At 61.9% G+C, this 57,276-nt stretch carries 50 protein-coding genes and 1 tRNA gene (2 of these 51 running past the window's edge); 23 read left to right on the plus strand and 28 right to left on the minus strand.

What is annotated here, in order from left to right; all coding sequences use genetic code 11:
- The 3 genes from infC to E8F06_RS15315 form a co-directional block, all read right to left on the minus strand.
- Positions 1 to 521, minus strand: partial view of a translation initiation factor IF-3 gene (infC, locus tag E8F06_RS15305; RefSeq protein WP_271412243.1) — the 5' portion only. Its footprint begins 31 nt before the window's first position; only the first 521 of its 552 coding nucleotides appear in the window; its start codon is at positions 519 to 521; its stop codon lies off the left edge, out of view.
- On the minus strand, positions 521 to 2,443 hold the full coding sequence (gene thrS, locus E8F06_RS15310) for a threonine--tRNA ligase (protein WP_280368696.1): 1,923 nt from the start codon (positions 2,441 to 2,443) through the stop codon (positions 521 to 523). The genes infC and thrS overlap by 1 nt, the downstream gene beginning before the upstream one ends.
- A 227-nt stretch (positions 2,444 to 2,670) precedes the next feature.
- Positions 2,671 to 2,747, minus strand: a tRNA-Val gene (locus E8F06_RS15315).
- 184 nt (positions 2,748 to 2,931) lie between these two features.
- On the opposite strand from E8F06_RS15315, the gene E8F06_RS15320 reads away from it, so the two are divergent.
- Positions 2,932 to 4,215, plus strand: a complete 1,284-nt coding sequence (locus E8F06_RS15320) for an FAD-binding oxidoreductase (RefSeq protein ID WP_280368699.1) — start codon at positions 2,932 to 2,934, stop codon at positions 4,213 to 4,215.
- A 60-nt stretch (positions 4,216 to 4,275) separates the two neighbouring features.
- Here the strand turns inward: E8F06_RS15320 and E8F06_RS15325 are convergent, their stop codons facing one another.
- The gene (locus E8F06_RS15325; RefSeq protein WP_280368700.1) at positions 4,276 to 4,944 is read right to left on the minus strand and encodes a PA2778 family cysteine peptidase; all 669 of its coding nucleotides are present in this window, start codon (positions 4,942 to 4,944) and stop codon (positions 4,276 to 4,278) included.
- Positions 4,945 to 5,259: 315 nt separating this feature from the next.
- Here E8F06_RS15325 and E8F06_RS15330 point away from each other — a divergent pair, with 315 nt between their 5' ends.
- The 4 genes from E8F06_RS15330 (at position 5,260) to E8F06_RS15345 (ending at position 8,198) form a co-directional block, all read left to right on the plus strand.
- Positions 5,260 to 5,529: a hypothetical protein gene (locus tag E8F06_RS15330; RefSeq protein ID WP_151134851.1), complete on the plus strand. Its 270-nt coding sequence runs from the start codon at positions 5,260 to 5,262 to the stop codon at positions 5,527 to 5,529.
- 219 nt (positions 5,530 to 5,748) lie between these two features.
- Positions 5,749 to 6,756: a DJ-1/PfpI family protein gene (locus E8F06_RS15335; RefSeq protein WP_280368703.1), complete on the plus strand. Its 1,008-nt coding sequence runs from the start codon at positions 5,749 to 5,751 to the stop codon at positions 6,754 to 6,756.
- Between the two features lie 10 nt (positions 6,757 to 6,766).
- Positions 6,767 to 7,009 carry a DUF1272 domain-containing protein gene (locus tag E8F06_RS15340; RefSeq protein ID WP_280368706.1) on the plus strand — a complete coding sequence of 81 codons (243 nt, stop codon included), beginning with the start codon at positions 6,767 to 6,769 and terminating at the stop codon, positions 7,007 to 7,009.
- 22 nt (positions 7,010 to 7,031) lie between these two features.
- Entirely contained in the window at positions 7,032 to 8,198 is a 1,167-nt protein-coding gene (locus E8F06_RS15345; RefSeq protein ID WP_280368708.1) for an MFS transporter, read from the plus strand.
- Between the two features lie 255 nt (positions 8,199 to 8,453).
- Here E8F06_RS15345 and nfuA read toward each other — a convergent pair whose 3' ends face one another.
- Both nfuA and E8F06_RS15355 read right to left on the minus strand, forming a co-directional pair.
- Positions 8,454 to 9,038 (minus strand): Fe-S biogenesis protein NfuA, encoded by a 585-nt coding sequence (nfuA, locus tag E8F06_RS15350; RefSeq protein ID WP_280368711.1) that lies wholly within the window; start codon positions 9,036 to 9,038, stop codon positions 8,454 to 8,456.
- 85 nt (positions 9,039 to 9,123) lie between these two features.
- The gene (locus tag E8F06_RS15355; protein WP_280368839.1) at positions 9,124 to 11,370 is read right to left on the minus strand and encodes a fatty acid cis/trans isomerase; all 2,247 of its coding nucleotides are present in this window, start codon (positions 11,368 to 11,370) and stop codon (positions 9,124 to 9,126) included.
- 211 nt (positions 11,371 to 11,581) lie between these two features.
- Between E8F06_RS15355 and metH the strand changes: the two genes are divergently transcribed.
- Positions 11,582 to 15,274 carry a methionine synthase gene (gene metH / locus E8F06_RS15360; protein ID WP_280368714.1) on the plus strand — a complete coding sequence of 1,231 codons (3,693 nt, stop codon included), beginning with the start codon at positions 11,582 to 11,584 and terminating at the stop codon, positions 15,272 to 15,274.
- A gap of 74 nt (positions 15,275 to 15,348) precedes the next feature.
- Here metH and E8F06_RS15365 read toward each other — a convergent pair whose 3' ends face one another.
- Positions 15,349 to 15,642, minus strand: a complete 294-nt coding sequence (locus E8F06_RS15365) for a DUF1883 domain-containing protein (RefSeq protein ID WP_077526017.1) — start codon at positions 15,640 to 15,642, stop codon at positions 15,349 to 15,351.
- Positions 15,643 to 15,815: 173 nt separating this feature from the next.
- On the opposite strand from E8F06_RS15365, the gene E8F06_RS15370 reads away from it, so the two are divergent.
- The 3 genes from E8F06_RS15370 (at position 15,816) to E8F06_RS15380 (ending at position 17,803) form a co-directional block, all read left to right on the plus strand.
- Entirely contained in the window at positions 15,816 to 16,424 is a 609-nt protein-coding gene (locus tag E8F06_RS15370) for a hypothetical protein (RefSeq protein WP_280368717.1), read from the plus strand.
- 65 nt (positions 16,425 to 16,489) lie between these two features.
- Positions 16,490 to 17,530: an RNA methyltransferase gene (locus E8F06_RS15375; protein WP_280368720.1), complete on the plus strand. Its 1,041-nt coding sequence runs from the start codon at positions 16,490 to 16,492 to the stop codon at positions 17,528 to 17,530.
- Between the two features lie 54 nt (positions 17,531 to 17,584).
- Positions 17,585 to 17,803 (plus strand): DUF2970 domain-containing protein, encoded by a 219-nt coding sequence (locus E8F06_RS15380; protein ID WP_280368722.1) that lies wholly within the window; start codon positions 17,585 to 17,587, stop codon positions 17,801 to 17,803.
- A gap of 3 nt (positions 17,804 to 17,806) precedes the next feature.
- Here the strand turns inward: E8F06_RS15380 and E8F06_RS15385 are convergent, their stop codons facing one another.
- Complete coding sequence (locus tag E8F06_RS15385; RefSeq protein ID WP_280368724.1) at positions 17,807 to 18,892, minus strand: ABC transporter substrate-binding protein; 1,086 nt, start codon at positions 18,890 to 18,892, stop codon at positions 17,807 to 17,809.
- A 453-nt stretch (positions 18,893 to 19,345) separates the two neighbouring features.
- Here E8F06_RS15385 and E8F06_RS15390 point away from each other — a divergent pair, with 453 nt between their 5' ends.
- Positions 19,346 to 21,004 carry a nitrite/sulfite reductase gene (locus tag E8F06_RS15390; protein ID WP_280368726.1) on the plus strand — a complete coding sequence of 553 codons (1,659 nt, stop codon included), beginning with the start codon at positions 19,346 to 19,348 and terminating at the stop codon, positions 21,002 to 21,004.
- Complete coding sequence (locus E8F06_RS15395) at positions 20,988 to 21,488, plus strand: DUF934 domain-containing protein (protein ID WP_280368729.1); 501 nt, start codon at positions 20,988 to 20,990, stop codon at positions 21,486 to 21,488. The genes E8F06_RS15390 and E8F06_RS15395 overlap by 17 nt, the downstream gene beginning before the upstream one ends.
- Positions 21,489 to 21,657: 169 nt before the next feature.
- Here E8F06_RS15395 and E8F06_RS15400 read toward each other — a convergent pair whose 3' ends face one another.
- Complete coding sequence (locus E8F06_RS15400; RefSeq protein WP_280368730.1) at positions 21,658 to 22,239, minus strand: TetR/AcrR family transcriptional regulator; 582 nt, start codon at positions 22,237 to 22,239, stop codon at positions 21,658 to 21,660.
- Positions 22,240 to 22,349: 110 nt separating this feature from the next.
- Here E8F06_RS15400 and E8F06_RS15405 point away from each other — a divergent pair, with 110 nt between their 5' ends.
- The gene (locus E8F06_RS15405) at positions 22,350 to 23,204 is read left to right on the plus strand and encodes an alpha/beta fold hydrolase (protein ID WP_280368732.1); all 855 of its coding nucleotides are present in this window, start codon (positions 22,350 to 22,352) and stop codon (positions 23,202 to 23,204) included.
- Positions 23,205 to 23,223: 19 nt separating this feature from the next.
- Here E8F06_RS15405 and E8F06_RS15410 read toward each other — a convergent pair whose 3' ends face one another.
- The 6 genes from E8F06_RS15410 to sohB form a co-directional block, all read right to left on the minus strand.
- On the minus strand, positions 23,224 to 23,823 hold the full coding sequence (locus E8F06_RS15410) for a cytochrome c3 family protein (protein ID WP_280368735.1): 600 nt from the start codon (positions 23,821 to 23,823) through the stop codon (positions 23,224 to 23,226).
- 9 nt (positions 23,824 to 23,832) lie between these two features.
- Entirely contained in the window at positions 23,833 to 24,321 is a 489-nt protein-coding gene (locus tag E8F06_RS15415; protein WP_280368737.1) for a nitrate reductase cytochrome c-type subunit, read from the minus strand.
- A gap of 10 nt (positions 24,322 to 24,331) precedes the next feature.
- The gene (gene napA, locus E8F06_RS15420) at positions 24,332 to 26,836 is read right to left on the minus strand and encodes a nitrate reductase catalytic subunit NapA (RefSeq protein WP_280368739.1); all 2,505 of its coding nucleotides are present in this window, start codon (positions 26,834 to 26,836) and stop codon (positions 24,332 to 24,334) included.
- Complete coding sequence (locus tag E8F06_RS15425) at positions 26,836 to 27,129, minus strand: chaperone NapD (protein ID WP_280368741.1); 294 nt, start codon at positions 27,127 to 27,129, stop codon at positions 26,836 to 26,838. The genes napA and E8F06_RS15425 overlap by 1 nt, the downstream gene beginning before the upstream one ends.
- A gap of 54 nt (positions 27,130 to 27,183) precedes the next feature.
- On the minus strand, positions 27,184 to 27,351 hold the full coding sequence (napE, locus tag E8F06_RS15430) for a periplasmic nitrate reductase, NapE protein (protein ID WP_280368743.1): 168 nt from the start codon (positions 27,349 to 27,351) through the stop codon (positions 27,184 to 27,186).
- Positions 27,352 to 27,506: 155 nt separating this feature from the next.
- Positions 27,507 to 28,532 carry a protease SohB gene (gene sohB / locus E8F06_RS15435; RefSeq protein WP_280368744.1) on the minus strand — a complete coding sequence of 342 codons (1,026 nt, stop codon included), beginning with the start codon at positions 28,530 to 28,532 and terminating at the stop codon, positions 27,507 to 27,509.
- 209 nt (positions 28,533 to 28,741) lie between these two features.
- Here sohB and E8F06_RS15440 point away from each other — a divergent pair, with 209 nt between their 5' ends.
- From E8F06_RS15440 to E8F06_RS15455, 4 genes are all read left to right on the plus strand, one after another.
- A complete protein-coding gene (locus E8F06_RS15440) occupies positions 28,742 to 29,452 on the plus strand; it encodes a histidine phosphatase family protein (RefSeq protein ID WP_280368747.1) in 711 nt (236 codons plus the stop codon).
- A gap of 58 nt (positions 29,453 to 29,510) precedes the next feature.
- Positions 29,511 to 29,825 (plus strand): SCP2 sterol-binding domain-containing protein, encoded by a 315-nt coding sequence (locus E8F06_RS15445; RefSeq protein ID WP_280368748.1) that lies wholly within the window; start codon positions 29,511 to 29,513, stop codon positions 29,823 to 29,825.
- Positions 29,826 to 30,031: 206 nt separating this feature from the next.
- Entirely contained in the window at positions 30,032 to 31,102 is a 1,071-nt protein-coding gene (locus E8F06_RS15450; RefSeq protein ID WP_280368751.1) for a phosphotransferase family protein, read from the plus strand.
- Between the two features lie 25 nt (positions 31,103 to 31,127).
- Positions 31,128 to 31,895, plus strand: coding sequence for an SDR family oxidoreductase (locus E8F06_RS15455; protein ID WP_280368754.1), 768 nt, complete (start codon positions 31,128 to 31,130; stop codon positions 31,893 to 31,895).
- Between the two features lie 368 nt (positions 31,896 to 32,263).
- Here the strand turns inward: E8F06_RS15455 and E8F06_RS15460 are convergent, their stop codons facing one another.
- Positions 32,264 to 32,914, minus strand: coding sequence for a hypothetical protein (locus tag E8F06_RS15460; RefSeq protein ID WP_280368756.1), 651 nt, complete (start codon positions 32,912 to 32,914; stop codon positions 32,264 to 32,266).
- 106 nt (positions 32,915 to 33,020) lie between these two features.
- On the opposite strand from E8F06_RS15460, the gene E8F06_RS15465 reads away from it, so the two are divergent.
- On the plus strand, positions 33,021 to 33,794 hold the full coding sequence (locus E8F06_RS15465) for a TSUP family transporter (RefSeq protein ID WP_280368842.1): 774 nt from the start codon (positions 33,021 to 33,023) through the stop codon (positions 33,792 to 33,794).
- Here the strand turns inward: E8F06_RS15465 and nudC are convergent.
- The 3 genes from nudC to E8F06_RS15480 are packed head-to-tail and all read right to left on the minus strand — an operon-like array spanning position 33,768 to position 37,130.
- Complete coding sequence (gene nudC, locus E8F06_RS15470) at positions 33,768 to 34,601, minus strand: NAD(+) diphosphatase (RefSeq protein WP_280368758.1); 834 nt, start codon at positions 34,599 to 34,601, stop codon at positions 33,768 to 33,770. The two genes, E8F06_RS15465 and nudC, sit on opposite strands and share 27 nt — an antisense overlap.
- Position 34,602: 1 nt before the next feature.
- Positions 34,603 to 36,279: a ferrous iron transporter B gene (locus tag E8F06_RS15475; RefSeq protein WP_280368761.1), complete on the minus strand. Its 1,677-nt coding sequence runs from the start codon at positions 36,277 to 36,279 to the stop codon at positions 34,603 to 34,605.
- 38 nt (positions 36,280 to 36,317) lie between these two features.
- On the minus strand, positions 36,318 to 37,130 hold the full coding sequence (locus tag E8F06_RS15480) for a crotonase/enoyl-CoA hydratase family protein (protein WP_280368764.1): 813 nt from the start codon (positions 37,128 to 37,130) through the stop codon (positions 36,318 to 36,320).
- A gap of 219 nt (positions 37,131 to 37,349) precedes the next feature.
- Between E8F06_RS15480 and nhaB the strand changes: the two genes are divergently transcribed.
- Positions 37,350 to 38,852, plus strand: a complete 1,503-nt coding sequence (gene nhaB / locus E8F06_RS15485; RefSeq protein ID WP_280368766.1) for a sodium/proton antiporter NhaB — start codon at positions 37,350 to 37,352, stop codon at positions 38,850 to 38,852.
- Here the strand turns inward: nhaB and E8F06_RS15490 are convergent.
- The 6 genes from E8F06_RS15490 to E8F06_RS15515 all read right to left on the minus strand — a co-directional run bounded on the left by E8F06_RS15490 (position 38,836) and on the right by E8F06_RS15515 (position 46,850).
- Entirely contained in the window at positions 38,836 to 40,200 is a 1,365-nt protein-coding gene (locus E8F06_RS15490) for an amino acid permease (RefSeq protein ID WP_280368768.1), read from the minus strand. The two genes, nhaB and E8F06_RS15490, sit on opposite strands and share 17 nt — an antisense overlap.
- A 21-nt stretch (positions 40,201 to 40,221) precedes the next feature.
- Positions 40,222 to 42,477, minus strand: a complete 2,256-nt coding sequence (locus E8F06_RS15495; RefSeq protein ID WP_280368771.1) for an arginine/lysine/ornithine decarboxylase — start codon at positions 42,475 to 42,477, stop codon at positions 40,222 to 40,224.
- Positions 42,478 to 42,582: 105 nt separating this feature from the next.
- The gene (gene dnaQ, locus E8F06_RS15500) at positions 42,583 to 43,344 is read right to left on the minus strand and encodes a DNA polymerase III subunit epsilon (RefSeq protein ID WP_280368773.1); all 762 of its coding nucleotides are present in this window, start codon (positions 43,342 to 43,344) and stop codon (positions 42,583 to 42,585) included.
- Between the two features lie 251 nt (positions 43,345 to 43,595).
- Complete coding sequence (locus tag E8F06_RS15505) at positions 43,596 to 45,146, minus strand: amino acid ABC transporter permease/ATP-binding protein (protein ID WP_280368776.1); 1,551 nt, start codon at positions 45,144 to 45,146, stop codon at positions 43,596 to 43,598.
- A gap of 50 nt (positions 45,147 to 45,196) precedes the next feature.
- The gene (locus E8F06_RS15510) at positions 45,197 to 45,988 is read right to left on the minus strand and encodes an ABC transporter substrate-binding protein (protein ID WP_280368778.1); all 792 of its coding nucleotides are present in this window, start codon (positions 45,986 to 45,988) and stop codon (positions 45,197 to 45,199) included.
- A 106-nt stretch (positions 45,989 to 46,094) separates the two neighbouring features.
- Positions 46,095 to 46,850: a class II aldolase/adducin family protein gene (locus E8F06_RS15515; protein WP_280368781.1), complete on the minus strand. Its 756-nt coding sequence runs from the start codon at positions 46,848 to 46,850 to the stop codon at positions 46,095 to 46,097.
- Positions 46,851 to 47,022: 172 nt separating this feature from the next.
- Between E8F06_RS15515 and E8F06_RS15520 the strand changes: the two genes are divergently transcribed.
- Positions 47,023 to 47,928: a LysR family transcriptional regulator gene (locus tag E8F06_RS15520; protein ID WP_280368784.1), complete on the plus strand. Its 906-nt coding sequence runs from the start codon at positions 47,023 to 47,025 to the stop codon at positions 47,926 to 47,928.
- 304 nt (positions 47,929 to 48,232) lie between these two features.
- Here E8F06_RS15520 and rnhA read toward each other — a convergent pair whose 3' ends face one another.
- Positions 48,233 to 48,676 (minus strand): ribonuclease HI, encoded by a 444-nt coding sequence (rnhA, locus tag E8F06_RS15525; RefSeq protein ID WP_151134914.1) that lies wholly within the window; start codon positions 48,674 to 48,676, stop codon positions 48,233 to 48,235.
- Positions 48,677 to 49,441 carry a methyltransferase domain-containing protein gene (locus E8F06_RS15530; protein WP_280368787.1) on the minus strand — a complete coding sequence of 255 codons (765 nt, stop codon included), beginning with the start codon at positions 49,439 to 49,441 and terminating at the stop codon, positions 48,677 to 48,679.
- Between the two features lie 61 nt (positions 49,442 to 49,502).
- Between E8F06_RS15530 and gloB the strand changes: the two genes are divergently transcribed.
- Both gloB and E8F06_RS15540 read left to right on the plus strand, forming a co-directional pair.
- Complete coding sequence (gloB, locus tag E8F06_RS15535; protein WP_280368790.1) at positions 49,503 to 50,282, plus strand: hydroxyacylglutathione hydrolase; 780 nt, start codon at positions 49,503 to 49,505, stop codon at positions 50,280 to 50,282.
- Between the two features lie 98 nt (positions 50,283 to 50,380).
- Positions 50,381 to 51,976 carry a LysM peptidoglycan-binding domain-containing protein gene (locus E8F06_RS15540; RefSeq protein WP_280368793.1) on the plus strand — a complete coding sequence of 532 codons (1,596 nt, stop codon included), beginning with the start codon at positions 50,381 to 50,383 and terminating at the stop codon, positions 51,974 to 51,976.
- A 45-nt stretch (positions 51,977 to 52,021) separates the two neighbouring features.
- On the opposite strand, the gene E8F06_RS15545 is transcribed toward E8F06_RS15540, so the two are convergent.
- Positions 52,022 to 53,467 (minus strand): HDOD domain-containing protein, encoded by a 1,446-nt coding sequence (locus E8F06_RS15545; protein WP_280368796.1) that lies wholly within the window; start codon positions 53,465 to 53,467, stop codon positions 52,022 to 52,024.
- Between the two features lie 236 nt (positions 53,468 to 53,703).
- Here E8F06_RS15545 and E8F06_RS15550 point away from each other — a divergent pair, with 236 nt between their 5' ends.
- Positions 53,704 to 55,530, plus strand: coding sequence for an extracellular solute-binding protein (locus E8F06_RS15550; protein ID WP_280368799.1), 1,827 nt, complete (start codon positions 53,704 to 53,706; stop codon positions 55,528 to 55,530).
- Positions 55,527 to 57,276, plus strand: the 5' portion of a protein-coding gene (locus E8F06_RS15555; RefSeq protein ID WP_280368802.1) for an extracellular solute-binding protein. 98 nt of this gene lie beyond the right edge of the window; the window shows 1,750 of its 1,848 coding nt (coding positions 1-1,750); the start codon lies at positions 55,527 to 55,529; its stop codon lies beyond the right edge, outside the window. The genes E8F06_RS15550 and E8F06_RS15555 overlap by 4 nt, the downstream gene beginning before the upstream one ends.

The following is a 57,276-nucleotide window of genomic DNA, read 5'->3' on the forward strand; positions in this document are numbered from 1 at the left end:
ATCAGCTGGCGTCCTTCCAGCTTAGGATGCTGTTCTACGGTGCCGATTTCGGCGAGGTCGGCTTCGACCCGCTTCAACAGCTCCATACCCAGCTCCTGGTGGGCCATCTCACGGCCGCGGAATCGCAGGGATACCTTGGCCTTGTCCCCTTCATTAAGGAAACGTACCAGGTTGCGTAGTTTTACCTGGTAATCCCCTTCTTCCGTCCCTGGACGAAACTTGATTTCTTTAATCTGCTGCTGGTGCTGGTTCTTCTTCGCCGCAGCGGCCTGCTTCTTCTTCTCGAAGAGGTGCTTGCCGTAATCCATGATCCGGCAAACAGGCGGCACGGCATCGGCAGAGATCTCTACCAGATCCAGCTTCGCTTCTTCAGCAGCGCGAAGCGCTTCATCAATCGAGACGACGCCAATCTGCTGGCCGTCAGCACCAATCAACCGCACCTCGCGAGCCGTAATGTTCTCGTTGATCGGGGCTTTCGGTTGAGTCCGCTTGTCCTGTCTCATTTCACGCTTAATAGTGATTACTCCAATTCTTGGCGACCACGCCGGGAAACCGTTTGTGCGAGCAATTCAGAGAAGCTTTCGATGGGCATGGAACCCAGGTCGACACCCTCACGGGTACGCACAGCAACGGATCGAGTCTCAACCTCCCGGTCTCCAATAACCAAGAGATAGGGAACCTTGAGCAAAGTATGCTCGCGGATTTTAAAGCCGATTTTTTCGTTTCTCAAGTCGGACTTGGCACGGAAACCGCTTTCGTTGAGAGCCTTTTCCACTTCAACGGCAAAATCGGCCTGCTTGTCGGTGATATTCATGATCACCGCCTGGGTCGGCGCGAGCCAGGCCGGGAACGAACCAGCGTAGTGCTCGATCAGCATGCCGATGAAGCGCTCGAAGGAACCGAGGATCGCGCGATGCAGCATCACCGGGCGCTTACGGTTGTTATCTTCGGCGATATAGCTGGCATCCAGACGCTCCGGCAGGTTCGGATCGTACTGCAGGGTGCCGCACTGCCAGTTACGGCCGAGGCAGTCTTTCAGGGTGAACTCGATCTTCGGACCGTAGAAAGCACCCTCGCCCGGCTGGTATTCCCAGGTCAAACCGGACTCGTTCAGCGCATCAGCCAGAGCACCTTCAGCGCGATCCCACAGCTCGTCGGAACCTACACGCTTGGCCGGACGAGTGGACAGCTTCATGGAAATGTCAGCGAAGCCGAAGTCCTTGTAGACCTGCAGGGTCAGCTTGATGAAGTCAGCCGCTTCCTTCTTCACCTGATCTTCGGTGCAGAAGATGTGGGCGTCGTCCTGGGTGAAGCCGCGCACACGCATGATGCCGTGCAGCGCGCCGGACGGCTCGTTACGGTGGCAGGCACCGAACTCGGCCAGGCGCAGCGGCAGGTCGCGGTAGGACTTCAGACCCTGGTTGAAGATCTGCACGTGGCACGGGCAGTTCATCGGCTTGACCGCGTAATCGCGACTTTCCGACGAAGTGGTGAACATGTTTTCGGCGTAGTTGGACCAGTGGCCCGAACGCTCCCAGAGGATGCGGTCAACCACCTGCGGGGTTCGCACTTCCACATAGCCGTGGTCGCGCTGCACCTTGCGCATGTACTGCTCCAGCACCTGATAGACAGTCCAGCCGGCCGGATGCCAGAACACCATGCCCGGCGCCTCTTCCTGCAGGTGGAACAGGTCCAGCTGCTTGCCGATGCGGCGGTGGTCGCGCTTTTCAGCTTCTTCGATGCGCTGGATGTAGGCAGCCAGCTGCTTCTTGTCAGCCCAGGCAGTGCCGTAGATACGCTGCAACTGCTCGTTCTTCGAGTCGCCACGCCAGTAAGCACCGGAAATCTTGGTCAGCTTGAAGGCTTTCAGGAAGCGGGTGTTCGGCACGTGCGGGCCGCGGCACATGTCCACGTACTCCTCATGGAAGTACAGGCCCATGGCGGTTTCGTCCGGCATGTCTTCGATCAGGCGCAGCTTGTATTCCTCGCCGCGAGCCTTGAACAGATCGATGACCTCAGCCCGCGGAGTCATCTTCTTGATGACGTCGTAGTCCTTTTCGATCAGCTCGGCCATGCGCTTTTCGATCGCTGCCATATCTTCAGGAGTGAAGGGGCGCTCGAAAGCGATGTCGTAATAGAAGCCTTCGTCGATCACCGGACCGATCACCATCCGAGCAGTCGGATAGAGCTGCTTGACGGCGTGGCCAACCAGGTGTGCGCAGGAGTGGCGGATGATTTCCAGGCCCTCCTCGTCCTTCGGCGTGATGATTTGCAGGGTCGCGTCGGTTTCGATCAGGTCGCAGGCATCCACCTGCTTGCCGTTGACCTTGCCGGCCAGGGTTGCCTTGGCCAGGCCCGCACCAATGGACTGAGCCACTTCGAGCACGGAAACGGGGTTATCGAAAGTACGCTGACTGCCGTCAGGAAGAGTGATGATGGGCATGGCGCCTCCTCTCCTAGTGGTGACCTCTACCAAAGGCCACATGGGTTGGGATGAGCCAGTACGCGATTCGGTGGTGTGCCTGCCGTACGGTGGCAGGAGCCTTGCAGCCAACCATGGCCGAACCAGAGTCACTGGAGGTAATGAAGAGCGGGATGCTTGCAGAAACCTGGAGCCCCGACAAGCGCCCAATAAAAAAGGGTCACCTGAGTGACCCTTTTTATCGAATTTGGTAGGCACAATTGGACTCGAACCAACGACCCCCACCATGTCAAGGTGGTGCTCTAACCAACTGAGCTATGTGCCTTCGATGGGTGCGCATTCTACGGACTGAGTTTTTCCTGTCAACACCTTTTTTCGCTAACTCTCTGAAAAAGTGGATTTTTTACTGTTCAGTGCCTCGTTGAATATTTTGCACAGAGGCTAGCCGGCCCGTTTCAACTCAGGTAGGATCACCACATCTGTAAAAAATAAAAAACAGAGATTCCGTTATGACGCACACTCCCTACCCTCAGTCCTATTACGCGTTCTCGGCCAACCCGGTGCCGGCACGCCCCGAACTGCAAGGTGAGACCGAAACCGACGTCTGCATCATCGGTGCAGGCTATACCGGCCTCTCCACTGCCCTCTTCCTTTTGGAGAACGGTTTCAAGGTCACCGTGCTTGAGGCCGCCAAGGTGGGCTTCGGCGCGTCCGGCCGTAACGGCGGCCAGATCGTCAACAGCTATAGCCGCGACATCGACTCTATCGAGCGCACCGCAAACCCGAAGAACGCCAAGCTGATGGCTGACATGGCGTTCGAAGGCGGCCGCATCATTCGCGACCGCATCAGCAAGTACAACATCCAGTGCGACCTGAAGGATGGCGGCGTGTTCGCAGCCTTCACCAAGAAGCAGATGGCGCACCTGGAAGCCCAGAAGAAACTGTGGGAGCGCTTCGGCCACAACCAGCTGGAATTGCTGGACGCCAAGGGCATCCGCAAAGTGGCGGCGACCGACAACTATATTGGCGGCATGCTGGACATGAGCGGCGGTCACATCCATCCGCTCAACCTGGCCCTGGGTGAAGCCGCAGCCATCGAGTCCCTGGGCGGCGTGATCCACGAGCAGAGCCCCGCGACCCGTATCGAGCGCGGCGCAAACCCGGTGGTGCACACCCCGAAAGGCCGCGTTAAGGCCAAGTTCGTGGTTGTGGCCGGCAACGCCTACCTGGGCAACCTGGTTCCCGAGCTGGCCAGCAAATCCATGCCTTGCGGCACCCAGGTGGTGACCACCGAGCCGCTGTCGGATGAAGTGGCCAAGTCCCTCCTGCCGCAGGACTACTGTGTAGAGGACTGCAACTACCTGCTGGACTACTACCGTCTTTCCGGCGACAAGCGCCTGATCTACGGCGGCGGCGTGGTTTACGGTGCCCGCGACCCGGCGAACATCGAAGCCATCATCCGTCCGAAGATGCTGAAGACCTTCCCGCAGCTGAAGAACGTGAAGATCGACTTCGCCTGGACCGGCAACTTCCTGCTGACCCTGTCGCGCCTGCCCCAGGTCGGCCGGATCGGCGACAACATCTACTACTCCCAGGGCTGCAGCGGCCATGGCGTGACCTACACCCACATCGCGGGCAAGGTGATTGCCGAAACCCTGCGCGGCCAGGCCGAGCGCTTCGACGCCTTCGCCAGCCTGCCGCACTACCCCTTCCCGGGTGGTCGCATGTTCCGTGTGCCCTTCACTGCGATGGGTGCCTGGTACTACACCATGCGCGACAAGCTGGGCGTCTAATCCGCCAGCAACGAAAAACGGCGCCCCAGGGCGCCGTTTTTCATTTCTCGATCAGCCTGCTCAAGGCATCTGCAGACGCGCCATCTTGGCGGCGTTGACCTGGCCCGCCGCTGCGAGCTCATCTGCGGCCTTCAGCCAGCGCGCCCGCTCCACCGACGCCGGCAACTGATTCGGCGCCTGCACCAGCACCGCCCAATTTCCCGTCTCCGTCCAGTCCGCCTTGAACTCGCTGAAGCTCATCACAGCCCGGCGTTTATGGCCAAGGCGCAGCAACACCTGCTCGTTGGTGCGGTCGTAACCGACCAGCAATGCGTAACGCCACGAGGGCATCCAGCCAAAACCTTCACGCAGGTGCACCAGCACCGGATTGCCCGCGGCGACCTGCTCCAGCAGGTCATCCAGCCGATTGCCCAGCGGATAGACGATCAGACCGTGCTGACGCGCTGTCGCCGCCAGCCCTTCGCGCAGGGACGCCTCTTTCTGCGGCAGCTGCAATTCCTTCTCGACCATGCCCGGCGTGACGTCATCCCCCTGCTGGGTCAGCAGGGCGGCCATCGAGGCGGGTGCACTCTGGTAGGCGTTTTGGGCAAAGAAGGGGACGCCACTCAGCTCGACCCGCTCAGGCCCGGCCTGCAGCTTCGACGACAGCGGCTGGGCAGCACAACCGGCCAGCACGGCAACGCAAGCGGCAATAAGGACAGGGCGGAACAGGCGATTCAGGACGGGCACGGCAACACTCGCTGTAGGCAACCTCGAATGGCTGCCGATGATACTGGCAGGAGCCCGGCCGGTACATCGCACGCCTTGCAGGATGCGATCCGGAACAATGCCGGATGCGGTCTGTATACCCATCGCATCGTGCAAAACACACAACAGCGGGTACAAAAGCCGCTTACCCATTCATTTGCGCGACAAAAAGTTAGTATTTCACGACGCGCTGTGACTTCTCGGTCAGGTCTCGCCATCCACATTCACGACGGTGTAACAAAGGGCTGAAGCCGCGCCGTCACCTTCATTGGGCACAATATGGAGAGACCCGCTCCCATGAACACTCCGCTGCGTTTCAACGAAGCACTGATCATCACTGGCCGTGCATTCAAACCCTTCCAGTGCGTTGCCTGGGCCCTGCAAGACGGCACCGGCGAACTCAGCATCAGCGTGATCGACCGTACCAATACCCGTCTGCTCGGTCGTTCGAAGATTCCTTGCAGCACCTATTCCGACCCGGAGCAACTGGCAAGCATCCTCAAGCAATCCCGTGAGGAGCTGAGCCGCAAGGGCTACGACCTCGAGCCCTGGACGATGCCGGAGTAAGACTCCAGCGCCAGTGCCCAATGCGCGGCGGGCAGGCCTCCCTGCTCGCCCCGGCTGCGTTTTCCCTCCCGATCTCCCCCCTTCCCGATCCCGCACTGAATCCGACCTCCCCAACAGGTGATGGACTTCGCCAGCCTTGGCGAGATCTGTGGGCCTATTGTCATTGTTGCCATCCGCCATTCGCTGCAGACTGACGTCATCGCTTCTCCCGAGATCGTCATGGACCCAATTCGCCATATCGCCTGCCTCGCTTTCGCCGAGGTCATGAGCCTGGATGTCACCGGCCCGCTGCAGGTGTTCGCCTCGGCCAATGTCGAACGCCAGCGCCAGGGGCTGCCGCCTTGCTACGTGCTGCATCTGCTCGGCCCTGAGGCGGGGCCGGTGAAGACATCCGCCGGCTTTGCGCTGGTGGCTGAGCAGGCCTGGCGCGAGATCGACCCGACAAGCCTGGACACCTTGCTGATTCCCGGTGGGATGGAGATGACCCAGCTTTGCGAAGACGCGGCCTTGCTGGATTGGCTACGCCGGGCAGAACCCCAAGTACGACGCCTGGGTTCCATCTGTTCGGGCGCCTTGGTCCTCGCAGCAGCCGGGTTGCTGGATGGCCGTAAGGCCACAACGCACTGGTCGGACGTGGAGGCCCTAAGCTGCCATGCCGCGGTGGAAGTACAAGGAGACCGCCTGCACACTTATGACCCGCAAGGCCAGGATGGCGACGCCCACGTATTCACGTCCGCAGGCGTCACTGCTGGTATCGACCTGGCGCTTGCCCTGGTGGAAGCGGACCTTGGCCGCTCCGTGGCGCTGGCCGTGGCTCGCCGGCTGGTGCTGTTCCTGCGCCGTCCCGGCGGCCAGACGCAGTTCAGTGCCCTGCTTACGCCGGAACCCAGCCGCACACCCAGGCTGGCTGCGCTGCTGGAGTGGATCCCGGCCAACCTTGGCGGCGATCTGTCTCTCGAAGCGCTCGCGGCCCAAGCGAAGATGGCGCCGCGCAGCCTTTCTCGCACCTTTTCCCAGGAGCTGGGCGTAGGCCCCGGCAAGTATGTCGAACGCATCCGCCTGGAGGCCGCCCGCACCTTGCTACAGGACGCCCAGGCCTCCATCGCCACGGTGGCGCGCCTGACCGGTTTCGGTCACCCGGAAAACTTGCGCCGCACCTTTCACAAGCACCTGTCCGTGAGCCCGCAGGAGTACGCGGAGCGCTTCGGACGCCCGACCTTCGACTGAGGACTTCGCCATGCTCGAACTACGCCCCAATTGCGAATGTTGCGACAAGAGTCTGCCCCCGGAGTCCACCGAGGCGCTGATCTGCTCATTCGAATGCACCTTCTGCCGTGACTGTGCCGATCAACGCCTGCATGGAACCTGCCCCAACTGCGGCGGCGAACTGGTTCGGCGCCCCATCCGCCCCGCGACTAAGCTGGCCAGGTATCCCGCGTCCACGCAGCGCATCCTGAAACCCGCCGGCTGCCCGACCTGAACCACCCATTCAAGGAAGAACCATGCTGCTGAACAATCCCAGCATTCGGCTGCTGTTCGCCGGCCAGGCGCTCTACTGGAGCTGCTCGATGATCGGCATCACGCTCACCTCGCTGGTGGGCCTGCAACTGGCGCCGATCAATAGCCTGGCGACTCTGCCGCTGGCGCTGCTGGTCCTGGGCAACCTGTTGGCCGTGCAACCCTTGTCGCTGTTCATGCAGCGCCACGGTCGCCGCCCCGGCCTGATGCTCGGCGCCGCGTGCGGTGTACTGGGCGGGCTCCTGAGTGCGCTGGGCGTATGGCTGGGGGATTTCGTCCTGTTCTGCCTGGGCGCCCTGCCCATTGGCGGTTATCAGGCCTCGGCCATGTACTACCGCTTCGCCGCCCTGGAGGCAGTGGAAGACACACAGAAAGGCCGAGCGACTGCCTATGTGATCGGCGGCGGCGTTTGCGCAGCCCTGATCACCCCGAGCCTGTCCCTGTGGTCGCGCGCTGCGCTGGATGTTCCCTTTGTCGGCGCCTACCTGCTGATCGCGGTGCTGGCGCTGATCGCCCTGCTGCTGATGTCACGCCTGCGCGAAGGCGAAGCACCACGCCCGCCCAAGGCGGGCTGGGCAGAAGCCCGCGCCCTGCTCTCCCGCCCACTGGTGCGCGCAGCGCTGGCCACCACCGCCATCGGCCATGGCCTGATGGTGCTGGTGATGAACGCCACACCGCTGGCGATGAACTTCTGCGGCCATTCCCTGGAATCCAGCACCGAGGTGATCCGCTGGCACATCCTCGGCATGTTTCTCCCCGCCTTCGTCGCCGGCCCACTGGTGGATCGCCTGGGTAGCCGACGCGTCGCGCTAGTCGGCGGCCTCGTCCTGTTGGTCAGCGCCGTGACGGCACTTTCCGGATTGGGCCAGGCAAACTTCCTGCTCAGTTCCTTCCTCCTCGGCGTCGGCTGGAACCTGATGCTGGTGGCAGGCACCACCCTGCTGGGCGAGGGCCACAGTGCCGAGGAGCGCGGCCAGGCGCAGGGGTTGATGGAGCTGGGTAATGGCCTGGTGGCAGCGTGTGCGTCCTTCACGTCGGGAGCGCTGATCAGCGGGATCGGTTGGGATGCGGTGAACCTGGGCATGCTGCCCCTGCTGGCGGTCGCCCTGCTGATGTTCTTGCCGGTGCGGCGCCGGCTGGCGGCAGGCTGAATGACCTCCGTAGGATGGGTGGAGCGGAGCGATACCCATGCGGACAGAGCTGATGGGTATCGCAAGCCGCCCGACCCATCCTACAAAAGCCCCGACTTCAGCCTGCCACTCGGAGCATTTCGATCGTCACAGGCAGAGCCGATGACTCATGACCACGCCCTAAGGACGTGGTTTCCCGAGTTCAAATGAATTCGCCCCCACAAACAGGCATGAAAAAGGCGACCCGGAGGTCGCCTTTCTTGTTTCGATCGCGCCTTAGTAGTAGGCGTTTTCGCGATTGCTGTGGTCGGTGACGTCACGCACGCCCTTGAGCTCCGGAATACGCTCCATCAGGGTTTTCTCAACGCCATCCTTCAGGGTCATGTCGACCATGCCGCAGCCCTGGCAGCCACCGCCGAAACGCAGCACGGCAATGCCTTCCTCGACCACGTCCACCAGGCTCACTTGACCGCCGTGGCTGGCGAGACCGGGGTTGATCTCGGTCTGCAGGTAGTAGTTGATGCGCTCATTGAGCGGGCTTTCTTCGTTGACCATCGGGACCTTGGCGTTAGGCGCCTTGATGGTCAGCTGGCCACCCATGCGATCGGTGGCGTAGTCCACGATTGCGTCTTCCAGGAAAGGCTCGCTGATACCGTCGATCCAGGCGGTGAAAGCGGCCAGCGCCAGGGCGCTGTCTTCCGGCTTCTGCTCGCCCGGCTTGCAATAGGCGATGCAGGTTTCGGCGTACTGGGTACCCGGCTGGGTGATGAAGACTCGAATGCCGATGCCCGGGGTGTTCTGCTTCTCGAGCAGGTCAGCCAGATAGTCCTGGGCAGCTTGGGTAATGGTGATGGCGCTCATGGCAACTCCTCGCAAACATGGGCGCAGTGTACGCCAAAGGGGAACAGGGGTTAAAGCCCTACCAATTTGGTAGGAATTATTCTCGTCAAAGGTTCTGATACCGATTCATATCCAGCTCTCCCGCCTCCACCGGCTCGGTTTCACGGATGAAAGCGGCCAGGTCGTGGAAGTAGGACCAGAATTCCGGGTGGGTGCGACGGATGCCCCAGCGCTCTACCACCTTGTCGAAAGCTGCACCGTCCTTCGCCTTCTCCAGGGCAGACACGAAGGCCTCCACCTCCCCCGCCTTGAGATTGAAGATGAAGTTCGGATAGCTGGAGAGCACGCCGGGGTACAGCGTCAGGGTGTCCAGCCCCGGCTGGTAACGCAGTTCCTCGCCGAGCATGAAGGCCACGTTGCTGTGGGCGCGGTTGCGCAGCAGGCTGTAAATCTCGCGGCGCCCATCGGACGTTTCGACCCGCAGCAGGGTCGCCTCCGGCAGTTGCTCGATTACCTTGAGCCCTGCAGCCGGCCGGCTCACCAAGCGACTGAGCACCTGCTCCACGTCCTGCAGCTCGCGTGCGACGTCCGACCGGAAGCAACGGCCATCACTGCAACGGTTGATGGGATCAGGCCTTGCATTGATACCGGCATAGCGCGACAGCAGCTCTTGGGCGAAAGCGCGCTTGGGGTCCTTTTCGGGCAAGGCGAGAGCGCTTGGGGTGTCCTTGTCGATGCTCTGGTAGTCCAGCCACATCTTCACCTTGCCGCTCTTCTGGTACCAGTCGCCAAGCAGCGCCGCCCGGGACTCGGCAGGCATCAGGCGGAGGAAGTTCACTTCGGCACCATTGCGGATCAGGTCGAAGTACAGCCGCGTCTGCGCCTGGTGGGAGACATTGCCGAACACGTCGAAGTTGACCACCAGTTGATAGTAGGTGCGCTCGAGCAGCGGATAGTCCATCCACCAGATGGTCTGCGGGATCTCGCCGATCAGGCCTTTGCGTACCGAGGCGCTGTCGTACTGGCGGAAGATCGACAGCAGCGCGTTGTCGTTGCCGGTCCAGATGTGCGACCAGCTCGGCACCGGAGCATCCGCATAGGCCGCCATGCGCAGCGCTTCGTACGCGTTGCGCTTGTCGCGGTAGCTGCGCCACAGCCCCAGCAAGTCGCCGATCTCGTCGAATTGCCCCGGCATCGCCAGCAGCGGTGTCGCCTGCTCTCGGTACTCGGCATTGGTGATGTACAGATCGTGGGCCGGGGCCTGGAACAGTGCCCAGAAGTTGTCGCGGATCACGTCGGTGGCGATCTGGCCACGGCAGACGGGGCCGCGGATGAAGGTCCGCACGAAGTACTCGGCGTTATCCAGCATGAACTGGTAGCGCGCCTGCGCCGGGATAGCCTGGAAGGTCTCGAAGGGGTTGGCGCGGCGCTGGGCACCGTAGCCGGGCACCTGATCGGCGACCCAATCGCCGCTGAAGAACAGTTCCTTGACCCGCGCCAGCTTCGCCGTGCTCAGCGGATAGGTGATGTGGGTCTTGTGCACGATCACGCCCTGGATGGGCCAGAGACGGTAGTAGAAATTGTTGCCCGGATCCTCGTTCGGGCGGCGCGTGGCGATAGGGTCAATCGGCTGGCCGCTGGGCGTGCGCGATCGCACCAATTGGAAGAAGTGTCCCGGCTCGCCGCCCTCGAAATATAGGTGCGCGAGGAACAGATGCTCGAACAGCCAGCGCCCCACCAGCACCTCGCGGGCGCCTGGCGCGTTGAGCAGGCTTTCCCAATCGGCCACCTGGCGCGCCTCGGCAGCGCTGGGCTGCACGGCCTGCTCCTCGACTGGGGCGCCCTGGGCCAGCCAGCGTTGCAGGGTCTGGTATTCCCCGTCGCTGAGGCCAGTAACGGCGAACGGCATGCCGGCGCGGGCGTGCTTGCGGGCGTAGTCGTCGAACTCCCCGGGCAGGGGGCACTGGTTCTGGCGATTGATGCTGATATCGAGGTCGGCGGGCAGCTTGGCGTTGGGTTTTGGCGGATTTGACCGACCCAGCTCCAGCATCCGCGCCATCAATGCGGCCTGGGCGCCATTGGCATCGAGCACGGAATGGAAGCCCTTGCGTTGCCAGGCCTCGGCGCCACGCGCGTCGAAGTACAAGCGAGTGGTTTCCTGAGCCTTGGTGCGGCCTCCGTCGTACACCGGCAGTTTGTTGGCACCCCGCGCGGCCCCCTCGGCACTGCCCAGGTTGAGCTGGCAAGGCGAGTCGTAACAGGCATGGCAGGCCACGCACTTCTGCGTGAAGATCGGCTGGACGTCGCGGCTGTAGGAAAGCTCCTCAGCCACTGTCGGGCGCATCCACAGCATGAACAGGACAAACAACGAAGCAAGGGTACGCAGCGACATGACTCGATCCGTGAGGAGTGAATGGGCGGATTCTAGTGGCTTGCGGCATGGGACGGCGAATCCGCCCCCGCACCAACATGAACGAAATTCATGGAAATGGCGGACAAGCTAAAAATTACTAAGGTTTTGCTATCATCCTCGCCTTTGTTCACGCCACCTTCAGGTAGTTCCCATGTCCGACCGCATCGCCCGCCAGCAAGCCCTGCAACAGGCGCTCAAAGAGCGCATCCTGATCCTCGACGGCGGCATGGGCACCATGATCCAGAGCTACAAGCTGCAGGAAGAGGACTACCGTGGCACTCGCTTCGCTGACTGGCCGAGCGACGTGAAAGGCAACAACGACCTGCTGCTGCTGACCCGCCCGGACGTGATCCAGGCCATCGAGAAGGCTTACCTGGACGCTGGCGCGGACATCCTCGAGACCAACACCTTCAACGCCACCCGCGTGTCCCAGGCCGACTACGGCATGGAAGAGCTGGTGTATGAGCTGAACGTCGAAGGCGCGCGCCTGGCCCGTGAAGTCGCCGACGCCAAGACCGCCGAGAACCCGGCCAAGCCGCGCTTCGTTGCCGGCGTGCTCGGCCCGACCAGCCGCACCTGCTCCATTTCCCCGGACGTGAACAACCCCGGCTACCGTAACGTCACCTTCGACGAGCTGGTGGAGAATTACAGCGAAGCCACCAAGGGCCTGATCGAAGGCGGCTCCGACCTGATCCTGATCGAAACCATCTTCGATACCCTCAACGCCAAGGCGGCGATCTTCGCCGTGCAGGGCGTGTTCGAGGAACTGGGCTTCGAACTGCCGATCATGATCTCCGGCACCATCACCGATGCCTCCGGCCGCACCCTGTCCGGCCAGACCACCGAGGCCTTCCTGAACTCGGTGCGCCACGCCAAGCCGATCTCCATCGGCCTGAACTGCGCCCTCGGCGCCAAGGAGCTGCGCCCCTACCTGGCGGAGCTGGCGGCCAAGGCTGAAACCCATGTCTCGGCGCACCCCAACGCCGGCCTGCCCAACGCCTTCGGCGAATACGACGAAACCCCGGCGCAGATGGCCGAAGTGGTGGAAGAGTTCGCCGCCAGTGGCCTGCTCAACATCGTCGGCGGTTGCTGCGGCACCACCCCGCCGCACATCCAGGCCATCGCCGAGGCCGTGGCCAAGTATCCGCCGCGCGTGATCCCGGACATCCCCAAGGCCTGCCGACTGTCGGGCCTGGAACCCTTCACCATCGACCGCAGTTCGCTGTTCGTGAACGTCGGCGAGCGCACCAACATCACCGGTAGCGCCAAGTTCGCCCGCCTGATCCGCGAAGAAAACTACACCGAGGCCCTGGAAGTGGCCCTGCAACAGGTGGAAGCGGGCGCCCAGGTGATCGACATCAACATGGACGAAGGGATGCTCGACTCCCAGGCGGCCATGGTCACCTTCCTCAACCTGATCGCTGGCGAGCCGGACATCTCCCGCGTGCCGATCATGATCGACTCCTCCAAGTGGGAAGTGATCGAAGCGGGCCTGAAATGTATCCAGGGCAAGGGCATCGTCAACTCCATCTCCATGAAGGAAGGCGTCGAGGCGTTCAAGCACCATGCCCGCCTGTGCAAGCGTTACGGCGCGGCCGTGGTGGTGATGGCCTTCGACGAAGTCGGCCAAGCCGATACCGCCGCACGCAAGAAGGAAATCTGCAAGCGCAGCTACGACATTCTGGTCAACGAAGTGGGCTTCCCGCCCGAAGACATCATCTTCGACCCGAACATCTTCGCCGTGGCCACCGGCATCGAGGAGCACAACAACTACGCAGTGGACTTCATCGAGGCCTGCGCCTACATCCGCGACGAGCTGCCCTATGCGCTGACGTCCGGCGGCGTGTCCAACGTTTCCTTCTCCTTCCGCGGCAACAACCCGGTGCGTGAAGCGATCCACTCGGTGTTCCTCTACCACGCCATCAAGAACGGCCTGACCATGGGCATCGTCAACGCCGGCCAGCTGGAGATCTACGACGAGATCCCCGCCGAACTGCGCGACAAGGTCGAAGACGTGGTGCTCAACCGCCACGAGGGCAGCACCGAGGCCCTGCTGGCCATCGCCGACAACTACCGTGGCGGCGGCGCGGTGAAGGAAGCCGAAAGCGAGGAATGGCGCAGCTTCAGCGTTGAGAAGCGCCTGGAGCATGCGCTGGTCAAGGGCATCACCACCTTCATCGTCGAAGACACCGAGGAGTGCCGCCAGAAGTGCGCGCGCCCCATCGAGGTGATCGAAGGCCCGCTGATGTCCGGCATGAACGTGGTGGGCGATCTGTTCGGCGCCGGCAAGATGTTCCTGCCCCAGGTGGTGAAGTCCGCCCGCGTGATGAAGCAGGCCGTGGCTCACCTCATCCCCTTCATCGAAGCGGAGAAAGGCGACAAGCCGCAAGCCAAGGGCAAGATCCTCATGGCTACCGTGAAAGGCGACGTGCACGACATCGGCAAGAACATCGTGGGCGTCGTACTGGGTTGTAACGGCTACGACATCGTCGACCTCGGCGTGATGGTGCCGGCGGAGAAGATCCTGCAGACCGCCCGCGAGCAGAAGTGCGACATCATCGGCCTGTCCGGCCTGATCACCCCGTCCCTGGACGAGATGGTCCACGTCGCCAAGGAAATGCAGCGCCAGGGCTTCAACCTGCCGCTGATGATCGGCGGCGCCACCACTTCCAAGGCACACACGGCGGTGAAGATCGACCCGCAGTACAGCAATGACGCCGTGGTCTACGTCACCGACGCATCGCGCGCGGTCGGAGTGGCTACAACCCTGCTGTCGAAGGAGATGAAGCCGGAGTACGCCCGCAAGCTGCGCGAGGAGTATGCCGAGGTCCGCGAGCGTACCGCCAACCGCGCTGCCCGCACCGAGCGCCTGGCCTACGCCGACGCCCTGGCCAACAAGCCGCAGTTCGACTGGGCTTCCCACCAGGTCGCCAAGCCGAGCTTCACCGGCGTCCAGGTGCTGGAGGACATCGACCTGGCGGTGCTGGCCCAGTACATCGACTGGACCCCCTTCTTCATCTCCTGGGACCTGGCCGGCAAGTACCCGCGCATCCTCACTGATGAAGTGGTGGGCGAAGCGGCTACCGCGCTGTTCAACGACGCCCAGGCCATGCTCAAGCAGTTGATCGACGGCAAGCTGATCAAGGCCCGTGCGGTGTTCGGCTTCTGGCCGGCCAACCAGGTGGACCACGACGACATCGAAGTCTACGACGGCCATGGCAAGGCCCTGGCGCGCCTCCACCACCTGCGCCAGCAGACCATCAAGCCCGACAGCAAACCGAACCTCTGCCTGGCGGACTATGTGGCGCCCAAGGAAAGCGGCATCACCGACTACGTGGGTGGTTTCATCACCACTGCCGGCATCGGCGCCGAGGAGCTGGCCAAGCAGTACGAAGCCAAGGGCGACGACTACAGCGCCATCATGGTCAAGGCCCTGGCCGACCGCCTGGCCGAAGCCTGCGCCGAGTGGTTGCACGAGCGCGTGCGCAAGGAGCACTGGGGCTACGCGACCGACGAGCATCTGGACAACGAGGCGCTGATCAAGGAGCAGTACAAGGGCATCCGCCCCGCTCCCGGCTACCCGGCCTGCCCGGACCACACCGAGAAAGGCACCCTCTTCCACCTGCTCGACCCGCAAGGCACCTCCGGCGTGACCCTCACCGAGCACTACGCCATGTTCCCGGCGGCGGCGGTCAGCGGCTGGTACTTCGCCCACCCCGAGGCCCAGTACTTCGCCGTTGGTAAAGTCGAACGCGACCAGGTCGAGAGCTACAGCAAACGCAAGGGCCAGGACCAGGCCGTAAGCGAGCGCTGGCTGGCACCGAATCTGGGATACGACAACTGATCCCAGTTGTGACTTGTAAGCACCCGCACAATGAAAAAGCCCCGCACTAGCGGGGCTTTTTCATGGAACGGGATTCATCCCTTGGTACGCCTCACAAATTTGATCGACCACTCGAAGTTGGGCTTGCGCGTCACGCTGATGGCGCGGCGGCTGACGGTGTCGAGGGTGACGTTCCAGAAGCCGGTGCTGGGGACCACGATCTTCGCCGGGAAGCGGTCGAACGCGCCGCCGATGTAGTTGTGGCGGGCACCATTCTTGAAGCTGCGGAAGTTCGCATCGTTCATCAGCCGGATGTTGCAGGTCTGCGAGCACTGGATGACGACCAGGTCACCCTCGTTGAGGTGCTCGCGTTGATGGATGAACTTCATGGACAGCTCCCGAATCGCTGAATCAAACAGCGCGCGAGGATACCACGGAGGCAAATGCCGCAGCCTCGCCTACGCTGAAGAAGCCGACCAGGCAGGATGCCCGGGTGGAACGGGATGAACTCCCACCGCGCATCCAACATTCATGGAACCCGATCGACCAAGGTGGACTTTTTATGCTCGACGCCAGCCGTATTCCCGCTCTCCTGATTACCCTCGGCCTGCTCGCGGCCTGCGCCAGCCATGCGGAAAATGAGGGATTGACCGCCACCACCAGCTCGGGCGAAGCCTACGCCCAAGGGGTGCCCGGTAGCGTCGTATCCGAGACCGAGCAGATCTCGGCGGTGGTCCAGGCCGTCGACCAGAAGAAGCGCACCTTCACGCTGGAGGACGAACAGGGCAATCGCCAGACCTTCAACGCTGTCCCGGAAATGCGCAATTTCTCGCAGCTGAAGGTGGGCGACCGGGTCAACGCTGTGGTGACCCATGAGCGCGTGATCGAGCTGCGCGCACCGGGCAAAGCCGCGGAAGATGGCGCCGCTGGCGTAGTGGCGACTGCACCTGAGGGTGACAAGCCGGGCATGCTGGTCGCCAATACCGTAGAGATCACAGCTGTGGTCAAAGCTATCGACACCACCCAGCACACCGCCACGCTGCAGTTCGCCGACGGTACCCGCAAGGTCGTGCGGGTGCGGCCGGACATCGAACTCAAGCCTTCCTATCTCAATCAGGAAGTGGTCATCCGGATGACCTCCGCGCTGGCCATCAGCGTCGAGGCGCCCTGAGTCATATCCAGCGCCGATCGGCGGGTCTGCCACCGTTTCGGGGACAGTGGTAGGATGCGCGCCCCATGCGAATCCCCGATATCCACCAGCGACTCGCCGACCTCGGCGCCCTCCCCGTCCATAGCGGGCGGGTGGTGCGTGCCTGGCTGCAGGGCAAGACCCTGGACGCAGGCACCCGCCGTCAGCACACCGAGCACTTCCTGCCCCTGAGCGTCCGTGACGGCCTGCCAGCACTGGCCGAGGAACTGGGCTCCCTGGTGAGCCTGCGATCCGAGCACCCCGGCGTCGACGGTTCCGCCCGGCTGCTGGTGGCGCTGCGCGATGGCCAAATGGTGGAAAGCGTGCTGCTGCCCCGTGACGGCCTCTGCGTCTCCACTCAGGTGGGCTGTGCCGTGGGCTGCGTGTTCTGCATGACCGGCAAGAGCGGCTTGCTGCGCCAGGTGGGCAGTGCCGAGATCGTCGCACAGGTTGCCCTCGCCCGCCGCTTCCGGCCGGTGAAGAAGGTCGTGTTCATGGGCATGGGTGAGCCGGCGCACAACCTGGAGAACGTGCTCGAAGCCATCGATCTGCTGGGCACCGATGGCGGCATTGGCCACAAGAACCTGGTGTTCTCCACCGTGGGCGACATGCGCGTCTTCGAGCGCCTGCCCCTGGAGCGGGTCAAGCCAGCGCTGGCGCTTTCCCTGCACACCACCCGGGCAGACCTGCGCGAGCAACTGCTGCCCAAGGCGCCGCGCATTGCCCCGGACGAGCTGGTGGAGCTGGGCGAACGGTACGCCCGCAACATCGGCTATCCGATCCAGTACCAGTGGACGCTGCTCAAGGGCATCAACGACAGCCAGGAAGAAATGGACGGCATCCTGCGCCTGCTCAAGGGCAAGTACGCGGTGATGAACCTCATCCCCTACAACAGCCTGGATGCGGACGAGTACCAGCGCCCGGAGGGCGATCGCATCGTGCAGATGGTCCGCTACCTGCACAGCCGCGGCATCCTCACCAAGGTGCGCAACTCCGCCGGCCAGGACGTCGAAGGCGGCTGCGGCCAGCTGCGTGCCCGCGCGGTGGAAGTGGTCAATACCCGCCGCCTGCACCGCTCGGCCTCCTGAGCGACCAGACAGCATTTCCCGGCCGACGAGCTAAGCTCAGGCCAGGAGGTGCCCATGGACGACAAGAATCACGATCAACCCCTGAGCTTCCGCGAGATGCTGCAGAGCGTGCTGGCGGCGGCATTCGGCGTGCAGAGCGGGAAGAATCGAGCCCGCGACTTCAGCCGTGGCAAACCCAGCCACTTCATCATTCTCGGGGTGCTGTTCACCGCCATCTTCGTGCTGGTGCTGTTCGGACTGGTGAAAGTGATACTCCACCTCGCCGGGGTGTGAGCCTCAGTCGATCAGCGGTTCCAGGGAGAAGCGGTAGTCAGCCGTAGCCTTTTTGCCCACCAGGCTGAAGGCGCGGAAATCCAGGTCGTAGCCCTGCCGCTCGATGTGCCGCAGGAGACGCTTCGCTCTGTCCCGGTCCAGGGCCATGAACAGTCGCACTTCGCGATCCTTGCCCCCGTGCTGGGCAAAGTCCACGCCTGCGTCGTAGTCATGCAGCAGCACCATCGCCCAGCCGCCAAGGGTGAAGTGGCCGCTGACCAGGGCACTGATCTGCCCATCGAGGTAGGCGCGCAGGACTTCCGGGGAATTGTTCAGGGCGGAGAAGTACATGTCCCGCCCCGGCTTGTGTCCCAGCTCGCTGGCCGCCTTCATCGCACCGAAGGCCATTTCATCGTTGGCCGACCACACGACACTGACGCTCGGATAACGCTGGAACAGCTGCAGGGCCTGGTTGTAGGCGCGATCGCGATTCCACTCGCTGTAGACCAGCTGTCGCAGGCGGGCCTGGGGGAACTCGGCGAGAGCGGCCATCAGCCCCTGCTCGCGGCGCTGGGCGGCGGGTGTCTGCTTGACCCCGGAGAACGCCAGCACCTCGAAGGGCTGGCCTGGTGTACGGCGCGCCTGTTGCTCCAGCAATGTATACGCCATCAGATAGCCGGCTTCCTCATCATTGGGAACCATGCTGCCGATCCAGTCCGGGTAACGCTCCCGGGTGCCTCCGGTCACGGCCTGCTGGTCAGGCGTCAGCGTGCTGTTCACCGTGAACAGCTTGACCCCACTGCCGCGGGCCAGCCGCAGGATTTCCGGCGCAGCGTACTGCTCGTTGACGAAAACCAGGTAATCAGGCCGATTCTCGCCCTGCAGCACTTCGCGAGCCTGGTCGAGCATCCGCTCCAGGCTGCGTTCGGCATAGCGGATTTCCAGCTTCATGCCCAGGTCGCTGGCGGCTGCCTGCATGAACTGCGCATAGCTGGCCCAGAAGGGTTCGTGGGTCCGGCCCGGGTTGAGAAACACCACCGAAGCGGCACTCAGCGACTGGCTGAGCCCCAGGCAGAGAAAAAACAGAAGGGAGGCACAACGTCCTTTCATTCCATAACCCTGAATAAGCAGCGGCGCAGTATAACCGCTTATCGCAGGGCGACCGGATAAGGTGGGGCGGACGAGCGGAAGCCAGTCCGCCCCACGTGTCCCTTATTGATGGCTGACCCAGAACACAGCAGTGGAAACGGCAATCAGGATCAGGAAGAAGATGGCCCAGGCATCGACCTTGCTGTCGTGGTTGGTGTCTTCGGAATGTTCGGTCATGGCGTCCCCCGGTTGTTGTGGTTATAGGCGGCTTGCACTTCGAGTAAAGACCAGCCCCCGCAGCGCCTCAAGCCGAAGGGTTATGCACCCGTACAAAGCCATAACTTTTGGTTCTTTACATATACTCAAACATCACTTTTGCGCATAACCACGAACTGGTATCTTCCTCCGGCTCCGCGGGGAGTGCGCGGCCGTGCGCGCAGAAAAGCTGTAAACAGCCTGATAACAGGACATTTCATGTACGTATACGACGAGTACGATCAACGGATCGTCGAGGACCGCGTCAAGCAGTTCCGCGATCAGACCCGCCGCTATCTGGAAGGCACGCTTTCGGGAGAGGAATTCCGCCCGCTGCGCCTGCAGAACGGCCTGTATATCCAGCGCTTCGCGCCCATGCTGCGCGTCGCCGTGCCCTATGGCCTGCTTTCTTCCGTGCAGGTGCGCAAGCTGGCTCAGATCGCTCGCGACTACGACAAGGGCTACGCCCACATCAGCACCCGCCAGAACGTCCAGTACAACTGGCCGGAACTGGAAGACGTGCCGGAAATTCTCGCCGAGCTGGCCACCGTGCAGATGCACGCCATCCAGACCAGCGGCAACTGCATCCGCAACACCACCACCGACCAGTTCGCCGGCGTCGCCCGTGACGAACTCGTCGACCCGCGCCCCTGGTGCGAGATCATCCGTCAGTGGTCCACCTTCCACCCGGAATTCTCCCACCTGCCGCGCAAGTTCAAGATCGCCGTCAATGGCGCCGTGAGCGACCGCGCTGCTATCGAAGTCCACGACATCGGCCTGGAAGCAGTACAGAACGCTGCCGGCGAGCTGGGCTTCCGCGTATCCGTGGGCGGCGGCCTGGGCCGTACCCCGATCGTCGGCAGCTTCATCAATGAATTCCTGCCCTGGCAGCACCTGATCAGCTATCTCGACGCCATCCTGCGCGTGTACAACCGCTATGGCCGTCGCGATAACAAGTACAAGGCGCGGATCAAGATCCTCGTCAAGGCGCTGACCCCCGAAGTCTTCGCTGAGCGCGTGAACGCCGAGTGGGCCCACCTGAAGGATGGCCCCACCACCCTGACCGAAGAAGAAGTGGCACGCGTTGCCAAGCACTTCGTCGATCCGTCGTACAAGGCCCTGGAAGACCAGGACGCCGCTCTCGCCGCACTGGAAGCCGAGCACCCCGGCTTCGCCCGCTGGCGCGTGCGCAACGTCATCGCCCACAAGAAGCCCGGCTACGCCGCAGTAACCCTGTCGCTCAAGCCCACTGGCGTGGCACCTGGCGACGTCACCGACAAGCAGCTGGACGCCATCGCCGATCTGGCCGATCGCTACAGCTTCGGTGAAGTGCGCAACAGCCATAACCAGAACATCATCCTGGCCGACGTCGAGCAGTCCCAGCTGTTCACCCTGTGGGGCGAACTGCGCGAACTCGGTTTCGCCACCCCGAACGTGGGCCTGCTGACCGACATTATCTGCTGCCCGGGCGGCGACTTCTGCTCCCTGGCCAACGCCAAGTCGATCCCGGTGGCCGAAGCCATCCAGCGCCGCTTCGACGACCTGGACTACCTGTTCGACATCGGCAACCTCGACCTGAACATTTCCGGCTGCATGAACGCCTGCGGCCACCACCACGTGGGCCACATCGGCATCCTCGGCGTGGACAAGAAAGGCCAGGAGTTCTACCAGGTATCCCTCGGCGGCAGTGCCGGCCGTGACGCCAGCCTGGCGCAGATCCTCGGCCCGTCCTTCGCCCAGGACGAAATGGCCGATGTGATCGAGAAGATCATCAAGGTCTACGTGGAACAGCGCACCGAAGACGAGCAATTCCTCGACACCTTCCGCCGTATCGGTATCGACCCGTTCAAGGAGCGCGTATATGCAGCGAATCATTAAGAACGGCCAGGTGATCGACGAAACCTGGCACCTGCTGACCAAGGACGCGACCCTGGACGGCGTTCCCAACTGCGACGACATCATCGTCCCGCTGGCCCTCTGGCGCGACCACGCTCACGCACTGAAAGCCCGCGACGGCGGCCTGGGTGTGTGGCTGGACAGCGACGAGGAAATCGAGGAAATCGCCGACCAACTGGAGTTCTTCCAGGTCATCGCGCTGAACTTCCCGGCCTTCACCGATGGCCGTCACTCCTCCACCGCCTACCTGCTGCGCCAGCGCTACGGCTACAAGGGTGAAGTACGCGCCATCGGCGATGTACTGCGTGATCAGCTCTGGGCCCTCAAGCGTTGCGGTTTCGACGCCTTTGCCCTGCGCGCGGACAAGGATCCGCAGGACGCCCTCAAGGCCTTCGAAGAGTTTGCCGAGGTCTACCAGGCATCCAGCGACCAGACCCTGCCGCTGTTCCGCCGTCGCACGGCCTAACCGCTGCACCAATAAAAAGCCCCGCAATCGCGGGGCTTTTTGTTTGGCGATGTCCCAATTGGCCTATATCTCTGTGGGGGCGAATTCATTCGCCAAGGGCGGCGCAGCTGCCCCGACTTATTGAGGGCCGAACCTTCGGTCCGGTTGGCGAATAAATTCGCCCCTACAGTTACCCAGCACGAACCGCATCCCACGCCACTTGCATGAACAGCTCGCGGCAGTCCGCCAGGCTGGTACGGGTTCGCCCGGCCAACCAGTTGCGGGTGAAATCCTGCACCGGTCCGATGACCACGGAGACGAAGCAATCCCGCGGCATCTCGCGGTAGGCACCCGACTCACGGTAAGGCCGCAGGACTTCATCGATGCGTCCGTGGTGCAGGCGGTTGGCTTCACGCAATTGTCCACCCAGCTCGCTCGCTTCCACCCTCCCCCGGCTGTGCAGGATGAAGCGCGCCCAGTCAGGGTTCGCCAGTACCCAGTCGACATAGCAACCTACCAGCAGCTTGATGCACGCCTCGGCGCCTTCCACCCTGGCGAAGCCCGCCTCAAGCAGACGCGCGTAGCCGCCCACGCCCTCCAGGTAGAGCGCCGCGATGATCCGCTCCTTGTTGCCGAAGTGGTGGTAGAGGCTACCAATGCTGGCGCCGGAACGGTCGCGGATCATCTCGATGGTGGTGGCATCCACGCCCTGCTCGCTGAAGCAGGCCAGGGCGGCCTGGAGAATGTCGTCTTTGCGGGAGGGACGGCCCATGAATGTCCTCTGATGAGACTAGAATATTTTTCTAGAATAACTTTCTAGCTTTCGTATACTGCCGGGATTCGCGTATTTCCAGAAGCCCTTTCCACGCCAGGACGGATGCAATGACCAGTTCGACAGAAACCCGGATCGACAATGGCAACGGCCACTTCATCAGCGCCACCTGGTTCCGCCCGAAAGGCGAGGTGCAGGCCGCGGTGCTCATAGTACCCGCCATGGGCGTGCCACAGCGCTATTACGCGCCCTTCGCCACCTGGCTTGCCGAACGCGGCTATCTGGTTGCCACGTTCGACTACGTCGGAATGGGACAGTCGCGCAATGGCCACCTGCGCAATCTGGATGTGGACATCCTCGACTGGGCCCGCCACGACTGCAGCACCATGCTCTCGCTAGTGGCAAACGCCGCCGGCGACAAGCCGCTGTACTGGATCGGCCACAGCCTGGGCGGGCAGATCCTGCCCTTCGTCGAAGGCACCGAGCGCATCAGCAAGGCACTGACCATCGCCACCGGCAGCGGCTACTGGCGTGAGAACACCGCCGAACTCCGTAGCCGTGCCTGGCTACTGTGGTTCCTGATAGCACCGCTGGTGACGCCCCTGGCCGGCTACTTCCCCGGCAAGCGACTGGGCATGGTGGGCGACCTGCCCAAGGGCGTGATCAATCAGTGGCGCCGCTGGTGCCTGGATCCGGAGTACGCCGTGGGCGCTGAAGGCGAGAACGTGCGCGCGGCCTACTCTGCGGTGTGCACGCCCATCACCTCCATTTCCTTTACCGATGACGAGATGATGTCCGGGCGCAATACCGAGTCACTGCACAGTTTCTATCGCCAGGCCGAGAAGCGCTTCAAGCGTATTGCCCCGGCGGATGTGGGCGTAAAGAACATTGGCCACTTCGGCTTCTTCAAACCGCAGTTTGAACAGTCCCTGTGGAATGATGTGCTGCTCCCTGAGCTGGCCTGATGCCCACCGACCAGGGCCGCTATTGCCACCCTTTCACGCCCGTCATGTCGGGTAGGTGGTGCGCGATCCCCTTGTGGCAGTCGATGCAGGTCGCTTCGCCAGAAGCCAGCGCGGTGGAGTGCATCTGCCGCGCACGCTGCCCTTGGCGGGTGAAGTCCATGTAGTCGAAGTTGTGGCAATTGCGACATTCCAGCGAGTCGTTGGCCTTGAGCCTCGCCCATTCGTGCTCGGCGAGTTCCCGCCTCAAGGCCAGGAACTTGTCGCGGGTATCGATGGTGCCGAAGACCTTGCCCCAGACTTCCTTCGAGGCCTGCATCTTGCGCGCGATCTTGTCAGTCCACTTGTGCGGCACATGACAGTCCGGGCAGGTCGCGCGCGCACCGGAGCGATTGGTGTAGTGGATCGTGTCCTTGAGTTCCGCATAGACATTGTCCCGCATCTCGTGGCAAGAGATGCAGAATGTCTCGGTATTGGTCGCCTCCAGCGCCGTGTTGAAGCCGCCCCAGAAGATGATCCCGGCGATGAATCCGGACAGGGTCAGGAAGCCCAGGCTGTAGTGCACGCTGGGTCGGCGCAGGATGCTCCAGTACCCGAGGAACCAGGCGAAAAGTGCTTTCATGGTGGCTCCTCAGGGCTTCTTCCCGGTGCTCTCTGCCTGTCGCTGGAGCAACTGGTCGATATTCTCGTAGGTGTTGCCGACCAGGGGCTGCACGTCCTTCTGCACCACGTGGCACTGGGTGCAGAAGTAGCGTCTGGGTGCCACCGCGGCCAGTGCCTGGCCGTCCCGGTCCATGTAATGGGTGATGCTGATCATCGGCGCCTGCGTCTTGGCGCTTGCAGCCCGGCTGTGGCAGGTCAGGCACTTGTTGCTGTTGATGTCGATCAGGTAGCCCCGGATGCTGTGGGGGATGGTGGGCGGCTGTTCGGGATAGTTGCGTTCGCGTCGCAAGTCCTTGTTCTCGTCATTGGCCAGCGGTGGCGCCGGCTGCGACTCGGCCAGGCTGCCACCGGGGCGGCGGCCGTCGGGTGCGGGAGCGTCCAGAGGATAACCAGGGTCGGCGGCCAATGCCGTCACGCTGCACAGCAGGGCGAGGAGCGCGAGGGTGATCCGTTTCATGTCTGCGTCCTCACGCCAGGCTGACCAGTTCTATGCGGACCGCGCACTTCTTGAAGTCGGTCTGCTTGGAGATGGGGTCAGTGGCATCCAGGGTGACCTTGTTGATCAGCTTGTTGGCATCGAAGAAGGGTACGAACACCAACCCTTGCGGTGGCTTGTTGCGCCCACGCGTTTCCACCCGCGCACGGATCTCGCCGCGTCGGCTGACGACCTTCACCTCACTGCCACGGCGCAGCTTCAGCTCCCGTGCGTCATCGGGATGCATGTAGACCAGCGCATCGGGAACCGCCTTGTAGAGTTCGGGAACGCGCGCCGTCATGGTGCCGGTGTGCCAGTGTTCCAGCACCCGCCCGGTGCTCAGCCAGAAGGGAAATTCCTGGTCCGGCATCTCGGCTGGCGGCTCGTAGGGCAGCGCGAAGATGATCGCCTTCTTGTCCGGATAGCCGTAGAACTGCACGCCGCTGCCCTTGGTGACATAGGGATCGTGCCCCTCCCGGTAACGCCAGCGGGTTTCCTTGCCATCCACCACCGGCCAGCGCAGCCCACGCGCCTCGTGATACGCGTCGAAGGGAGCCAGGTCGTGCCCGTGGCCGCGACCGAAACTGGCGTACTCCTCGAACAGGCCCTTCTGGAGGTAGAAACCGAACGCCTTGGCTTCGTCATTGGCGTAGCCCTGGGCGACCTCCTCTGAGCCATAGGCATCGACTTGGCCATTCTTGAAGAGCACCTCGAAAAGCGTCTTGCCCTTGAGTCCGGGCGCCGTGGCCAGCAACTCTTCTGGCCAGACCTCGTCGGTGGTGAAGCGCTTGGAGAATTCCACCAGTTGCCAGAGATCGGACCTGGCCTGACCCGGCGCACTGACCAGTTGATGCCAGAACTGCGTACGGCGTTCAGCATTGCCATAGGCTCCCTCTTTCTCCACCCACATGGCGCTGGGCAGGATCAGATCCGCGGCCTGGGCCGACGTGGTCGGATAGACATCGGAAACGATCACGAAGTTATCCGGGTTGCGCCATCCAGGCAGGGTTTCCTGCATCAGGTTCGGGCCCGCCTGGATGTTGTTGCTGACCTGCTGCCAGTAGACGTTGAGCACACCATCCTTGAGCATCCGACTCTGCTCGACAGCGTGGAAACCTGGCTTTTCCTGGATCGTGCCGGGTGGAACCTTCCAGATTTTCTCGGCGGTTTCCCGATGCTTCGGATTGGCCACCAACAGGTCGGCGGGAAGGCGATGAGAGAAGGTACCGACTTCCCGGGCAGTGCCGCAGGCGGAGGGCTGGCCGGTGAGAGAGAACGGGCTGTTGCCCTCTTCACTGATCTTCCCGGTGAGAAGGTGAATGTTGTAGATCAGGTTGTTTGCCCAGACCCCACGCGTGTGCTGGTTGAAACCCATGGTCCAGAACGACACCACCTTGCGCTTCGGATCGGCATACATCTCGGCCAGGGCTTTCAGGTGCGTAGCGGAAACCCCGGACTCCTTGGCCGCACGTTCGAGGGTGTAGGGTTTGACGTAGGCGGCGAACTCATCGAAACCGATGTCCGACCAGGTGTTGGCCTTGGCGGCATTCTTCGCCTTTTGTTCCAGCGGGTCAGTGGGCCGTAGTCCGTAGCCGATGTCCTCGGCGCCGTGGGCGAACCTGACGTGTTTGTCGATGAAGTCCTGATTGACCGCGCCGCTCTGGATGATGTGGTTGGCGATGTAGTTAAGGATGAACAGGTCGCTCTGCGGCTTGAACACCATGGGGATGTCCGCGAGATCGAAGCTGCGGTGCTGGAAGGTGGACAGCACCGCGACCTTGACCTGGGGCGCACTGAGCCGGCGATCGGTGACCCGCGACCAGAGCACCGGATGCATCTCGGCCATGTTCGAACCCCAGAGCACGAAGGTGTCCGTGGCCTCGATATCGTCATAGCAACCCATTGGCTCATCCATGCCGAACGTGCGCATGAAACCCATCACGGCGGAAGCCATGCAATGGCGGGCGTTGGGGTCGATGTTGTTGGAGCGGAATCCGGCCTTGAACAACTTGTTCGCGGCATACCCTTCCCAGATCGTCCACTGACCGGAGCCGAACATGCCGATGGAGCCTGGCCCCTTGGCCTTTAGGGAGGCCTTGAACTTCTCCGCCATGATGTCGAACGCCTGGTCCCAGCTAATGGGCTGGAACTCTCCCTGCTTGTCGAACTTGCCGTCCTTCATGCGCAGCAGCGGTTCGGTCAGGCGATCACTGCCGTACATGATCTTCGACAGGAAATAGCCCTTCACGCAGTTGATGCCACGGTTCACCTCGGCCTTGATATCGCCGTGGGTCGCGACGACCTTGCCATCGCGGGTGGCAACCATTACCCCGCACCCGGTGCCGCAGAACCGGCAGGGTGCCTTGTTCCATTCCAGGCGGGTCATGTCCGATTCGGTGATGAGGTTGCTGGCGGTGCTGAAGATCGGCAGGCCGACGGCCGCAGCCGCGATGGCAGCGGCATTGGCCTTGGCGAATTCACGGCGAGTGAGTTTCATCAGGCATCTCCGGTGTGATTCCCGTCCACGGTCAGTTCGGTGAGCTCCGGATCGTCGAGGATTTCGTGATAGACCAGCGCGGCGTTGAGCACGCCCGGCAGGTTCTGGATGCTGTCGAGGGTCGCAAGAATCCTGCTTTCATCCCGTGCTTCGAGCACAACCACCAGCTTGCCTTCGGGGCTCTCCTGGTGGAGCTCGAGGTCCGGTATCCGGCGCAGGTTGTCTTTCACCGCGGCAAGCAGGCGGGGATGGAGATGTACGATCAGACTGGCGATGTGCAGAGATTCCGGCATCGTCCTTGGCCTCATGGGTTCGATCTGACTATGGGCGAGGAGCGCGCGGGCGCGTTACACAGGCGGGCCCGGCGGCCCGGCGATCATCTGGTACATCCAGACGATGAAGCCGTAGCCACCGACGATCATCACGGAAAGGATGGGAAACAGGCAGGCCACTAGGAACAGGAATAGCCGGGTTTCCTTGCGCTTGCTCGTGTCACCCCTGCTATCGGCAGTCATGGCAGCAGATCTCCGTCAGCAACAGGAGTTAGCCTAGATCATGCAGACGGAAGTGCAGCGAAGAGTAAGCGGAACCGAGTGCGACGAAAGCACGCGGCGAATCGACATGAAGGAATCGAGACGCCGCGATCAGAACGCTTTGGCAGCGATCAGCGTCACTGCCAGAAGCGCTGCTGGCTCAACCGTTCCCACCAACTCAGCAGCACGCGATCGACCGCCATGCTGGCGGCAAGCCCGACGCGCTCCTGCAAGCTCTTGCGAGCGGCGAAATGCAGATGGAACAGCTCCGCTTCCTTGGCACGCGCGGCGAGGTACTCGTCGCTGGTACTCAGCTCATCCACCAGTTGCTTGTCCCGCGCTGCCATGCCCAGCCAGACCTCACCCGTGGCGATTTCGGCCATATCCAGCTGAGGGCGATAGCGCCCGACGAAGCCCTTGAACAGCTCGTGGGTGGCTTCCAGGTCTTCCTGGAACTTCTGCCGGCCCTTGTCGGTGTTCTCGCCGAACACGGTGAGGGTGCGCTTGTACTCGCCGGCGGTGAGCACCTCGAAATCGATGTCGTGCTTCTTCAGCAGGCGATGCACGTTGGGCAACTGCGCGACGACGCCGATGGAGCCGATGATGGAGAACGGCGCAGCGAGGATCTTGTCGCCGATGCACGCCATCATGTAGCCGCCGCTGGCCGCCACTTTGTCCACGCAGACGGTCAGCGGCACGCCTGCATCACGAATGCGCGCCAGCTGCGAAGACGCCAGGCCGTAGCTGTGCACCATGCCGCCACCACTTTCCAGGCGCACCACCACTTCGTCCTTGTCCGTGGCCATGGACAGCAGCGCGGTCACTTCATGGCGCAGGTGATCGGTGGCCGACGCCTTGATGTCGCCATCGAAATCCAGCACGAACACCCGAGGCTTGTGCTTGCCAGCTTTCTTCGACTGCTTCGCTGCCTTGGCCTCGGCCTTTTGCGCAGCCTTCAGCTGCGCCTTATCCAGCACCGAATGTTCCAGGCGCTCGCGCAGGCCCTTGTAGAAATCGTTGAGCTTGCGTACATCCAGATGACCGCTGGCAACGCGGCGATTGCGGCCACGCAGTGCAGCAATGGCTGCCAGCACCACCAGGATGGCCACCAGCACGGTAACGGTCCTGGCCAGAAAGCCTGCGTAATCGGCAAAGAACTCCACTTGTATCCCCCTTGTAATCCCTCCTGGCGCCAGCCTTTCGGCGGCGCGACGACCAGCAAGCATAACGGCGCCACCCCCGGCTCGCCAGCGACTGGAAACGTCTTCATAAACAGTGGGAATGCATTCAAACAAGCGTATGTTTTTTCGTTGACAGGCCCCGGGCTTCCCCATATCTTCGCGGAACTTTCAACCTCACGGGACGCCAGTACGTGGGCAGTATCTACCTGATTCGACATGGCCAGGCTTCCTTCGGTGCCGATGACTACGATGTGCTCTCGCCCATCGGTATCCGCCAGGCCGAAGTGCTGGGCGCCCACCTTGCCCAACTAGGCCTGCGCCTTGATCGTTGCTACAGCGGCGATCTGCGACGCCAGCAACACACCGCCCAGGCCGCACTGGCGCAGTTCGACGCTGTCGGCCTCGGCGCTCCTGCGATCCAGATCGATCCGGCCTTCAACGAATTCGACGCAGACGCAATGATCCGCGCCCTGCTCCCCGACCTGCTCACCGAAGAACCCGAAGCCCTGCACGTGCTACGCAATGGCGCGCAGAATCGCGCCGAGTTCCAGCGCCTGTTTTCCAAGCTGGTGCTGCGCTGGGTCTCTGGTGAACACGACGTGCCCGACCTGCAAAGCTGGAAGGACTTCGTCGAGCAGGTTCGCGGCGGCCTGGAGCGCATCCTGGCCGAAGCGGACAACAAGCAGAACATCGCCGTGTTCACCTCCGGCGGCACCATCACCGCCCTACTCCACCTGGTGACCGGCATCCCGGCCGAGAACGCCTTCGGCCTCAACTGGCAGATCGTCAACACCTCGCTCAATCGCCTGAAGTTCCGCGGCAGCGAGGTGACCCTGGCTTCCTTCAACAGTCATGTGCATCTGGAACTGTTGAAGGCGCCGGAGCTCATCACCTATCGCTGAGCCCGGCCTACTGCGGCCGGATAGGCCGCTGAAAAAACCCTAGAAAAAGGAAAACACCATGACCAACGTTGCTGACATCGTCAAAACCATGCAGTCCAAGTTCAACGCCGGTGCCGCCGCTGGCCTGGACCTGGTGTTCCAGTTCAACATCGAAGACGGCGACAACCACTACCTGGCAGTCAAAGACGGTACCTGCGACGTGCAGCAGGGCGACGCCGCCAACCCGAACGTCACCCTGATCATGGACAGCGCCACCCTGGTTGGCATCATGACCGGCGAAACCGACGGCATGCAGGCTTTCATGGCCGGCAAGCTGCGCGCCGAAGGCGACATGATGCTGGCTATGAAGCTTGGCGAACTGTTCCCGGTCTAAGCTTTACGCTGAGATCCAGAACGAAGAACCGGAGTCCCAGGGCTCCGGTTTTTTTTCGCCCAATGCATGCACTGTGGGCGAATCAGGCAGCCTGATTGTGCTGCAACACCTTTGTCTATAACGGCTCGTTCGGCTTGTGACGCCCCCAAGGCGGCATTAGATTAGCGAATAATCTCGGGCCCCCATCATAAACAGAAGGGATAAGCATGACGCTTACTGATCAGTCCACCCGCATCCGCGAAGGCGAAGAGCTCGACGCCGCCGTTATCGACCAGTACCTCAAGGCCAACATTCCCGGCCTGGACGGAACGCCGCGCATCAGCCAGTTCCCGGGCGGCGCCTCCAACCTGACGTACCTGCTGGAATACCCCAACCGGGAATTCGTGCTGCGCCGTCCGCCCTTTGGCCACAAAGCCAAGTCCGCCCACGACATGGGTCGCGAGTTCCGCATCCTCAACCAGCTCAACGCCGGCTTCCCCTACTGCCCGAAAGCCCACGTGCACTGCACTGACGAGTCGGTGATCGGCGCCGAGTTCTACGTGATGGATCGGGTGAAGGGCGTGATCCTGCGGGCTGACCTGCCGGCCGACCTGAAGCTTGAAGAAAGCCAGGCCCGCGAACTGTGCCTGAGCTTCATCGACAAGCTGGTTGAGCTTCACAACGTCGACTACAACGCCTGCGGCCTGGGCGACCTGGGCAAGCCGGAAGGCTACGTGCAACGCCAGATCGCCGGTTGGAGCGACCGCTATGAGAAAGCCCTGACTCCGGACGCACCGACCTGGGAGCCGGTCAAGGCCTGGCTCAAGGACAAGATGCCCGCCGACCACCACAAGCCGGCCATCGTCCACAACGACTACCGCTTCGACAACGTGATCCTCGACCCGGCCAACCCGATGAAGATCATCGGCGTGCTGGACTGGGAGCTCACCACCATCGGCGATCCGCTGATGGACCTGGGCAACACCCTCGCCTACTGGATCGAGGCAAAGGACCCGGCCCCGGTGCAACTGATGCGCCGCCAGCCGAGCCATCTGCCGGGCATGCTCACCCGCCAGGAGTTCGCCGACTATTACGCCGAACGCGCCGGCCTGCCGCCCATCACCAACCTCGACTTCTACTACACCTACGGCCTGTTCCGCCTGGCTGGCATCGTGCAGCAGATCTACTACCGCTATTTCCACGGACAGACCCAGGACAAGCGCTTCGCCCAGTTCATCCACATGAACAAGCTGCTGGAGCAGATGAGCCTGCAAGTCATCAAGCAATCACGGCTGTAAACCGGCTTACAACAAGGGGAATCCCATGTCCAAGACTAACCTGTTCGACCTCGACGGCAAGATCGCCTTCGTTTCCGGCGCCAGCCGCGGTATCGGTGAATCCATCGCCAAGCTGCTGGCCCAGCAAGGCGCCCACGTGATCGTCTCCAGCCGCAAGATCGAGGGCTGCCAGGCCGTTGCCGATGCCATCATCGCCGAGGGTGGCAAGGCCACCGCCATCGCCTGCCATATCGGTGAAATGGAGCAGATCCAGAGCGTCTTCGCCGAGATCCGCGAGAAGTTCGGCCGCCTCGACATCCTGGTCAACAACGCCGCCACCAACCCGCAGTTCTGCAACGTGCTGGACACCGACCTCTCGGCCTTCCAGAAAACCGTGGACGTCAACATCCGTGGCTACTACTTCATGTCCATCGAAGGCGGCAAGCTGATGAAGCAGAACGGTGGTGGCAGCATCATCAACGTCGCGTCCATCAACGGTGTTTCCCCGGGCGAGTTCCAGGGCATCTATTCCGTGACCAAGGCCGCCGTGATCAGCATGACCAAGGTGTTCGCCAAGGAATGCGCCCAGTTCGGCATCCGCTGCAACGCCCTGCTCCCGGGCCTGACCGACACCAAGTTCGCCTCGGCCCTGGTGAAGAACGATGCCATCCGCGAAGTCGCCCTGCAGCGCATCCCGCTGAAGCGCGTGGCTGACCCGAGCGAAATGGCCGGTGCCGTGCTGTATCTGGCCAGTGCTGCCTCCAGCTACACCACCGGCGTTGCCCTCAACGTCGACGGCGGCTTCCTCTCCTGAGGATCACGCCCATGAAAAAAGGGAGCCTGATGGCTCCCTTTTTTCATGCCTGCAATTTCGTGGAACCGAACATACGAACGACTGCGCTTCTTCTGGCCCCGGACACCGATAGAGCCTGCTCTCCCGGTTCACCATTCGAGGCCCCGCATGGCGCCGCTGGTGGATGAAAAAAGCGCCATCCACCCTACAGGGCTAGCGCATGATCTCTGCACCTGGCTCATGACCGAACGTGTAGGAGCGAGCTTGCTCGCGAACAGAGCCGTAGGGTGGACCACGCTTCACCGGTCCACCATTCGTGGCCCGGCATAGCGCCGCTGGTGGATGAAAAAGCGCCATCCACCCTACAGGGCTATGGCGTTGTCCTGGAATCAGCGCCAGTCCTTCAACGCTTCCTTGGCCACCGGGTTCAGCGGCTGGGCCAGCAGGCCGGTGGGTGACAGGCTCACCGAATAGACCGCGCCATCAGCCATGGGCAGATAGGTCACCCGCTGCGCCTCGGGCACGAAGAGGAAGAAGTCACGCTGGGCCATACGTAGCCAGCGCCAAAAGTCGACGCCGTAGAGGCTGCTCGCCAGCTGCGCGCGCGGATGCTGGGCCAGGTTCTGCTGTTCGATGGCCAGGAAGCGGCCCGACAGACGCTCCAGGCGATAGCCCGGTTGCAGCCCCAGCAGGTTGCCCAGTCCTTTCCACTTGAACAGCCGCGCATCCAGTTGCCAGAGGTCGCCATCCAGCAGCACCTCGCGCTCGATGGCCCCTTCCAGCAGGGTGACCTCATAGCTCTGCGGCCCCAGGGACTTGAAGCTCAGGGTCACCAGCGGCTTGTCTTCGGGAAGCGCGTCGTAGCTCCACAGGTCCCGGGCGACCAGCGCTACCAGCAGCGCCAGGGCCAGGAAAGCGAGGCCGCAGGTGCCACGAAGCCAGCCGAGAAACCAGCTGCGATCGAAGAGGATGCGTCCGGCTACGACCGCGACCAACACTGCCAGCAGGGCGGCTGCCCAGGCCAGGCCGTCATACTGCATGGAGCCCATTCCTTATGCTTGAAAATGCCGGCATTATGCGCAACTCCCCCCGCCGCAGCCACAAGCCACGCGGCAGTTGTAGACACGGACCTCGTTTTCCATGCCAATCCCCTTCGAGCTGGCGGTCGATCCCGCCACCCTGGCGATTCTCGCCGCTGTTGCCTTCCTTGCCGGATTCATCGATGCCATCGCTGGCGGCGGCGGCCTGCTGACCATCCCTGCCCTGCTCACCGCCGGCCTGCCACCCCACCTGGTGCTGGGCACCAACAAGCTCTGCGCCACCTTCGGCTCAGCCACTGCCAGCTACACCTTCTACCGCCGCAAGTTGTTCGACCCGTCGAAATGGCGCAATGCGCTGATCGCAACCGCCATCGGCGCGGCCCTAGGCGCGGTGATCGCCCACTGGCTGCCCGCCGAATGGCTCAATCAGATGCTGCCGGTGGTGGTATTCGGATGTGGCCTCTACCTGCTGTTCGGCAAGACCCCGGATGTCCAGCACCATGAGGACGCGCCCATCGCCCGTCGTCGTCAATGGCCCCAAGGGCTTGGCCTCGGGTTCTACGACGGTGTCGCCGGCCCCGGCACGGGCGCCTTCTGGACGGTCAGCAGCCTGCTGCTCTATCCCCTGGACCTGGTGCGTGCCAGCGGCGTTGCCCGCAGCATGAACTTCGTCAGCAACGCCATGGCACTGGTGGTCTTCATCGCCGCTGGCCAGGTGGCCTGGGCACTGGGGATCAGCATGGGCATCGCACTCATGGCGGGCGCCTTCCTCGGCGCGCGCACCGCCATCCAGGGCGGTGCCAAGTTCATCCGCCCGGTGTTCATCATGGTGGTGTTGGCGCTGACCGCGCGCCTAGTGTGGCAGCACTGGTTCGGCTAAGCCGAGACGCCGCGCTACATAGAGGTCGATGAGGTAACGCGCGATGGAGCGCTGCGCCGGCAAGGGTGGCAGCGCATCCACGCGGAACCAGCGGGCATCTTCGATCTCGCCCGGCTGCGGCACGATGTCTCCGCTGCGGTACTCGGCATGGAAGCCCAGCATCAGCGAATGCGGGAACGGCCAGTTCTGGCTGGCGATGTACTGGATGTTGCCGATTTCCACGCCCACTTCTTCCCGCACCTCGCGGGCTACGCAGTCTTCCACCGACTCACCCGGCTCGACGAAGCCGGCCAGGGTGCTGTAGACGCCAGTGACGAAGCGCGGCGAGCGCGCCAGCAACAGCTCGTCGCCACGACTGACCAGCACGATCATGCTCGGCGACAGGCGTGGATAGTGGTGGACCTCGCAACTCGGGCAACGCATCGCACGCTCACCCGCAACCCGCTCCATGCGCTGCCCGCAGCTGCCGCAGAAACGGTGCTGGTCAGCCCAGGTGCCAATCTGGCTGGCGTAGCCGAGCATGCGGAAGATATCGGGATCGCCCTGCAGCATGACCTGGCGCAGCCCCTGCCAGTAACAACCGTCCACTGCAGCAGGATGGGCCAGCTCCAGCAGGTAGATCGGATCACCGTCGAAATGGCCGATGCCATGCTCGGCCAGCACCGGCAGCTCCTGGCGCTTCAACCACTCACGGGGAAAGAGCACCCCGTTGCTGTCGGAGAGGAACTGCTGACGGCAGTGGACCACGGCCCAGCCACCGGGTGTTGCGGCATCCAGCAGCCCCGACTGCCAGCGATCACCGGCCATCTCAGGCTGCCACCAGCAGGCCCAGGGCCCGCACGCTATTGGCCGCCAGGTCGAGCACATCAGTCTGGAATCCACGACGCATGCCGGCGCCGCCTTCGAGGTAGTACTCGAGGCTGGTCAGGGCATCGGCCAGGGTTTCCAGCATCTGCTCCGACGGCATCGCCGACGCCTCCAGCATCTGCTGCTGGATGTACTCGCCACAGGAGCCAACCAGGGCTGCTGCGCGTTCCTGGCCGAGGAACCAGAGCCCACCGCGAACGGCTTGCAGGCTCACCGGCACGTTGGCCAGGTGCGGTTTTTCGCCATTGGACTCCAGGTAGGCAGTGATGGCGCGCTTGGCCAGTGCCAGACCGGCCTGAGCTTCGTCGAGCACCACGATGCGCGCTTCGGCCAACTGGTGGTTGGCGAAGGATTCCGCCTCATGGCCCGCCTCGACCGGCTGGCGCACACCGCGACGCTCACCGCTGTCCAGGCCGGCCACCATGCCCTCTACGTAGAGCACGGCATCGGCCAGTTTCAACAATTCGTTGGCGTCCACCGGTGAGCCTGCGCTCCAGGCAGCGACCAGCGGCAACTGCACCTGTAGGGCATTGCCGGGAGAATTCAGCCCGACCATGACCAGGGTCTTGGCCAGCTTGCCCAGCAGGGCATGGAGATTCCCGAAGGACTCACTGGGCGCGGTACCGCGCTCGATGAGGTCGATCATGTCCTTGACGCTGTTCAGCTCTTCGAAGATGGCCGAGGACAGCGAGCGCATTACCGACTGACCGGGGCCGGACAGGCGCTGGTATTCCTGCTCCAGAAGCTGGTCAGTGAACGGCAGCGCGGTCATCCCGAAGACTTCGCGCAGCTCGCGGGAGCGCGGCCCCTGGCTGTCGGCCAGGGCCACGAGATAAAGGAGTTCCTTCTGCAGGCTGCGCGGCGCTTCATAGGCGGCATTGCTCAGCAGCAGCTTGAGTTCACGGTCCACGCGGGAGAACAGCTGCTTGCGCGACTTGCGAGCGAGTAATTGGCCGTCCAGCTGCGCCTCGATGGCTGCGGCACCAATCCAGCCCAGGCGTCCGCGGGGTTGATCGGCGTACAGGCGCTCAATGCCGCCCAGGGCGCGCTCCATTGTGCGCAGCGCACTCGGCACCTTCTGACCACGCAGGAATCCGAGCAGGCCCTGCTGGTAAGCCTGGCGGAAACGCCGTCCCAGCGCTTCGGCATCGACGCCTTCCGGCAGACCGGGCACCACTGTCTGGCGCGACTGATCCAGGCGCACGCTGAAGAAATAGCTCTCGGGCAGCGGTGGCTGGCCGCCAGCCTGGCGCAAGTCGTTGATGGCCGGCAGCAGCAGCTCGGGCATCTCCTGCCGATGCACGTCAAGGTTTTCCAGGTAGCGGCGCAGCACGTGCAGTGCATTGCTCAAGGCCGCCAGTTGGACATCGCGCTCCTCGCCGGCGCCGGCGGGAATGTCGGTGGACTGGTCGAGCAGCTCCTGCGCCAGCAGTTCGGCGCCGGTCAGCTCGATCAGATTGAGCGTGCCACGCACCTGGTGCATGGCCTCCACCGCCAGTTGCAGCAGGCTGCCGTTCTGGCGCTCGGCAATGAAGTGCTCGAGGCTCTGTTCCGCCTGCTCCATGGTGGCGAACAGTTCATCGCGCACGAGACCCAGCGAAGTGACTCCAGTGACCATGCCTCAGTGCGCCTCCCGCGCGAGTGTGCGGTACCGCATCAGTCAGCGAACTCTGGCTTCTGCTTGCTCATGTGGGCCGTCATCGCCACGCGCAGATCGGCCGATTGCAGCATGGCTGCGTTCCAGGTGGCGATGTACTCGAGACCATCATCTACCCGATGGTCGCGCATGTAACGGATCATTTCCTTGGTGCCGCGCACTGCGATGGGCGACTTGGCGGCGATCTGATGAGCAATGCCGAACACGCCGTCGAGCAGCGCGTCCTGGTTCTCGAACGTACGGTTGACCAGACCCAGGCGCTGGGCCTCTTCACCGTCGATGGTGCGGCCGGTGTAGGCCAGCTCGCGCATCATGCCGTCGCCGATGATGCGTGGCAGGCGCTGCAGGGTGCCCACGTCGGCGGCCATGCCGATGTCGATTTCCTTGATGGAGAACTGCGCATCGCCCGTCGAATAACGCATGTCGCAGGCCGAAATCAGGTCGATGGCGCCGCCCAGGCAGTAACCCTGGATGGCCGCGATCACCGGCTTGCTGCAGTTGTCGACGGCGTTGAACGAAGCTTGCAGCTCGAGAATCTTGCGGCGTAGTGCGCGCGCATTGCGACCGGCATCCGGCCCCAACTGGGCGCCGACCGAGGCCAGCATCATCAGGTCGATGCCGGAGGAGAAATGCTTGCCCGCGCCGGAAAGCACCACCACCCGTACTTCGTCGTTGTCCTCGATCTCGCGGAAGATTTCGACGATTTCCGTCCAGAAATCCGCGTTCATCGCGTTGATCTTTTCCGGACGGTTGATCTGCACATGGGCGATCTTGTCTGCCAACTCTACACGGAAGGCTTTGTAATCAGGCACGGGTCTGTCCTCGGCGTGCGCCATTGAAATGGTGTCATTCAGGAAGCCCGGCAACTATAACAAGCACAAGGTAAAAGTCGATGCCGCCCACTGTGACGCAGGCCACGCCATGCAATTACCACTTCACTTGGAAAAGCCGGCTTAAGCGCTTGATCTACCTAGACTGGGCTGGCACCTTCCCAGCGCCTTCCAACCACCACACGTCCAGGGACAACCTCAATGTCCGCCTCACCTGCCGTGGCCATCGGCCGCAACTTTCTCGGCAACTCGCCGCAGTGGTACAAGCTGTCGATCATCGCATTCCTGGTGCTGAACCCGCTGGCGCTCTGGTCGCTGGGACCGGTGGTGGCGTCGTGGATGCTGGTGGGCGAGTTCATCTTCGCCTTGGCCATGGCGCTCAAGTGCTATCCGCTGCTGCCTGGCGGGCTGCTGGTGGTCGAAGCGCTGCTGCTTGACCTGGCGACACCGCAGGCTGTGTATGAGGAGCTGCAGCACAACTTCCCGGTCATCCTGCTGCTGATGTTCATGGTGGCCGGCATCTACTTCATGAAGGACCTGCTGCTCCTGCTGTTCTCCCGCCTGTTGCTCGGCGTGCGCAGCAAGACGCTGTTGGCGCTGATGTTCTGCCTGCTGGCGGCCTTCCTCTCGGCCTTCCTCGATGCACTGACAGTGACTGCCGTGATCATCAGCGTCTGCCTCGGTTTCTACGCCGTTTACCACCGCGTGGCCTCGGGTAATGGTGCGAACGAAGAATACAGTCCGGATTCCGACAACGAGATTGCCGGCTCCAGCCGGGAGGACCTGGACACCTTCCGCTCCTTTCTCCGCAGCCTGCTGATGCATGCCGCTGTAGGCACCGCACTGGGTGGCGTCTGCACGCTGGTGGGCGAGCCACAAAACCTGCTGATCGGCCACGAGGCCGGCTGGCATTTCAAAGACTTCTTCTTCAACGTCGCGCCGGTATCCATGCCGGTTCTGGCGGCCGGCCTGCTGACCTGCGTGCTGCTGGAGAAGCTGCGCTGGTTCGGCTATGGCGCGGAGCTGCCAGACAACGTGCGGCGGATTCTGGCGGAGTTCGCCCATGAAGAAGGCACTCGGCGCACCCAGAGCCAGCGCCTGGCCCTGATGGTCCAGGGCGCCGCCGCGCTGCTCCTGATTGTCTGCCTCGCGCTGCATGTGGCCGAGGTGGGCCTGATCGGCCTGCTGGTCATCGTGCTGATCACCAGCTTCAACGGCATCACCGACGAACACCAGATCGGCCGGGCCTTTCAGGACGCCCTGCCCTTCACTGCGCTGCTGGTGGCGTTCTTCGCGGTCGTGGCGGTGATCCAGCAGCAGCACCTGTTCACGCCGATCATCCATGCGGTACTGGCACTGCCGGTGGAACAGCAGCCGGGCATGCTGTTCATCGCCAACGGGCTGCTGTCGGCCATCAGCGATAACGTCTTCGTCGCCACCATCTACATCACGGAAGTGAAGAGCGCATTGCAGGCCGGGAACATGACCCGCGAGCACTTCGATACCCTGGCTGTGGCCATCAACACCGGCACCAACCTACCCAGCGTCGCCACACCCAACGGCCAGGCCGCATTTCTCTTCCTGCTCACATCTTCCATCGCACCGCTGGTGCGCCTGTCCTACGGGCGCATGGTGTGGATGGCCCTGCCCTACACCATCGTGATGGGCGTGCTCGGCTGGTGGGCCGTCAGCTACTGGCTCTGACGGCCGTCTCCGCCTGCACCCGGTTGCGCCACTGGCGCCAGGTGTAAAGCGGGATGCCGGCCATCAGTACGAGGAAGCCCCAGAAGATGGCCTGCTCGCCGGTGCCATACAGGGCCCAGATGGAATAGATGAAGCCGAGCACGCCGATGGCCACCAGGCGGCCTCGTTCGCGCTCGGAGAAATCACCCGGTTTCACCGCCAGTTGCTGCAGCAACGCGGCGGTGCAGAAGGCGTAGGGCACGACACCAGTCATGGTGCCGAGCAGGATGATGACGTTGAACACATCCACCAGGTCGCCCCGCCCATCGACCAGCACCAACGCCGTGACCAGCACGCCAGATACGAGCAGGCCATGGGCTGGCACGCCGTATTTGTTGGTCTGCGCCAGGGACTCCGGCAGCAGGCCGTCACGAGCGGTGGCCATGGGAATCTGCCCCTGCAGCAGCACCCAGCCGTTCAGCGCGCCAAGGCAAGCGATCACCGCGCCCGCCGCCACCAGGTGATAGCCCCACTCCCCCACCAGCACCCGCGCCGCGTCGGCAAAGGGGGCGGTGGAACGCATCAGCACTTCCGGCGGCAGCACACCTTGTACGGCGGTGATGGAGAGGATGTAGACCCCGGCCGCCACCAGGGTTCCGAATACCGTGGCACGGGGAATGGTGCGCTTGGGGTTGTCGACATCGTCCGCCGGCACGGTCGCCGACTCCAGTCCGATGAACGACCAGAGCGTCAGTGCCGCCGTGGTGGCGATGGCATTGGCGTATCCGCCAGCGCCTGGCGGTAGCTCACTGACCTCGGGAATGCGCAAGTATTCGGGATGGAAGGAGAACCAGCCGAGTATCCCCACCAGCAGCAGTGGGATGAGTTTGAGCGCGGTGAGGATGTTCTGCGCCAGGCCAAAAGCACCGATGCCGCGCAGGTTGATCAGGGTGCAGAGCCAGATCGCGCCGATGGCGGTACCCACCATCAGCACCGGATCGCGCAGCGCGGGGATAAACACCTGCAGATAACCCACCAGGGTCACGGCGATGGCCGCGTTACCAATCCAGGCCGCCTTCCAATACGTCCAGGCGCAAAGGTAGCCGGCAAAGCTGCCAAAGCCATCGCGAGTGTAGGCGTAGGGCCCACCAGCCGAGGGGTTGAGCCTGGCCAGGCGGGCAAAGGTCAGTGCCAGGATCACCGCGCCAGTACTGGAAATCAGCCAACCGAACAGGCTGAGACCACCGTAGGCGGCCAGGCTTGAGGGCAGCAGGAACACGCCCGAGCCGATCATGTTGCCCACCACCAATGCGGTACAGGTCCAGAACCCCATTCTGCCGCGAGGCTTCGCCCCTTCCCCAGTCGCCATCGCGTTCCCCCGCAAGCCGAATTATTCCCTGATGCAGTCCACTGTATAGCAGCGACCTGTAGGACTTTCCTGACAGTTAAGCCCATGCACGTCGATATCGAAGCCCGGGAAGCTCAGGTCGAAGGTGCGCGCGAACTCCAGGTAGTCGATGATCGCACGGGTTTCCAAAGTGAAGCGCTCGCCCGGCATGATCAGCGGAATGCCCGGCGGATAAGGCACCAGCATCACGGCCGCGATGCGCCCCTGCAGCTTGTCCAGGGGCACCGGCTCCACCTCGCCGCGCACCAGCTTGTCGTAGGCGTCAGCCGGCTTCATCGCCAGCTCCGGCAGCTTGGTGTACATGCGTCGCAGCGCCTTGGGCGTAGCGCTATTGCGGTAGCAGGCGTGGAGTGCGTCGCAGAGGTCGCGCAGCCCCATGCCGGCATAGCGCGCGCCATAGGCAGTGGCGATGGAAGGCAGAGCCTCGGCCAGGGGCTGGTTGGCGTCGTAGCCGCGTTTGAACTCCAGGAGCTCGGTAAGCAGCGTGCTCCACTTGCCCTTGGTGATGCCCATGGAGAACAGCACCAGGAAGGAATAGAGACCGGTCTTCTCGACCACCAGACCGCGCTCCCAGAGGAACTTGCTGACCACCGCCGCCGGAATGCCCTGCTCGCCCAGCTTGCCGTCCGCGGTGAGGCCGGGCGTCACCAGGGTGACCTTGATCGGGTCGAGTAGCACGTAGTCGTCCACCACGTCGCCGAAGCCGTGCCAGTCGGCGTCCGGGCTCAGCAGCCAGTCCTCCGTGACCACCGCGTCGGCCCCTTCCACCAGTGGCGGCTCCCAGATATCGAACCACCAGTCGTCCGCCGCCAGGTTCTGCCAGACATTGGCCAGGGCCCGGCGAAACCGCAGCGCCTCGTCGAAGGTCTCCTGAATGAGCGAACGCCCGGCTGGCCCTTCCATCATTGCCGAGGCCACGTCGAGGGAAGCGATGATGCCGTACTGGGGCGAGGTGGAGATGTGCATCATGAAGGCTTCGTTGAAGCGATGCCGGTCCAGCCGGCGCGTGCCGCCATCCTGCACGTGGATCATCGAGGCCTGGCTGAAGGCCGCCAGCAGCTTGTGGGTCGAATGGGTGGTGAACACCAGCGGCGAATGCTCCTCCCGTTGAGTGCACATGCCGTAGCGGCCGGCGTAGAACTCGTGGAAGGCGGCGTAGGCATACCAGGCTTCGTCGAAGTGCAGCACTTCCACCGAATCGCCCAGGGCCTGCTTGATCAGCTCGGCGTTGTAGCAGAGCCCGTCGTAGGTGGAGTTAGTCACCACGGCCAGCTTGACCTTCGGCTCGCGGCCCTTGGCCAGGGGGCTGGCGTCGATCTTCGCCTGGATCGATTCGCGGCTGAACTCGCTCAGGGGGATCGGTCCGATGATGCCCAGTTCATTGCGTTCCGGCGTCAGGTAGAGCGGGATGGCGCCAGTCATGATGATCGAGTGGACGATGGACTTGTGGCAGTTGCGGTCCACCAGCACCAGATCGTCGCGGCCGACCATGGAATGCCAGACGATCTTGTTCGCCGTCGACGTGCCATTGATGACGAAGAAGGTATGGTCGGCGCCGAAGTTCTGGGCAGCCCTGGCTTCGGCCTCGGCCAGCGGGCCGGTGTGATCCAGCAGAGAGCCCAGCTCCGGCACCGACACCGAGAGGTCCGAGCGCAGCGTGTTCTCGCCGAAGAACTGGTGGAAGGCCTGCCCCACCGGGCTTTTACGGTAGGCAACACCACCGCCGTGCCCCGGCGTGTGCCAGGAGTAGTTGGATTGCGCGGTGTGCTCCACCAGGGCGCGGAAGAACGGCGGCAGCAGCCCTTCCAGGTAATTGCGCGCGGCGCGGGCCACCTGACGGGCGAGGAAGGGCACAGTGTCTTCGTAGAGATAGAGCAGGCCGCGCAACTGGTTCAGGTCGGCCATGGCCTCGGCCGGCGCGTTTTCGATGGTCACCTGCTCGCCAAGGGCGAAGATCGGCAGCTGCGGTGCGCGAACCCGGGCGACGCGGATCAACTCCACCATGTCCTGCAACAGGCGCTGGTTCTCCCCGGCGCCCTCGGCAGCGACGAGGATGCAGGCGAGCCCGTGGTGCGTGGAGGCAACGATGCGGCCTTCGGCGGAGCTGGCGGTGGGAAGGATGGTGAAACCGTCCTGCTCCAGTTCGCGGGCTATGGCGCGAACCCGGTCGCCGGCAACGGTGTCAGCCTTGATATCGCGATGGACGATGAGGACGGGGAACTTGAGCTCTTTGTACATTGTTGCTCCCTGAGGGGCGGGCTCGGCCCACCTTTCTCCTCAGGGTAGAAGCTCACTCGCGGGGGCGGTACCCCCGCTGCCTCAGGCTGTACGTAAAGGTCGCAATCAGGAAGCCGGCGGCGTTTCCATCTGCACCCAGAGCGCAGGTGCCCCGGCGGATTTCTCGATGATCGCCAGGCGCGCGGCGTGGGCGGCCAGTTCTTCTTCACTGGCCCGGATGACCCGGCTCCGCGCGCGATCGGCCGGCAGGCGGCGAATCGGCGAAGCCTGCGCACGGCCACCGCTGCCATCACCACCGTCCCCGGCGAGGGAGAGGTTGGTCTGGCCGCCGGTCATCGCCAGGTAGACATCGGCGAGGATCTCGGCGTCAAGCAGTGCGCCGTGCAGTTCGCGGTTGGAGTTGTCGACGTCGTAGCGCTTGCACAGGGCGTCGAGGCTGTTGCGCTGCCCCGGATGGCGTTCGCGGGCCATCAGCAGGGTGTCGAGCACCGTGCAGTACTCGGTGACGTCGCTACGATCGCTCTGCCCCTGCAGCGCGAACTCGTTGTTGATGAAGCCGATGTCGAACGCCGCGTTGTGGATGATCAGCTCGGCGCCCTTGATGAACTCGAAGAACTCGTCGGCGATGTCCTTGAAGCGCGGCTTGCCCACCAGGAACTCGTTGGTGATGCCGTGCACCGCGATGGCGCCTTCATCCACCTCGCGGTCAGGTTGCAGGTAAACGTGGAAGTGCCGCCCGGTCAGGCGACGGCCTTCCATCTCGACGCAGCCGATCTCGATGACCCGGTGGCCATCGGTGACCGGCATGCCCGTTGTTTCGGTGTCCAGTACTACCTTCCGGTTAGTAGCGTTGTTGCAAACAGTCATTACATTTCCCCTGAAAACGCGCGCCGAATCTTAACACGCCGGGCGAAAACCATCGCAACGACCGGTGATCAGGCGTAAGGGATTTTCCAAAAAGAGATCATCAGCATTTCCAGTGACCCAAATGAATTGCCAAGACCTGCATTATCTGAAGTTGGCATAGAATATTTTACGGATCATACATGCGCGAAAGATTTTCAACCCAACCCCTTAAAAAATAAATGCGGGAGAACCCGCATTTATTCTTGCGACACTTACCCTACGGAACAGCGCGAGCTTTTTTCCAGGTCCGGTTCGGACAAACCGATGAACCGCCTGACTCTTTCAGCAGAAACTGCCTCTCGAATCTCCTTGGGAGACGCATCAAACTGAATAACTCCATTTTCCATAAACACAACCCTATCCGAAATGGACATTGCGAACTCCATTTCATGGGTCACAATTATTAACGTCATTCCCTCGTCCGCTAACCCCTTGATCACCTCCAGCACCTCACCAACCAGCTCAGGATCTAACGCGGAGGTGGGCTCATCAAACAACATGATATCCGGAGACATCGCGAGTGCGCGCGCAATAGCAACTCGCTGCTGTTGACCGCCCGACAGCTGATGCGGGTATTTGCATGAGTGCGCAAGAAGCCCTACACGATCTAAAAGTGCATAGGCATTTAGTCGACTTTCACGCTTGCAATTCCCATGATACTGGGGAGCAAGTGTAATATTTTCAACAAGAGTACGATGAGGAAATAAGTTGAATCCCTGAAACACCATGCCGATATGCTTTACACGCTGACGGAAGGTTCGCTGCTTACCCTCCACCGCAGCGCCACTCTTAATGAAATCTCGACCAAAAAGCCTAATACTTCCCTGATTGATATCTTCCAGCCCATTTATAGTTCTGATAAGGGAAGTCTTTCCTGATCCGGACGGACCGATTATAGAAACGACCTCTCCCCTCTTGACCTCCAAGTCGACGCCTTTGAGGACCTCATGACTGCCATATCTCTTATGTATTCCAAGCAATTGCAAAACAGGCTCACTACTAATGGAGCGCGACTGGTGGCGCTTTTTATATCCAGCAGCCTGACTCCTCAGTGCGAGCGTCTGATCTGTATCTAAGGTTTGGGGTTTACGTCGATTCAAATCGAGAGACAATTCGAATCGCTCAAGGAAAAACCCGAAGACTGTCACGATCAAGACGTAGTACACGCCCACGGCAGCAAGAGTTTCCATAACCAGGAAATTCTGCGCATAAAGACGTTGCCCAACGGTGAGAATTTCCGTGAGGGAGATGACTGAGGCAAGGGACGTTAGCTTAACAATCGTAACGTATTCGTTGATCAGCGTAGGAAGCGAAATGCGAATCGCCTGTGGAATCACGATAAGCCACTGGGCGCCAATTGTGCCAATAGCCAATGCTTTTCCAGCCTCTCGTTGCCCCTTGGCTACGGAAATCAATCCCCCCCGATGGATCTCAGCCATATAGGCTGCTTCGGTTATGACGAGCGCAATGAGAGCTGCCCAAAATGGGTTGGAAAGCAAACCTCCAGAAGCCGGAATCAACTGCGGGAGATTGTAGACAAAGACTATGAGTACCAGTAACGGAACACTGCGAAAGAACCAGATGTAGACTGATGCAGGGCTTCTAAGTAGCGGCGAACTGGACAGCTTTGCCATGGCTAGCAGGAACCCTAGCATTCCACCCAAAACCCAGGCTGCGGCACTTAGCTTTATGACTTGCAAGCAAGCCATCCAGAACGACTCGAGGGTAAACAGGGATGCGAAATAATTCCAATCGAACGACATATTTGCCTCTCAATAGCGCCAGCCACTATCAGCGTAGCGCTATGCACTTATTATTCTGAGACTGGTTCAAGGCTATATTTTTTTAGAATCTCGTAGTATTCCCCATTCGCCCTGCTCTGAGCTAAGGCCTTGGATATCTCCGCGTACGTCGAATCGTTCCCCTTCTTTACAAAAATCCCCAGCACCTCTGGAGAAATCAGATTCTTTGAACTAATTACCACCCGCCCTCTGGTGCGCTCAGAAATCATATGAGCGGCACCAGCAATTTCGACTTGAGCTTCAACATTGCCAGACAACAAGGCTTGAGTTGCCTCAGGAGCAGAGGGGTACTCACTAAGTGTGACGGCTGGCTTTTGGTTAGGAAGGCAATAGACCTGAGAAAGCTTTTGCAGTTTAGGCAGCCAGGAGTTTCCTTGTTCCAGTCCGACTTTCTTGCCGCATAATTCTTCCGGGATTTGAGGTTGAAACTTATTCCCCCGAGTTACCAATATTGCCGACCCTGTCATGGCATAGGGAATCACCAGAGCCTGAAGCTTTCTTTCTTCAGTTATATACATCCCAGAAATGATAGCGTCATACTTATTCGAATTAAGCCCATTTATCAAGTTAAGGAATTTTGTATCAACAAACTCTACAGTTTTGCCTAATGCCGCGGCAATTGACCTTGCAAGCTCAGGATCAGAACCGACAATATTGTTATTCTCGTCGTAGGACTCGAACGGTGGATAGGTGATCTCCATACCTATTTTCAGTGAAGCCTGTTCTTCGGAAGCGGCAACTCCAGTCCGCCCACCCAAAAGCACTAAATACCCAAGCCCAATTGCGAGCGCTTGTTTTTTCATAGCTTTATCACCATCCACAAGGCACACACCAAGGTTTACGCGGAAACTTCAGTTGCGCGCAACAATGTTTATTTTTTAATTAACCATCCAGATCAGCGCGTATTACTCAGCGGCAATACGAATCTTTTTGCGATGAAACTATTTGAAGCGCTCCCTGCCACGCCAACTCCACGATTCCGCATTCAAAGTCAGCCGAAAATGTTTCATAGGTCTTTTGGCACATCTCAGGATCAGGAATAACGACACTCTGGTCAGTGCTTCTGATTTGCAAGTGAATCTGGCAAGCCCGCTCCAGCATGTAAACACTGTGGAATGCTTCGCCAATAGTGCGCCCGCCGACAATGATCCCATGGTTGTGCAGTAGCATTGCATTGGCGTCACCAAGACTTTCAATCATTGCTTTCTCTTCAAACCTGGTGTCGATAAAAGACCCATAAGTGTGATATTTCAACTGCCCGTAAAACTTCATTGCATGCTGAGACAATGGCAGAAGCCCTTCCTCAAGCGTCGAGACGGCGATCCCTGCGGCAGTGTGAGTATGAATCACACACTTCATGTCCGGTCTAGCCCGGTGAATGGAAGAGTGAATTACAGCCCCCGCAATATTCATTGGTCCGTCCGTTTTTCCTTGATCGACAGGAACCCCATCAAGGTCAACTTTCACAAGATCGCTTGCGCGCATCCTCTCGAACGGCACGCCATACTTATTTATTAGAAAGCATCCTGGCTCCCCAGGAATACATGCGGAAGCGTGGGAATCGACGAGATCCGTCATTCGATAATATGCCAGCAGGCGAAATAGCGCTGCGAGATCGCAGCGAACCGACCACTCCTGCGGACTAAATTCATCGGGCAAATTCATATAGGCATCCTCTTTTTGTGTTATTTAGAGGAACACTATTGAATTCCACCGATAGCGCATACTCACATTTTATTATATTATTTATTCGCCAAGCCAATGGAGGGTCTAGCACGTGGGCTTCAGACAAACTACTGCATCAAACTCTGGAGAGCCTCGATCCGTTAGCGAGCGCATGGACTGGAATCTTCTGAAAACGTTCTGTGCCGTTGCGACCGAAAAAAGCATCAGCAGAGGCGCAGAAAGGCTGCATCTGTCTCAACCCGCCGTCAGTCAAGCCATCAAGCGACTGGAGGAGCAGCTCGGATGCACGCTGATTGACAGAGATAGTCATCGATTCGAGTTGACCGATATAGGATCTTCTCTTTTTAGAGTGTCACTAACGGCTCGACAAAGCATCCGAGAGATTGACGCTATAGTCGATAAGACACGCAGCAATGTTAAAGGCAGCATTCGCCTATTAACCGTCAGCGGAGTGAGTTCTCCGGAGTACGATGATGTCTTGCGTGGTATACACCAAGACCACCCAGGCATCACTTTTAGTATTGAAGTGGCGTCAACCCAGGAAATAATAAGCGCCCTGCACCGAAACGACTCGACTTTCGGCATTGGCATTAGCCAGCCCGGCGATATTGACATAAATCAGCTCATACTCAGCCGAGAACGAACTTTCTTCTACTGCAGCAACTTGCACCCCCTCTTCAATGACAACAATGTAACGCCTGAAAAAATCAAGTCATCTAAACTCGTGAGCTTTTCAGGCGAGTCACTAGGGGGAACCTTGCCAAAACTATCAGAGCATTATGGCAGCAATTACATACGCCACAATATATCAGCGTCCTCAGCGAATACGGGCGAGGTCTTGCGGTTGGTTTTGGCAGGGCTGGGTGTAAGTTCACTCCCTGAACACTTATGCAGAGAGTATGAGGAGCGTGGACTTCTGCGAAAACTCATGCCTGAAATGAACGTTTGCGAAGTATTGATTGTATTGATGTGGAGCGTTCACCAAGTCCGCACGCAAGCCGAAGAGATCTTCTTGAAAAGAATGCAAGCCGCATTAGGTCACATGAATTCGGCCTGATCTCTAACTCATCGGCCACAGCCCGATATGGGCCACTTTCTTCGCTAGCGGATCGCCAATCATCCGCTTAACGAGCACGCCCAAAATTCAGATGTAAACAGCAGAAGACTGAATTAGCTCACCGCTTATATTCTGGCGCCGTTAAGGTTGGAAGCTGGACTGCAACACCTCTTGGACGGACTCTCACGCCCTACCCTGCCAAGGACTCGAATGAGAGCCTGTTTACACTGTTGGCGAGTGGACGGGAGAGTCCTGCATAGCGCGTGTTCAGAACCTGTGAAAGAGGTGGCTGCAAAGGGCCAATCTAGCGGGCACCCAGCTCGCTGACACCCCGATTCGCCAACTGGTCGGCGCGCTCGTTGCCGGGGTGGCCGGTATGGCCGCGCACCCACTGCCAGCGCACGTTATGGCGATTGACCTGTTCGTCCAGCGCCTGCCAGAGGTCGGCATTTTTTACCGGCTGCTTGGCGGCGGTCTTCCAGCCGCGCTTCTTCCAGTTGGGCATCCACTCGGTGATACCCTGCATCACGTACTGGGAGTCGGTGATGATCTTCACCTCGCAGGAACGCTTGAGTGCCACCAGGCCCATGATGGCGGCCATCAGCTCCATGCGGTTGTTGGTGGTATCGCGCTCGCCGCCCCAGAGCTCGCGCTCGGCGCCCTTGTAGACCAGCAATGCCCCCCAGCCGCCTGGGCCGGGATTGCCCTTGCAGGCGCCGTCGGTATAGATCTCGACCAGATCGCTCACTTAAGCCTCATGTTTCGAATCGCACCGGCTGACCTTGGCAACTGGCATGGGAACCAGCTTGCCCATGGGTTCGCGCCGGGCCTGACGCAGCGGCCGCAGGCCGATCACCAGCTTGCGCGCCACCAATAGATAGAACCCCGCACCGAACCCTTGTCCGGCGGCGCCCCAGCGCTCCAGGCGGGCCAGGCGGGTTTGCCAGGCGGCCGAAGCAAGCGGCGGACGATAGCACCCGAAGCGGCGTTTCTCCAGCGCGAAGCCCAGTAGGTTGAGCCAGTCGCAGACCTTCGCGGGCGAGATGCAACGCGCCTGACGCAGGGCGTCCCGGGCGAAATAGTGCCGCACGCCCCAGGCGCTCCAGGGATTGACCCCAACGATGATCAGATGGCCGCCAGGGCGTACGCTGCGGGCCGCTTCGCGCAGCAAACTGTGGGGCGAGAGGCAGAAATCCAGGCCGTGCTGCAGTACCACCACGTCTGCGGCGTGCTCGCTGAGGGGCCAGGCGGCTTCCTCACAGGCGATTTCCACCCCTGGCAACGGCGCACCGAGGTGTACGCTGCGCAGGATCTGCTTGGCGCCTGGAGGCAGCTCCGCGCGCGGACCGTAGTGCACCAGATAGCCGCCGAAGTATCTCGCCAGTTCGTCCTCCAGCAGACGTTGCTCTTCGAACAGCATCAGGCCGCCCAAGGGGCCGGAAAACCAGGAGCGGGCTCCTGTGATCAGCTCCAGCCAGTCGGCATCGGCTTGGGCAAATGCTTTCTCGGTCATGGCAATCTCCTGCGTCAGAGCCCTAAGATGCTCCATTGCTCTCAGCTTAGCGACTCCCTTCATGATCCAGATCGACGCCCTCCCCGCCTTTTCCGACAACTACCTCTGGCTGCTGCAGGATGCCGACACCCGCCGCTGCGCCGTGGTCGATCCCGGTGATGCCGCGCCGGTGCTGGCCTGGCTCGACGCCCATCCCGGCTGGACGCTGACCGACATCCTCGTCACCCACCATCACCACGACCACGTCGGCGGTGTGGCACGCCTCAAGGAAGCCAGCGGCGCCCGTGTCCTGGGCCCGGCCCAGGAGAAGATCCCGGCGCGTGACCTGGCCCTGGGCGATGGCGACACCGTGAAAGTGCTGGGCCTGGACTTCCAGGTGTTCGAGGTGCCCGGCCATACTCTGGGGCATATCGCCTATTACCATGCGGACAACGACCGCCCACTGCTGTTCTGCGGAGATACGCTGTTCGCCGCCGGTTGCGGTCGCCTGTTCGAAGGCACCCCGGACCAGATGCACCACTCCTTGAGCCGCCTGGCCGCGCTGCCGGCCGCCACCCTGGTGTTCTGCACTCACGAATACACCCTCAGCAACCTGCGTTTTGCCAAGGCGGTGGAGCCCGGCAACCACGCCACTTCCGAGCGTTTCGACACCGTCACCCGGCTGCGCGAACAAGGTGGTATTAGCCTGCCATCGAACATCGCCCTGGAGCGGGCCACCAACCCCTTCCTGCGGGTAGCTGAAACATCCGTTAAACAAATCGCCGACGAGCGGGTCGGCCGGGACAACGCTACGCCCGCCGAGGTCTTCGCGGTTCTGCGGGCCTGGAAGGATCAGTTCTGAACACTCGGTCAGGCTGTGGCCGGCTGGTGAAAACTTGACCAGCCATAGGTCGATTCCTAGAATCCCCGAACTTTTTTGCCGGAAAAACCCCACAGCCAATGTTGTCTTCGCCGATCAAAACCTTCGACCTGGATGCATTGGCACGAGCCGCGCGCGCGCTCGTCGTGGTGTGCGCCGCCACACTTGCCGGCTGTTCGGGCATGGGTCAAAAGGACGACGACCAGGGTCGAGATACCGACCGCGCCCTGGACATGAACCAGCAGACCCAGTGGCTGGAAGAAGCCGAGACCGAGCGTGAACCCCAGGACATCTGGGAGCGCATGCGCAACGGCTTCAAGCTGCAGGACGAGATTGGCGTCAACCCGCGTGTCGAGCGCCAACGCCTCTGGTACGTGAGCAAGCCCTCTTTCCTGGAAAGCGCCAGCTCCCGCGGCAGCCTCTATATCCACTACGTGGTAGAGCGCCTGGAAGAGCGCAACATGCCCCTCGAACTGGCGCTTTTGCCCGTCGTGGAAAGTGCCTACAACCCCTTCGCCTATTCCCGTAGCCATGCCGTCGGCATCTGGCAGTTCATCCCGTCCACAGGCCGCCATTACAACCTGCGCCAGACCAACTGGTACGACGGTCGCCGCGACATCACCGCTTCCACCAACGCCGCGCTGAACTATCTGGATCGCCTGCACGAAATGTTCAACGGCGACTGGCTGCTGGCGCTGGCCGCCTACAACGCTGGCGAGGGCACCGTCAGCCGCGCCATCGAACGCAACCAGAAGCTCGGCCTGCCGACCGACTACTGGAACCTGCCGTTGCCCCAGGAAACCCAGGACTACGTCCCCAAACTGTTGGCCCTGTCACAACTGGTGATGGCGCCGGAAGCCTATGGCGTGAACCTCAGCCCCATCGCCAACGAGCCGTACTTCGAAGTGGTGGAGGTCAAGCAACAGCGCCTCGATCTGTCCCAGGTCGCCGAACTGGCCGACATGGAAGCCGACGAGATGTACCAGCTCAACCCGGCCTTCAAGAAGCGCATCACCATGGACGGCCCGCAGCACCTGCTGGTGCCCACCGACAAGGCCGAACTGCTGACCGCCAACCTCGCCCTGATGAAGCCCAAGGAGCTGGTCGACTGGAAGCAATACCGCGTGCGCAACGGTGACAGCCTGCATGGCATCGCCAACCGCTACCACGTGACGGTCAAGACGCTGAAAGAGATCAACGGCCTATCCAGCAATCACCTGCGGGTAGGCCAGCAGCTGAGCATTCCGGTCGAGCCGGGCCTCAAGCCCGATCAGCCGCTGTTCCAGAACGTCGCCAGCGCTCCCGCCCCGGCCCCGGCTCGCAGCCACAAGGTCAAGAGCGGTGACAACCTCTGGACCATCGCCCGCCAGTACAAGGTGGACGTGCAGGACATCAAGCGCTGGAACCAGCTCAAGGCCAATCACCTCAAGACCGGCCAGGTGCTGAAGCTGCAAGGTGGCACCACCCAGGTCGCCAGCACCAGCAAGAGCACGGGAAAGGTCAAGTCCAAGGGCGACGGCCGCGAGTCGGTGACCTACTACAAGGTCAAGCAGGGCGACTCGCTCTACCTGATTGCCAAGCGCTTCAACGTCGAAATGAAGCACCTGCAGCGCTGGAACCCCCGCAGCGGCGGCGGCCTGAAACCGGGCCAGACACTGACCGTCTACCTGCCCTGATCCCCGTGCAGCCGGGCGGTTCGGCCACCCGGCATGCCTTCCCCGCTAGGACCTCTGCGCCATCGCCTCCAGGCATCTTCCCGCCGCCTGGGCGAAATGCTGGAACGCCACGAACTGCTCGTGCCTGAGCGCCCGCCCCGAAAGACGGCAATCGGCGTAGATCACCCCGATCTCGCGCTTGCCGGCCAATAGCGGCGCGATGAAGAACATCCCCTGCCCCAGCCACTCGCGCATCGGCCGCGTCACCAGATCATTCAGGCTGTAGCTCGCCGGCACTCCCATCCACAAGGTCTCGCGGGTACGCAGCGCGTAGCTGAATAGGTTGGGATGCTCGGGCTGGCTGGCCGGCAGGGCGAATCCTTCCAGCCAGCGCTCGCTGCCCTCCCCCAACGCCCGGCGCACGGTGAAACGGCTGCGCTGGTCAGTCAGCACGGCCACCATCACCCGCTCCAGCCCAGCGCCCTGGTGCAACCCCTGGAGCAAGGTATCCAGCACCAGGTTGATATCCGCCTTGCGCGAAATCAGCATCCCCAGTTCCTGCAGGGCCTGCTGCATGATCAGCAGGTTCGGCTGCAACTGGCGCGCCTGGCGCTGCTCCCGCTGGAGCCGGATCTGCTCAGGATCGGTATGGGGAATCAGGTGGCAGAGCTTGCTGGCGCCAAAGGTCGTCGCCACCTTGACTGCTTCATCAGCGCTGGCCAGGACCTGCTGCATGGCCTCCTCGCGACTGAGCCCGACCTGGCTGGCCAGTTGCTCCACCAGCTGAGCCATGGCCGGGGAGTCCCAGCCCTGCAGCGCCGCTTCGCTGATACGCACGCCCAGGCTCACGGCCTTCACTGCAGGGTCACCCTGGGCCGAGCCCGCGTGGGCCAGGCTCGCCAGTTCGCCCAGGTTCCAGCTGCGCACGAGACCAAGGGTCAACTGACGGAAGCTGGTACCCAGCACATCGCGCACTGCCTGATCGGCATCGACGCCCGGCTGCGCCAGCGCGGCGGCCAGTTCGTCCGCCTGTTCGCCACCGCAGCCCCAGAACGCCAATTCGCCCAGGTTGTGCAGCAAGGCGGCGATGAACACCTCCTCCTGACTGCGCGCCAGCAGATAGCCGGCAATGTTTCGTGCCTGGACGGCGGCATGGAAGGACCGTGCAAGGAGCTCGGGAAGCTGTTCCCGAGGGCCGCGGGTCAGGAGATTGTCGATCAGACTCACCGAGAGCCCGATCAGGCGCACGTTCTCGAAGCCGATCAGGACGATGGCGCGAGAGATGGTGCGGATGGGTTCCTGGGAAGGGTTGTAGTAGACGCTGTTGGCGACCTTCAGCACCTTGGAGGTCAGGGTCGCGTCGCGCAGCAGCACATCAGCCAACTGCTGCACGGAAGACTTGTCCTGTTGGGCCATCTGGTGCAAGTCCTGCACCACCGCGGCCAGAGCGGGTAATTCAGCCTCATTGAGGCGGTCGATCCATGACTGCAAACCATGGCTGCGTTCACCCAAGATTGGCACCTCTGCGCAAATTTCCGGATGGGGGCCAGAATGCTGGCCAGCAACCCGCAGGCTGGCCCTTTTTTCTTGCCTGTACAAGCTGTTACTGTACTTGCCAGCCGTTACCGCCGACACCTGCGGCGCGTGACTTCCAACACGATTTCGCTGGCCCGACGCCCGCGCGATACCGCCAGCGAGGCCAGCGCCCACATGCCTGACACGATAGCCATGGATCGGACTTCCGCCTGATGCGTCGCCTTGCATTCATGCTCATCGGCCTGCTGGCTCAACCCTGTTTCGCCAGCCTTATTGAAAGTCACGGCTACGCCCAGTTCGGCACCCTGAAGTATCCGGCCAACTTCGACCACTTCGACTGGGTCAATCCCAGTGCCCCCAAGGGTGGCACCCTGCGGGTCATGGCCTTCGGCACCTTCGACACCCTCAACCCGTATACCTTCAAGGGCACCAGCCCGGTGTCCACGCCCAATTTCCAGCAATATGGCGTGACCGAGCTGAACGAGCCGCTGATGGTGGGCACCGGCCAGTACGACCCCTCCGGCGACGAGCCGGCCTCCAGCTACGGCCTGATCGCGAAAAGTGTCGAGTACAGCGAAGACCGAAGCTGGGTGGTCTTCAACCTGCGCGAAGAAGCCAAGTTCCACGACGGCAAGCCGATCACCGCCTATGACGTGGCCTTCTCCTACCGCACCCTGGTCAAGAATGGCCACCCGCAGTACCGCACCAGCCTGCAGGAAGTGAAGAGGGTCGACATCCTCAATCGCCACCGCATCCGCTTCGTGCTCAAGCGCGCCGGCAACCCACTGTTGATCCTGCGTCTTGGCGAGCTGCCGGTACTGCCCCAGCACTATTGGAAGGATCGCGACTTCAAGGCCACCACCTTCGAGCCACCGCTGGGCAGCGGCCCGTATCGCATCACCCAGGTCAAACCGGGGCGCAGCCTGGTGTTCGAACGGGTCAAGGACTGGTGGGGCGAACAGCTGCCAGCCAATCGCGGCAAGTACAACTTCGAGCGGGTCGAAGTGGAGTTCTACCGCGACAGCAACGTCGCCTTCGAAGCCTTCAAGGCGGGCGAGTTCGACTTCTACATCGAGCACCAGGCGAAGAACTGGGCCAACGGCTATCGTTTCCCGGCCATCGCCAGGGGTGACGTGATCCGCGCCGAGATACCGCACCAGATCCCCACGCAGACCCAGGCGCTGTTCATGAACACCCGCCGCGCCGTGTTCGGTGACCGCAAGGTGCGCGAGGCGATGGGGCTGATGTTCGACTTCGAATGGACCAACCGCACCCTGTTCAACAACGCCTACATGCGCGCAGCCAGCTACTACCCGAACAGCGAGTTCAGCGCCGTGGGCAAGCCCGAAGGACACGAGTGGCTGCTGCTGTCGCCGCACCGCAAGGAGCTGCCGGAAGCGCTCTTCACCCAGCCGTTCCAGGTGCCTACCACCGAAGGTCGCGGCATCCCGCGGGAAACCCTTCGCCGCGCCCTCGGTCTATTGGCGGAAGCCGGCTGGAAGTTGTCCGGCCAGCGGCTACTGAACGATCGCGGCCAACCGCTGCGATTCGAAATCCTGCTGGTCAACCCGAACCTTGAACGCATCCTCCAGCCCTATCGCGAAAACCTCGCCAGCATCGGCATCGACGTCAGCCTGCGCACGGTGGACCGCGCCCAGTACAAGCAGCGCCTGGACCACTTCGACTACGACATGATCCTGATGACCCTGCCCCAAACCCTGAGCCCCGGCCTGGAGCAGTACCTGTACTTCCACTCAAGCCAGGTGGGCGTGAAAGGCAGCAAGAACTACGCGGGCGTCGCCAATCCGGTGGCCGACGAACTGATCGACAAGCTTCTCGGCGCCCAGAGCCGCGACGAGCAGCTGGCCGCCGCGCGCGCCCTCGACCGCACCCTGCTCTGGGAGCACTACAGCATCCCCAACTGGTACATCAACTATCACCGCCTGGCGTACCGCAACCGGTTCGCCTTCGTCACCACGCCGCCCTACACCCTGGGCCTGCGTGCCTGGTGGCTGAAGCCCACGGAGAACGCCCGATGAGCAAAACGCTGCGCACCCGCTGCCTTCAAGGCTGCGGCGCCCTGCTGCTGTCACTGGCCGGACTCGCCATCGCCGAGCCCAAATACGCCATCACCCTGTACGACGAACCCGCCAAGTACCCGGTCGACTTCAAGCACTTCTCCTGGGTCAACCCGGACGCCCCCAAAGGCGGCGTGCTGCGTCTATCCGGCGTCGGCGGCTTCGACAGCCTCAACCCCTTCATTCCACGCGGCAACTCGGCGGACCAGCTCGGCCTGATCTATGACAGCCTGACCTTCCACTCCCCCGACGAACCTTTCACCGAATACGGCCTGCTGGCGGAGAAGATCGAGAAGGCGCCGGACAACAGCTACGTGCGCTTCTACCTGAACCCCAACGCGCGCTTCAACGACGGCCAGCCGGTGACCGCCGAAGACGTGGTCTTCACCTTCAATACCCTGGTCGAGCACGGCGACCCGATGTACCGCCACTACTACGCGGACGTGGCCAAGGTGGAGGCGGAGGACAAGCAGCGCGTGCGCTTCGACTTCAAGCATTCGGGCAACCGCGAGCTGCCTCTGATCCTCGGTCAGATCCAGGTGCTGCCCAAGCACTACTGGGACGGCCGCGACTTCGGCAAGACGGGCCTGGAGCCGCCGGTGGGCAGCGGTCCCTACCGCATCACCAAGGTGGATGCCGGCCGCTCGATCCGCTACGAGCGGGTCAAGGACTGGTGGGCCAAGGACCTGCCGGTGACCCGCGGCTACTACAACTTCGACGCCATCACGGTGGATTACTACCGCGACACGTCAGTTGCCCTGGAGGCCTTCAAGGCCGGGCAGTTCGACTTCAACCTGGAGTACTCCGCCAAGGACTGGGCCACCGGATACGACAGCCCTGCCCTGCGCGCCGGTAAGATCGTCAAGGAAGCCATTCCGAACCATAACCCCACCGGCATGCAGGGCTTCGCCTTCAATATTCGCCGGCCGGTGTTCCAGGATCGTCGCGTGCGCGAGGCCATCGCCCTGCTGTTCGACTTCGAATGGGCCAACAAGCAGCTGTTCTTCAGCTCCTACAAGCGCACCAGCAGCTACTTCGAGAACTCGGAGATGGCCGCCCACGAGATGCCTGATGCCGATGAGCTGAAGATTCTCGAACCGCTGAAGGGCCAGGTGCCGGACGAGGTATTCACCCAGGTGTTCCAGCCGCCGGTCAGCGATGGCAGCGGCATCATCCGCGATCAGAAACGCCGCGCCTACCAACTGCTCATGGAAGCCGGCTACAAGATCGAGAATGACAAGATGGTCGGCCCGGACGGCAAGTCGCTGTCTTTCGAGATCATGATCGCCCAGGCCAACCTGGAGCGGGTGATCCTGCCGTTCAAGCGCAACCTGGCGGAACTGGGCATCGACCTGCAGATCCGCCGCGTGGATGTTTCCCAGTACATCAACCGCCTGCGTTCCCGCGATTTCGACATGATCCCGGCCACCTGGGGCCAATCCAACTCGCCGGGCAACGAGCAGATGGAGTTCTGGCACTCGCGCAGCGCCGACAGCGCCGGCAGCCGCAACTTCATTGGCCTGCGCGACCCGGCCATCGACAAACTGGTGGAAGGCCTGATCCGCGCCGACTCGCGCCAGAATCTGGTTGAACACGCCCGCGCCCTTGACCGGGTGCTGCTGTGGGGTCACTACGTGGTGCCCAACTACTACGTGGACACCTACCGCGTGGCCTACTGGAAGCAGTTCCAGCGCCCGCAGCACACGC

The organism is Pseudomonas sp. BN411 (genome assembly GCF_029871235.1).
Classification (GTDB): Bacteria; Pseudomonadota; Gammaproteobacteria; order Pseudomonadales; family Pseudomonadaceae; genus Metapseudomonas.

Coding starts and splice junctions, on each gene's coding strand:
- nudC (WP_280368758.1), bottom strand. CDS start 34,601: ATGGCCGGTGATCGCTGGCAGTCGGGGCTGCTGGATGCCGCAACACCC.
- E8F06_RS15540 (WP_280368793.1), top strand. CDS start 50,381: ATGTTGTCTTCGCCGATCAAAACCTTCGACCTGGATGCATTGGCACGA.
- thrS (WP_280368696.1), bottom strand. CDS start 2,443: ATGCCCATCATCACTCTTCCTGACGGCAGTCAGCGTACTTTCGATAAC.
- napA (WP_280368739.1), bottom strand. CDS start 26,836: ATGAAACTCACTCGCCGTGAATTCGCCAAGGCCAATGCCGCTGCCATC.
- E8F06_RS15475 (WP_280368761.1), bottom strand. CDS start 36,279: ATGGTCACTGGAGTCACTTCGCTGGGTCTCGTGCGCGATGAACTGTTC.
- E8F06_RS15445 (WP_280368748.1), top strand. CDS start 29,511: ATGACCAACGTTGCTGACATCGTCAAAACCATGCAGTCCAAGTTCAAC.
- E8F06_RS15395 (WP_280368729.1), top strand. CDS start 20,988: ATGCAGCGAATCATTAAGAACGGCCAGGTGATCGACGAAACCTGGCAC.
- E8F06_RS15340 (WP_280368706.1), top strand. CDS start 6,767: ATGCTCGAACTACGCCCCAATTGCGAATGTTGCGACAAGAGTCTGCCC.
- E8F06_RS15355 (WP_280368839.1), bottom strand. CDS start 11,370: ATGCTGTGGATGCGCCCGACAGTGGCTGAGGAGCTTTCCTACAGCCGC.
- metH (WP_280368714.1), top strand. CDS start 11,582: ATGTCCGACCGCATCGCCCGCCAGCAAGCCCTGCAACAGGCGCTCAAA.
- E8F06_RS15380 (WP_280368722.1), top strand. CDS start 17,585: ATGGACGACAAGAATCACGATCAACCCCTGAGCTTCCGCGAGATGCTG.
- E8F06_RS15515 (WP_280368781.1), bottom strand. CDS start 46,850: ATGAATTTGCCCGATGAATTTAGTCCGCAGGAGTGGTCGGTTCGCTGC.
- E8F06_RS15370 (WP_280368717.1), top strand. CDS start 15,816: ATGCTCGACGCCAGCCGTATTCCCGCTCTCCTGATTACCCTCGGCCTG.
- dnaQ (WP_280368773.1), bottom strand. CDS start 43,344: ATGACTGTTTGCAACAACGCTACTAACCGGAAGGTAGTACTGGACACC.
- E8F06_RS15505 (WP_280368776.1), bottom strand. CDS start 45,146: ATGTCGTTCGATTGGAATTATTTCGCATCCCTGTTTACCCTCGAGTCG.
- E8F06_RS15375 (WP_280368720.1), top strand. CDS start 16,490: ATGCGAATCCCCGATATCCACCAGCGACTCGCCGACCTCGGCGCCCTC.
- E8F06_RS15405 (WP_280368732.1), top strand. CDS start 22,350: ATGACCAGTTCGACAGAAACCCGGATCGACAATGGCAACGGCCACTTC.
- E8F06_RS15415 (WP_280368737.1), bottom strand. CDS start 24,321: ATGAAACGGATCACCCTCGCGCTCCTCGCCCTGCTGTGCAGCGTGACG.
- E8F06_RS15410 (WP_280368735.1), bottom strand. CDS start 23,823: ATGAAAGCACTTTTCGCCTGGTTCCTCGGGTACTGGAGCATCCTGCGC.
- E8F06_RS15490 (WP_280368768.1), bottom strand. CDS start 40,200: ATGGCGACTGGGGAAGGGGCGAAGCCTCGCGGCAGAATGGGGTTCTGG.
- E8F06_RS15460 (WP_280368756.1), bottom strand. CDS start 32,914: ATGCAGTATGACGGCCTGGCCTGGGCAGCCGCCCTGCTGGCAGTGTTG.
- napE (WP_280368743.1), bottom strand. CDS start 27,351: ATGACTGCCGATAGCAGGGGTGACACGAGCAAGCGCAAGGAAACCCGG.
- E8F06_RS15550 (WP_280368799.1), top strand. CDS start 53,704: ATGCGTCGCCTTGCATTCATGCTCATCGGCCTGCTGGCTCAACCCTGT.
- E8F06_RS15400 (WP_280368730.1), bottom strand. CDS start 22,239: ATGGGCCGTCCCTCCCGCAAAGACGACATTCTCCAGGCCGCCCTGGCC.
- E8F06_RS15530 (WP_280368787.1), bottom strand. CDS start 49,441: ATGACCGAGAAAGCATTTGCCCAAGCCGATGCCGACTGGCTGGAGCTG.
- gloB (WP_280368790.1), top strand. CDS start 49,503: ATGATCCAGATCGACGCCCTCCCCGCCTTTTCCGACAACTACCTCTGG.
- E8F06_RS15450 (WP_280368751.1), top strand. CDS start 30,032: ATGACGCTTACTGATCAGTCCACCCGCATCCGCGAAGGCGAAGAGCTC.
- E8F06_RS15510 (WP_280368778.1), bottom strand. CDS start 45,988: ATGAAAAAACAAGCGCTCGCAATTGGGCTTGGGTATTTAGTGCTTTTG.
- E8F06_RS15425 (WP_280368741.1), bottom strand. CDS start 27,129: ATGCCGGAATCTCTGCACATCGCCAGTCTGATCGTACATCTCCATCCC.
- E8F06_RS15520 (WP_280368784.1), top strand. CDS start 47,023: ATGGACTGGAATCTTCTGAAAACGTTCTGTGCCGTTGCGACCGAAAAA.
- E8F06_RS15320 (WP_280368699.1), top strand. CDS start 2,932: ATGACGCACACTCCCTACCCTCAGTCCTATTACGCGTTCTCGGCCAAC.
- E8F06_RS15385 (WP_280368724.1), bottom strand. CDS start 18,892: ATGAAAGGACGTTGTGCCTCCCTTCTGTTTTTTCTCTGCCTGGGGCTC.
- nhaB (WP_280368766.1), top strand. CDS start 37,350: ATGTCCGCCTCACCTGCCGTGGCCATCGGCCGCAACTTTCTCGGCAAC.
- E8F06_RS15335 (WP_280368703.1), top strand. CDS start 5,749: ATGGACCCAATTCGCCATATCGCCTGCCTCGCTTTCGCCGAGGTCATG.
- E8F06_RS15455 (WP_280368754.1), top strand. CDS start 31,128: ATGTCCAAGACTAACCTGTTCGACCTCGACGGCAAGATCGCCTTCGTT.
- E8F06_RS15330 (WP_151134851.1), top strand. CDS start 5,260: ATGAACACTCCGCTGCGTTTCAACGAAGCACTGATCATCACTGGCCGT.
- nfuA (WP_280368711.1), bottom strand. CDS start 9,038: ATGAGCGCCATCACCATTACCCAAGCTGCCCAGGACTATCTGGCTGAC.
- E8F06_RS15390 (WP_280368726.1), top strand. CDS start 19,346: ATGTACGTATACGACGAGTACGATCAACGGATCGTCGAGGACCGCGTC.
- E8F06_RS15345 (WP_280368708.1), top strand. CDS start 7,032: ATGCTGCTGAACAATCCCAGCATTCGGCTGCTGTTCGCCGGCCAGGCG.
- E8F06_RS15365 (WP_077526017.1), bottom strand. CDS start 15,642: ATGAAGTTCATCCATCAACGCGAGCACCTCAACGAGGGTGACCTGGTC.
- E8F06_RS15495 (WP_280368771.1), bottom strand. CDS start 42,477: ATGTACAAAGAGCTCAAGTTCCCCGTCCTCATCGTCCATCGCGATATC.